This window comes from Streptomyces capitiformicae (assembly GCF_002214185.1).
Classification (GTDB): domain Bacteria; phylum Actinomycetota; class Actinomycetes; order Streptomycetales; family Streptomycetaceae; genus Streptomyces; species Streptomyces capitiformicae.
This window is the reverse complement of record NZ_CP022161.1, coordinates 10,017,820-10,075,490: the sequence shown is the minus strand read 5'-3', so window position 1 is coordinate 10,075,490 and position 57,671 is coordinate 10,017,820. Positions and strand designations below refer to the sequence as shown.

At 68.2% G+C, this 57,671-nt stretch carries 34 protein-coding genes, 2 tRNA genes and 8 pseudogenes (2 of these 44 only partly in view); 32 read left to right on the top strand and 12 right to left on the bottom strand.

Features of this window, described 5'->3' with window-relative positions; genetic code table 11:
- Together CES90_RS45260 and CES90_RS45255 are read right to left on the bottom strand one after the other, a co-directional pair.
- Positions 1–481, bottom strand: the start of a protein-coding gene (locus CES90_RS45260) for a glycoside hydrolase family 113 (protein WP_189788629.1). 488 nt of this gene lie to the left of the window's left edge; the window shows 481 of its 969 coding nt (coding positions 1–481); its start codon is at positions 479–481; the stop codon falls past the left edge of the window.
- Positions 475–1,491, bottom strand: coding sequence for a hypothetical protein (locus CES90_RS45255; protein ID WP_189788630.1), 1,017 nt, complete (start codon positions 1,489–1,491; stop codon positions 475–477). The genes CES90_RS45260 and CES90_RS45255 overlap by 7 nt, the downstream gene beginning before the upstream one ends.
- Positions 1,492–1,889: 398 nt before the next feature.
- On the opposite strand from CES90_RS45255, the gene CES90_RS45250 reads away from it, so the two are divergent.
- Positions 1,890–1,963: transfer RNA gene (locus tag CES90_RS45250), tRNA-Met, on the top strand.
- Between the two features lie 54 nt (positions 1,964–2,017).
- Here CES90_RS45250 and CES90_RS45245 read toward each other — a convergent pair.
- The gene (locus tag CES90_RS45245; RefSeq protein ID WP_189788631.1) at positions 2,018–3,061 is read right to left on the bottom strand and encodes a TniQ family protein; all 1,044 of its coding nucleotides are present in this window, start codon (positions 3,059–3,061) and stop codon (positions 2,018–2,020) included.
- A gap of 175 nt (positions 3,062–3,236) precedes the next feature.
- Between CES90_RS45245 and CES90_RS45240 the strand changes: the two genes are divergently transcribed.
- The 21 genes and pseudogenes from CES90_RS45240 (at position 3,237) to CES90_RS51780 (ending at position 39,927) form a co-directional block, all read left to right on the top strand.
- Positions 3,237–5,609 carry a DEAD/DEAH box helicase gene (locus tag CES90_RS45240; protein WP_189788632.1) on the top strand — a complete coding sequence of 791 codons (2,373 nt, stop codon included), beginning with the start codon at positions 3,237–3,239 and terminating at the stop codon, positions 5,607–5,609.
- A gap of 193 nt (positions 5,610–5,802) precedes the next feature.
- On the top strand, positions 5,803–6,303 hold the full coding sequence (locus CES90_RS45235) for a hypothetical protein (protein ID WP_189788633.1): 501 nt from the start codon (positions 5,803–5,805) through the stop codon (positions 6,301–6,303).
- 150 nt (positions 6,304–6,453) lie between these two features.
- The gene (locus CES90_RS45230) at positions 6,454–8,919 is read left to right on the top strand and encodes a DEAD/DEAH box helicase (RefSeq protein ID WP_189788634.1); all 2,466 of its coding nucleotides are present in this window, start codon (positions 6,454–6,456) and stop codon (positions 8,917–8,919) included.
- 48 nt (positions 8,920–8,967) lie between these two features.
- Positions 8,968–9,329: pseudogene (locus tag CES90_RS51785) on the top strand (hypothetical protein); the annotation flags it as partial.
- A 3-nt stretch (positions 9,330–9,332) separates the two neighbouring features.
- Positions 9,333–9,960: pseudogene (locus CES90_RS45225) on the top strand (response regulator transcription factor).
- 157 nt (positions 9,961–10,117) lie between these two features.
- Complete coding sequence (locus CES90_RS45220; protein WP_189788635.1) at positions 10,118–11,002, top strand: LysR family transcriptional regulator; 885 nt, start codon at positions 10,118–10,120, stop codon at positions 11,000–11,002.
- A gap of 73 nt (positions 11,003–11,075) precedes the next feature.
- Positions 11,076–12,134 carry a tartrate dehydrogenase gene (locus tag CES90_RS45215; protein WP_189788636.1) on the top strand — a complete coding sequence of 353 codons (1,059 nt, stop codon included), beginning with the start codon at positions 11,076–11,078 and terminating at the stop codon, positions 12,132–12,134.
- A 109-nt stretch (positions 12,135–12,243) separates the two neighbouring features.
- Positions 12,244–13,380, top strand: coding sequence for an N-methyl-L-tryptophan oxidase (gene solA, locus CES90_RS45210; RefSeq protein ID WP_189788637.1), 1,137 nt, complete (start codon positions 12,244–12,246; stop codon positions 13,378–13,380).
- Positions 13,381–13,492: 112 nt separating this feature from the next.
- Entirely contained in the window at positions 13,493–14,173 is a 681-nt protein-coding gene (locus CES90_RS45205) for a haloacid dehalogenase type II (RefSeq protein WP_189788638.1), read from the top strand.
- Between the two features lie 380 nt (positions 14,174–14,553).
- Positions 14,554–15,657, top strand: coding sequence for an ABC transporter substrate-binding protein (locus tag CES90_RS45200; RefSeq protein WP_189788639.1), 1,104 nt, complete (start codon positions 14,554–14,556; stop codon positions 15,655–15,657).
- On the top strand, positions 15,650–16,789 hold the full coding sequence (locus CES90_RS45195) for an ABC transporter ATP-binding protein (RefSeq protein ID WP_189788640.1): 1,140 nt from the start codon (positions 15,650–15,652) through the stop codon (positions 16,787–16,789). The genes CES90_RS45200 and CES90_RS45195 overlap by 8 nt, the downstream gene beginning before the upstream one ends.
- Positions 16,790–16,792: 3 nt before the next feature.
- Positions 16,793–17,425 carry an ABC transporter permease gene (locus CES90_RS45190; RefSeq protein ID WP_232791381.1) on the top strand — a complete coding sequence of 211 codons (633 nt, stop codon included), beginning with the start codon at positions 16,793–16,795 and terminating at the stop codon, positions 17,423–17,425.
- Between the two features lie 248 nt (positions 17,426–17,673).
- Entirely contained in the window at positions 17,674–18,879 is a 1,206-nt protein-coding gene (locus CES90_RS45185; protein ID WP_189787043.1) for a DNA polymerase III subunit delta', read from the top strand.
- Between the two features lie 133 nt (positions 18,880–19,012).
- Entirely contained in the window at positions 19,013–20,608 is a 1,596-nt protein-coding gene (locus CES90_RS45180; protein ID WP_189787042.1) for an alpha/beta hydrolase, read from the top strand.
- Between the two features lie 123 nt (positions 20,609–20,731).
- Positions 20,732–20,805: transfer RNA gene (locus CES90_RS45175), tRNA-Thr, on the top strand.
- A 1,050-nt stretch (positions 20,806–21,855) separates the two neighbouring features.
- Entirely contained in the window at positions 21,856–25,455 is a 3,600-nt protein-coding gene (locus tag CES90_RS45170; RefSeq protein WP_229914308.1) for a LamG-like jellyroll fold domain-containing protein, read from the top strand.
- Positions 25,456–25,623: 168 nt separating this feature from the next.
- On the top strand, positions 25,624–32,487 hold the full coding sequence (locus CES90_RS45165; RefSeq protein ID WP_189787041.1) for a polymorphic toxin-type HINT domain-containing protein: 6,864 nt from the start codon (positions 25,624–25,626) through the stop codon (positions 32,485–32,487).
- A gap of 680 nt (positions 32,488–33,167) precedes the next feature.
- Positions 33,168–33,677, top strand: a pseudogene (locus CES90_RS45160) (hypothetical protein); the annotation flags it as partial.
- Positions 33,637–34,050, top strand: a complete 414-nt coding sequence (locus CES90_RS45155) for a hypothetical protein (RefSeq protein ID WP_189787083.1) — start codon at positions 33,637–33,639, stop codon at positions 34,048–34,050. The pseudogene CES90_RS45160 and the gene CES90_RS45155, both read left to right, overlap by 41 nt.
- A gap of 1,452 nt (positions 34,051–35,502) precedes the next feature.
- Positions 35,503–38,376 carry a LamG-like jellyroll fold domain-containing protein gene (locus CES90_RS45145; RefSeq protein ID WP_189787039.1) on the top strand — a complete coding sequence of 958 codons (2,874 nt, stop codon included), beginning with the start codon at positions 35,503–35,505 and terminating at the stop codon, positions 38,374–38,376.
- A 51-nt stretch (positions 38,377–38,427) separates the two neighbouring features.
- Entirely contained in the window at positions 38,428–39,927 is a 1,500-nt protein-coding gene (locus CES90_RS51780) for a hypothetical protein (RefSeq protein WP_332836415.1), read from the top strand.
- Positions 39,928–39,940: 13 nt separating this feature from the next.
- Here the strand turns inward: CES90_RS51780 and CES90_RS45135 are convergent, their stop codons facing one another.
- Complete coding sequence (locus CES90_RS45135; RefSeq protein ID WP_189787931.1) at positions 39,941–42,967, bottom strand: aminotransferase class III-fold pyridoxal phosphate-dependent enzyme; 3,027 nt, start codon at positions 42,965–42,967, stop codon at positions 39,941–39,943.
- Between the two features lie 880 nt (positions 42,968–43,847).
- Between CES90_RS45135 and CES90_RS45130 the strand changes: the two genes are divergently transcribed.
- The 3 genes and pseudogenes from CES90_RS45130 (at position 43,848) to CES90_RS50830 (ending at position 47,588) form a co-directional block, all read left to right on the top strand.
- On the top strand, positions 43,848–45,065 hold the full coding sequence (locus CES90_RS45130) for a helix-turn-helix domain-containing protein (protein ID WP_189787930.1): 1,218 nt from the start codon (positions 43,848–43,850) through the stop codon (positions 45,063–45,065).
- 550 nt (positions 45,066–45,615) lie between these two features.
- Positions 45,616–46,299, top strand: a complete 684-nt coding sequence (locus CES90_RS45125; RefSeq protein ID WP_184566907.1) for a haloacid dehalogenase type II — start codon at positions 45,616–45,618, stop codon at positions 46,297–46,299.
- 39 nt (positions 46,300–46,338) lie between these two features.
- Positions 46,339–47,588, top strand: a pseudogene (locus CES90_RS50830) (NAD(P)/FAD-dependent oxidoreductase).
- On the opposite strand, the gene CES90_RS50825 reads toward CES90_RS50830, so the two are convergent.
- From CES90_RS50825 to CES90_RS45105, 3 genes are all read right to left on the bottom strand, one after another.
- The gene (locus CES90_RS50825; protein ID WP_232791380.1) at positions 47,546–48,574 is read right to left on the bottom strand and encodes a hypothetical protein; all 1,029 of its coding nucleotides are present in this window, start codon (positions 48,572–48,574) and stop codon (positions 47,546–47,548) included. The pseudogene CES90_RS50830 and the gene CES90_RS50825 sit on opposite strands and share 43 nt — an antisense overlap.
- 166 nt (positions 48,575–48,740) lie before the next feature.
- Complete coding sequence (locus tag CES90_RS45110; protein WP_189787928.1) at positions 48,741–49,145, bottom strand: cupin domain-containing protein; 405 nt, start codon at positions 49,143–49,145, stop codon at positions 48,741–48,743.
- Positions 49,142–50,560, bottom strand: a complete 1,419-nt coding sequence (locus CES90_RS45105; RefSeq protein ID WP_208921595.1) for an MFS transporter — start codon at positions 50,558–50,560, stop codon at positions 49,142–49,144. Before CES90_RS45105 ends, CES90_RS45110 begins: the two co-directional genes overlap by 4 nt.
- An 87-nt stretch (positions 50,561–50,647) precedes the next feature.
- Between CES90_RS45105 and CES90_RS45100 the strand changes: the two genes are divergently transcribed.
- Positions 50,648–51,316, top strand: coding sequence for a TetR/AcrR family transcriptional regulator (locus CES90_RS45100; RefSeq protein WP_189787927.1), 669 nt, complete (start codon positions 50,648–50,650; stop codon positions 51,314–51,316).
- Between the two features lie 76 nt (positions 51,317–51,392).
- Here the strand turns inward: CES90_RS45100 and CES90_RS45095 are convergent, their stop codons facing one another.
- Positions 51,393–51,614, bottom strand: a complete 222-nt coding sequence (locus CES90_RS45095) for a hypothetical protein (protein ID WP_189787926.1) — start codon at positions 51,612–51,614, stop codon at positions 51,393–51,395.
- A 60-nt stretch (positions 51,615–51,674) separates the two neighbouring features.
- On the opposite strand from CES90_RS45095, the gene CES90_RS45090 reads away from it, so the two are divergent.
- Positions 51,675–51,824, top strand: coding sequence for a hypothetical protein (locus CES90_RS45090; RefSeq protein WP_189787925.1), 150 nt, complete (start codon positions 51,675–51,677; stop codon positions 51,822–51,824).
- A gap of 31 nt (positions 51,825–51,855) precedes the next feature.
- Here the strand turns inward: CES90_RS45090 and CES90_RS45085 are convergent, their stop codons facing one another.
- From CES90_RS45085 to CES90_RS52285, 3 genes and pseudogenes are all read right to left on the bottom strand, one after another.
- Positions 51,856–52,239: a hypothetical protein gene (locus tag CES90_RS45085; protein ID WP_189787924.1), complete on the bottom strand. Its 384-nt coding sequence runs from the start codon at positions 52,237–52,239 to the stop codon at positions 51,856–51,858.
- Positions 52,236–52,370 (bottom strand): hypothetical protein, encoded by a 135-nt coding sequence (locus tag CES90_RS51500; RefSeq protein WP_268257070.1) that lies wholly within the window; start codon positions 52,368–52,370, stop codon positions 52,236–52,238. Before CES90_RS51500 ends, CES90_RS45085 begins: the two co-directional genes overlap by 4 nt.
- A gap of 179 nt (positions 52,371–52,549) precedes the next feature.
- Positions 52,550–52,801: pseudogene (locus CES90_RS52285) on the bottom strand (site-specific integrase); the annotation flags it as partial.
- 253 nt (positions 52,802–53,054) lie between these two features.
- On the opposite strand from CES90_RS52285, the pseudogene CES90_RS45075 reads away from it, so the two are divergent.
- The 5 genes and pseudogenes from CES90_RS45075 to CES90_RS50815 all read left to right on the top strand — a co-directional run.
- Positions 53,055–53,357, top strand: a pseudogene (locus tag CES90_RS45075) (DNA polymerase III subunit alpha); the annotation flags it as partial.
- Positions 53,349–53,624, top strand: a pseudogene (locus tag CES90_RS45070) (transposase); the annotation flags it as partial. The pseudogenes CES90_RS45075 and CES90_RS45070, both read left to right, overlap by 9 nt.
- 565 nt (positions 53,625–54,189) lie before the next feature.
- Entirely contained in the window at positions 54,190–55,779 is a 1,590-nt protein-coding gene (locus CES90_RS45065) for a PQQ-binding-like beta-propeller repeat protein (RefSeq protein WP_189787923.1), read from the top strand.
- A 63-nt stretch (positions 55,780–55,842) separates the two neighbouring features.
- Complete coding sequence (locus tag CES90_RS50820) at positions 55,843–56,652, top strand: transposase (RefSeq protein ID WP_229914422.1); 810 nt, start codon at positions 55,843–55,845, stop codon at positions 56,650–56,652.
- Between the two features lie 29 nt (positions 56,653–56,681).
- A complete protein-coding gene (locus CES90_RS50815) occupies positions 56,682–57,224 on the top strand; it encodes a transposase (RefSeq protein ID WP_308437932.1) in 543 nt (180 codons plus the stop codon).
- Here the strand turns inward: CES90_RS50815 and CES90_RS45055 are convergent.
- A pseudogene (locus CES90_RS45055) lies at positions 57,178–57,671 on the bottom strand (IS256 family transposase) (its annotated part continues 657 nt past the right edge of the window); the annotation flags it as partial. The gene CES90_RS50815 and the pseudogene CES90_RS45055 sit on opposite strands and share 47 nt — an antisense overlap.

Here is a 57,671-nt window from a genome sequence, read left to right as displayed (position 1 = left end):
CCGCGGAGTAGGTGACCGGCCCGCGGAAGCGTCGCCGCGCGGTGGTCACGGCGGTGGTGAGCAGTCGGTGGAGCCGCCGGTCGATCCTGCGCCGCAGCACGCGCTGGAAACGCACGATGAGCTTCAAGCGCAGGAACGAGCGAGGTCCGGGGACGATGCCGGGCACGGTGTGGGAGAACTCGCTGCCGACCAGGAGCGTCACCCGGTCCGGGTGTTCCCGGCGAAGTTCTTCGGCCGCCTCGGCGACGGCGTCCAGGTGCTCCAGCAGCTTCGGCTGAGGCAGCTCGGGAACGTGGGGCCGGATGTAGACGCCGAGACCGGTCTCGAGGGCGGTGCGGGCTGCATCGATCAACCGCTTCCCGTCCCCGATAAGCATCACCGTAGTGCAGTGCAGATCCCGGGCGATGACCTCCATGTCCCGCCGCACGTCAGCGGTGCCCGCCTCGCCGACCAGGTAGGAGATGCCGCGAACGGTCAGCATGCGCTCGACTCCTGTCGCCGCAGACGGTGGGCGGCCATGAGGAGAAGGGCGGCGACCCCACCGAGCATCGCGGCGTTGACCATGTACTTCACCGTGAAATCCACGTTGTCGCCGAGCGGTTCGACCAGGAATGACAGCCCGGCGCGGACGACGAGGGCACTGCCCGCGGCGGCCAGTACGTGCCGACGGCCCCAGCCATGCCGACGCGACCAGCGCAGCAGCAGCCAGCCGAGTACGACCATGGCGACCACGTTCACCGTCACCCCCGCCCAGGTCGCCGGCAGCAGCTGATTGGCGCACCATGCGACCCCTGTGACACCGCCGACCAGCCACCACGACGGCACCTTCGCAGATGATGAGCTCCTCGCGGGTCGGACGGTGAGCGCGGCGGCGATCAGGGCGATGGCGACCACGGCGGCGCCGATGAGCTGCGCCGGCCTGGCGGTGGAGTCTGCCGCCGTGTCGTTGTAGATCAACGCGGCGCTCAGCGCCCACAGCAGCACCATGACGCCGACGCCGACCGGGCCCAGCCACCGCCGGTTCGCGATGCGCGGGGCACAGGATTCGACCACCGCGATCGGAGCGGCGAAACTCCAGATCACATGCCCCCCGACATAGTTCAGCAGGCTCGCCGCATCGACCCCCAGGCCCGGGATGAGGGTGACCAGCGCCTGGGTCGCCCAGTCGGGGCCATCGGCGTCGACGTCATTGTCGAACAGGGTCTGGTCGATCAGACCGGCCTGGATCACCCCGAAGGCCGCGCTCAACAGCAGGATCGTCGGCCAGCCACGACCGGTGCGCCGAGTGATCTCGCGGATGAGCACGGCGACGGTTCCGTAGAGCGGCGCGAGGATGAGCAGGCCCGCCAGCAACTCCAGTGGCCGACCAGTGCTTTCGCCGTAGCCGATGAGGTACTCCGCGCTGATCGGGGACAGCACGAGTAGGCCGGCCACCGCCGCCCAGCGGTGCCGAAACCGCGGCAGTGCAGCAGGGGCGGACGGTGCGGACATGAGGATCCTTTGCGTAGTAATTCAGGGGTCCGGGTCGTCACCGGTCCTGTCGACGCTAGAGAGACCGCCTGCGGTCGGGCATCCGTCTTTCGTCCAGGAACGCATGACTTCCGTCTAGAAGTGCGCGGCCCTCCGACCATGCGGGCCTGACGTCCGTTCATGCCTGAACCCATGGCGATCTCACGCGGGCGCGATCAGCCTCATCCCGCAGAGCACGTCCGTGCTCCCACCGCAAGCTCCCGGGCGTTGCCAGAACTCACAGACATCGCCCTCAGCTGAAGCGAGGCGTTCTCGGCCCTGAGCAACAAGTGGTGTCGGATCCCGTCAACAAAACCAGGCGACCGGCAGAAAAATGGTCTTCAACGCCTGCCGCCATGGCGTAGCGTGGTGCGAACCGACGCGGGGTGGAGCAGCTCGGTAGCTCGCTGGGCTCATAACCCAGAGGTCGCAGGTTCAAATCCTGTCCCCGCTACTGCAGAGTGGGGGCCCAAAACCATACGGTTCTGGGCCCCCACTCGTATGTGGCCTACATATCGGCGGCCGACATACCCAACTGCCAGGTCAGGCACGAGCGCTGGTGAACCGAACCAGTCCGGGACACGACCCGGTAGTGCCCCAACGCCAGCGTGAGGTGACGCCGCCCCGCTGGGCGGGCCGGCGCGGGCGGCCCCATACGGTGGCGCCCCAGCCACACCAGCAACGCCTGACGTCCTTCCGCCACGTCCACCCCCCACCCGGCCATCAACCGTTCCACGCCCGCGAGCCATCGGGCCCGGTCCGCCGCATCCCGCTGCCCCGCCCGTTCGAAGTCCACCATGGCCTGCGCGAGTTCCGCCGCCTCCGGGTAGATCACCAGCGGGGCCGCCCGCATCTCCCGCGCGTCCAGCCCAGCGGTCCAGGCCCGCCGCACCCAGCACACGGTGTCCGGCATCCGCGTCCACCAGTACACCGCCACCTGGAAGGCATCGGCGAACAACTCCTCACCGGCCCGCCCCCACCGTGCGGCCAGGGCCTGCCGCGCGCGGTGCGCCGTCATCGTCTCGGGCAGCTCGGCCAGCCGCACGAAGTCCGGACCACGGCCGCGGGAGTCGTCCGACCAGGAACCGTGCCGCAGACAGACCTGCCAGCTGTCCGGCGACATCAGCCACACCGCCTCCCCGACACCCAGGTCATCACCGCACGGCGGGCAGTACCGCACGAGATGCCCCGCCAGCGGCTCCCAGGGCCACCTCCACTGCGCCGCTTCCTCCGGCCCGCCCGCCAGCAGCCGGCCTGAGCCCAGACTGGGCAGATCCCGCTGCAGAAGACCGGGCGCCCGGTCAGCCAGGACGCCCAGAAAGCGCAGCCCCGCCTCGTTCACGTACATCTCGGTGCACTGCGGATACTTCTCCACCCGCTCGGGATCCGCGGATGACTCGCCCTGCCCTACCCGGTCGAGGAAGTCGGCCAGACCCAGGCCGTTTCCGTGCGCGAGCCGGTTCACGAACGACCCCGTCGACTCACCCGCCACCGGCCCCACACGCAACGGCAGTGCCCTGCGAGGCCCGTACAGGCCGGGATCGTCCAGCACAGGTGTCCTTCCGCCGAAGCCGCCACTATCGGCACCGTGACCGGCCCGGCAGCGCGCGGTCAAGGACGCCAGCACTCGTTCGGGTGAACCCAGGCGAACGTCCTGCCGCAGCCCCGCACACCCCTTCCACCCTGTGAACCAGGTGCTCACGCATGCCGTCACACGGGGGAGGACCATGGCCACGACGACGCGCATCCGCCCGGCTGCGACAGTAACTGCCACTGCCCCTCGCCTGAAGACGCGCCTGCGCGGACGTCAGCAGAGCGCCGCAGACGCTTGCGTGAGCAGCTTCATCGAAGGCTATCGCCGCGTCACCGTCGTCATGGCCACCGGCACCGGAAAGACCCTGGTGGCCCTGCACGCCGTCCAGGAAACCGCGCCCGAGGGCGTCTCCCTGGTAGTCGTGCCCTCCCTGCGGCTGCTCGAGCAGACCGCCGCGGTATGGCACCGCGAAGGACGTCCCGGCCGCTACCTCGGCGTCTGCTCCTCAGACAAACCAGCGGACCCGGACCTGGCCGGCATCCTCACCTTGGTCCACACCGGTGACGAACTGGCCTTGCAGGCAGCCGACACTCACGGACCGCTCAACGTGTTCTGCACCTACGACTCCCTGGACAAGGTGGTCGAAGCCCACCGCGACTTCCACCTGCCCCGCTGGGACGTCGTGGTCGCCGACGAAGCCCACCGCACCGCCGGCGACTACGACAAACCATGGGCCCACGTCCACCAGGACGACAAGCTCCCCGCCCGCCACCGCCTCTACATGACCGCGACGCCCCGCGTCTTCGACGAGAAAAAGGCCCGCGCCAAAGGCATCAGCACCGACACGATCATCGCTTCCATGGACGACGTGAGCATCTACGGGCCCGTCGTCTACCGCATCTCCCTGAGAGAAGCGATCGACGAGGGGCTCCTGGCCGACTACCGCATCGCCGGCGTCGTCATCAGGGACGAAGACCTCCGCGGCCTTCTGAAACGGCTCCCCACCAACACCTGGACCGGCGAAGCCTTGCGTGCCGCAGCCGCCCAAGTCGCCCTGCTGGTCGCGCAGCACCGCTACGACCTGCGCCGCACCTTGACCTTCCACCCCTGTATCGACGCGGCGGAAGTCTTCGCGGAAACGCTCCACGAGACCGCAGCTCTCATGCCTGCGGCCTACCGCACCCCGCTGCAGGTCGGCACCGTCAGTTCCCGGCAGACCCCCTTCGAACGCCACAAGAACTTCACCGCCTTCGCCGACACACCACTGAACACTCCCGCCTCACAGCAGCCGCCCCGGCGCGCCGTCCTCACCAACTGCCGCTGCTGCGCCGAAGGCGTCGACATTCCCGCCATCGACTCCCTGCTGTTCGCCCACCCCAAGACCAGCACCATCGACATCATCCAGTCCATCGGACGCGCCCTGCGCCAGACCCCCGGCGACAACAAGATCTCCACCATCGTCATCCCCATCTACATGGCCCCCGGTGAAACCCTCGAGGAGGCAGTCAAGAAGACCGCCTTCCACCTGATCTACCGGGTTCTCATCGACCTCGACGTCTACGACGAGCACACCTTCCACCTCGTCGACCACTTCCGGTACCCGAGCGACCCCGCCGCCCCCCAGATCGCCCCGCCCCCCGAACGCGCCGACGAGATCATCCCCGTCCTCGACCTGAACGACGTCATGGCACCCAACCGGGTTTGGGAGGGAGCCTTCGACGTCGCCACCGACTTCCGCACCCAACACGGCCACCTCGACGTCCCCAGCCTCCACCTGCACGACGGCTTCTTCTACCTCGGCTGGTGGATCGGCGTGCAGCGGTCCATGCGCAAGAACGGCCTGCTCCTGCCCGAACGCATCGCAGCCCTGGACACCCTCGGCATGATCTGGGAACACCCCCCGCACAGCATCGAGCGAAAACTCCTCATCGCCCGCGACTACGTCACCCGCCACGGACACCTCGCACCACAGTGGGCCGAACACCACCAAGGCATGCACCTGGGCCGCTGGCTCGCCGAGCGCCGAAAGGAAGCCAATGCACGCCGCCTGCCCCACTGCTATCACCGGGCGTTGAACGAGATCTACCCCTGGTGGAACGCCAAAGGCAGAGCCGAATGGAAACGCACCTACGCCCGCGCCCACACCGCCGCACGCGACAACACCCTGATCTTCCCCGACCCGCGCCAACCCACCGGCACCGCCCACCAGCTCACCCAGTGGCTGGCCCAGCAGATCGACAACCTCGACAAGCTCGAGCCCTACCAGCACCACCTCCTGGGCGACCTGCCCATCGAGCACCCCCTGGCCCTCCTGCTGCGCCGCCCCCGCGGTGCCTCCCAGTGGGCCTTCGCCCGAGGACTGCAGGCCGCCTACGCCTACCGCCGCCGCCACCATCACCTGGACGTTCCCTACAACTACACCTGCGCAGACGGCCCCGCCTTCGCGCTGGGAAGGTGGCTCGCCGAGAAACGACGCGTCCCGCAAACCCTCTCGCGAGAACAACTGGACGCCCTGGAAGCCCTCGACATGCGCTGGACCTCACGCCACCGGCACAGCACACCCTGAACCGCCGTGCGCACCGGCAGACCACGCAAGCCCGGGCCTTCCTCCGCCCCCTTGTACAAAGAGCCGTCCCGGATCCTTGCGACAGTGTCTGCCGCAGCTGTCCGGCAAACCCCGACACCGGTTCCCCGACCGGCACCCACCGCAGCGTGGAAGCAGGGAAACCGACGTCCTCAATCAGGAGTACTGCGGCATCATGACGACACCGCCCCACCCACCCGGTCGGCTGCCCGCCTTCGACATGAGCCTCACGCACGTCACGCTTCCCAGCTCGCAGGTGCAGGTCAACCGCCTGACCGACCTCGTCAACGAAATCATTCTGGGCACCAGCGTCATCGTTATCGTGCTGAGCACCGTCACCGACCCGGCCGGGGCCGACGTTGATCGAAGCCGCTTCACCTGGCCGCCCTGGCAGAACGAGACCATCCCCGAGGCCCACCACAAGTGGAAGGCAGTCTTCGTCACCCAGGACCGCACCTTCAGGGGCCTCTACCACGAGGGCCCCGCCCCTGAAGAGACGCAGACTGTCCGCGTCCCCAATACCGTTCTGTCCGACGCGATGTGGAAGATGCTGCAGAACGAGCCCTGCGCGGTCCTGTGCACCGGCCTCACCGGGGACCCCTCCGCAGCCGAAATCAGGACTGCCCTTGAAGAGGGAATGCTCCAAGCAGTCCTGGTAGAAGCTCTGTTAGCCTAACCCAAGACCGGCTCCGAAGCATCCCCTGATGTCGCACGGCCGCGACCCACGCCCATCGAGCCGCCGCCTCCGCAATACTGCTCAGCGAAGGGCACACCCCCACGAAAATCTCGCCGGCCACGCTCCATCGCGCACTGAGGACCCTGCCCCATGTCTTCCCCTGATGAGCCCATCGCTGAGATCTCCGCCATCTCCCGCACGCGCCCCGTCCGGCTCTCACTGCGCCCCGACCAGCAGCGGGCGGTCGACAGCGCGGCACGTCACCTCGCACGCGCACACACCCGCGGACACATGGTGTCGGCCTGCGGCACCGGCAAAACACTCACCGCGCTGCGGACCGCCGAAGCCCTTCACGCCCAGCACCTGCTGATCGCCGTGCCGAGCCTGGACCTCATCTCGCAGTGGGCCCGGGCAGCCCGCAACGACGGACGCCCGGAACCGATGATGGCGGTGTCCTCCCTGGCCGCCGCCAAGCACCCCGTCCTGGCCGGAGCAGCGGTCCACAGCACCAACAACCCGGAGTTCCTGGCCACCTGGCTGGCCCGGCACGAACAGGCCACCGTCTTCGTGACGCTCGACTCCCTTGCGAAGATCGAACAGACCCAGCACACCCGCGCCCCCGCCCCGACCTTCGACCTCATGATCGTGGACGAGGCACACCGCACAGCAGGCAGCTGGGACAAGAACTGGACCGTCCTGCACGACCACACCCGCATCCGCGCCGACCGCCGGCTCTACCTGACCGCCACCCCCTACGAATGGGACCCGCCACGCCTGACAGAAGCACCCACCACCCGCCCTCAGCCCAAGCGCACCGCCGCCACCGCCCCCGCATGGGACGCTCCCGCCCTCGTCGCCTCCATGGCAGACACCAAAACCTTCGGGCCCCGCCTGCACACCTACACCCACGCGGACGCCATCGAAGACGGAGTTCTCGCCGACTACCAGCTGGTCGTCCCCACGATCACCGACACCCACCTGCGCACCGAACTGACCGCCCCCGACACGCACTCCGGCTTCGGCCCGACCGCACGCCGCACCACCGCACTGCACCTGGCGGTCCTCAAGGCGATGGGCGAACACGACCTTCACCACGTGATCGTGTACTTCCAGCAGGTTGCCGACGCCACCGACTTCGCCCGCCAGTTCCCCCACACCCTGCGCACCCTCGCCGAAGACCGACGTCCCGCCTGGGCAAGCGACCTGATCGTCCAGTCGATCAACGGCGCCCACAACCCCGGCCAGCGCCACGACATCCTCACGGACTTCGCCACCGCCGACCGCGCCGTACTGACCAACGCCCAAGTGCTGGGGGAGGGCATCGACCTGCCGGCCGTCGACGCAGTCGTCTTCGCCGACCGCACCGCCAGCGTCCGCCGCATCGTCCAAGCCCTGGGCCGCGCGCTACGCAAACCCCCCACCCAGGACACGAAGACCGCCAGCCTCGTCATCCCCGCCTACGTGCCCCACGGCGCCGACCCCACCGACCTCCTCGGCACCCCCTACGAAGCCCTCTGGCTCGTCACAGCAGCCCTGCGCCACCACGACCAGACCATCGCCGCCCGCGCCCCTCGCACCACCGCCAAGCACCGCCTCGAGCAGGGCACCCGTACGCTCCTCGCCCGCCGCTTCCGCTTCGACTTCACCCTCGACCCCGACACCATCGCCCAGGCGATGGACCTGATCGCCTGGCCCGCCGACAACGCCATCCTCTCCGCCCCCCGTCGTGCCGGTCTGGCGGCCGCCGTGCGCTACCGGGCCGAACACGGCCACCTGCGGGTGCCGGCCGACTACGAGGACGCCTACGGCTACCGGCTGGGTGCCTTCATCACCGGCCAGCGCACCGCCCACCGCGCCGGCGCCCTGGACACAGCATGGACCGCCGAACTCGAGGCACTCGGCATGATCTGGGACGACCACGAAGCCGCCTGGCAGGGCCACCTCGCCACCGTCGAGGCCTACCAGGCCGAACACGGCCACCTCGCCATCCCCGCCCAGGCCCCCGGCGGCCAGTTCCTCGCCGACCAACGCTCCCGGGCCCGCAAGGGCCGCCTCACCCCCGGCCGCGCAGCCCAGCTGGCCGCCCTCGACGCCCACTGGCGCCTGCCGCACGGCGCCGACTGGCACCGCAAGTACCACGCCCTGCGCCGCCACATCGAAGCCGGACACAACCCCGCTGCCCTCACCCGCGACACTGTGATCGGCGAGGTGAAAGCGGGCAGCTGGCTGCACCGCCAGCTCGCCACATGGAACCGGCTCGAGCCCGCCCAGCGCGACCTGCTCACCCGGATCGGTCTCACCCCCGGCCACGTCACACTCGACGGTCCGCAGACTCCCTCGGCGACGCCCGCTGCGCGGCGGCGTTCCTTCGCCCGGACCGTACAGATCCTCTCCCTCTTCCTTGAGCGGTGGCAGCGCACGCCCGGCGCCCGCGAGTGGATCGAGGTCGACGGCGAACGCGTCATGATCGGCCCTTGGCTCGCCAAGACCCGCACCAAGCTGAACAACGGGCAACTGGCGCCCGGCCAGGAGCAGATGCTGGCCCAGGCGCTCGCCGGACACGGCCTCGATGCCGCCCCCGCGTCTGCGCCCGTGGCTTGGGCCGAGGACGGCTGAGGTCCCGCCGAACGAATTTGTGCTGCTGGAATGAGCACCGCTGGCTGCCTGCCCGCATCCTCACGTCTGCCGGGACCGCGGCCACATTCTGGCGGCTGGCCCCGCAGGCTCACGCCCGCCCGGGTCCGCAGGGGTTCAGAAACCTGTGTGCGAAGGCCGGCTCCCCGGCCGGTGCGCCGAAACCTTCCCGCCCAGGTCCCGGCCGGCCGCCCGGTTCGAAGAACCAGCGACCAGCCCCCCGCCACGAGGTCGGGCGAGTCCTCGCCACCGGCGAGGCATACGCTCGGCCAGCCCACCACAAGGAGGGCAGCAAGACCCGACGCGAGGTTCAGGACGCGCAGGAGGAGCAGGAGCCAGCACCGGACGAGGCACGGCATGGACGAGGCCCAGGACACCAACCCCGTCGTTGAACGCTGCGGATCCTGATCGTCGACGACCACAACGTCGTACGAGCCGGTCTGCGCGCCCTGGTGGAGGGCGAGCCCGGCTTCGACGTGGTGGGCGAGAGCGGGGACGGGCTCGAAGCAGTGCGGCTGGTCCAGCGGCTCGGTCCCGACGTCGTGCTCATGGACCTGCGCTTGAGGGAGCCGGGCGCGGCGGGTGACGGCATCGAGGCGACCCGCCGGATCCTCGATGTCGACGCGCGCGTACGGGTCGTCGTGCTCACCAGCTACGGCAGCCAGGCCGACGTACTGCGGGCCGTGGAGGCGGGGGCGTGGGGGTACGTCCTCAAGGCGGACCTGCCCGAGGAACTGTTCCGCGCGGTGCGGTGCCGCGGCGGCCGGGGGTCTGGCGCTGGCCCCGGAGGCCGCCGCCAGTGTCCTGGGGCGCGCGGCCGAGCCGCCGCTCAGCGAGCGGGAGGTCGACGTCGTCCGGCTCCTCGCGCAGGGGCACAGCAACCGGGCGATAGCCGCTGCGCTCTTCCTGGCCGAGGCGACGGTAAAGACCCACCTCGTCCGCATCTACCGCAAGCTCGGCGCCGAGAACCGCGCGGCCGCAGTCAAGGAGGCCGTCCGGCTCGGGCTGATCGGGCTGGTCTGACACGCCGCCCGTAGACCACCTTCCAGCGGGCCCGATGCCGCGCGTCGCCTGAGGCGGGCAGGAGGTCGCCCATACTTCGTCGAGGCGGTCCTTCACGTCACCATGGTCGGGATCGATCGAGTCGTCGGTTGATTTCCTACCGGGGCAGAGGGCGCGTATGGACATTCGGCAGTTGGAGTACTTCCTTGCGATTGTTGATCGTGGGGGGTTCAACCGTGCGGCGTCGGCTCTGTACGTGTCGCAGCCGTCGCTGTCGCAGGCCGTGCGGGCGCTGGAGCGTGATCTGGGCTCGGAGCTGTTCCATCGCATCGGGCGCAGGGCCGTGCTGACGGAGGCGGGAAGGGCCCTGATCGAGCCCGCCCGGGAGGCCGTGCGGAGTCTGGAGACGGCGCGGGCGAGTGTGGCGGCGGTGCATGAGCTGCGTGAGGGGCGCCTGGATGTGGCGGCGATGCCGTCGCAGGCGGTGGAGCCGCTGACGAGCATGGTCAGTGCCTTCAGCCGCCGTTATCCCGGCGTTTCGGTGGCGATCAATGCCGCGTTCACGTCGCGTGATGTGATCGACATGGTGCGCACGGGTGCGGTGGAGCTGGGGCTCCTGGCGTCCGCCGGTCCTGTTTCTGACAAGGAGGTCGTCTCCCATGCGCTGGGGCGGCAGCGTTTTGTGCTGGTGGTGCCGGCCGACGGCCCGTTCGCCGGCCGGAGGGCGGTGCAGGCCCGGGAGCTTGCGGGACAGCGGCTGATCGTCGGGCAGTCGGGTACCGGGATGCGCGCCTACGTCGACGCGCTGCGGGAGCAGGGCATCGACTTCGCCGTCGCCGTCGAGACCGAGCACCGGGTCTCGCTCATGCCCCTGGTGCTGGCCGGGGTGGGGCTGGCGGTGGTCACGGATTCCTGGCGGGGCCTCGCCGGCCGGCTGGGCGCCCGTGTCCTGGACATCGAGCCGGAGAACACCTTGGACATCGCCCTCGTCGCCCGCCGCGGCATCCTGTCCCCGGCGGCCGCCGCGTTCGTCACGGCCGCGACCTCGGCCACCGACCGGTGATAGGCCCCGCTTATAAGGCAGATCCGCTTTGCGTCTTGGACGCCCCACCGACCGCCCTGCTGCAATCGACGCCATGACGACGAACCACCGGATCGCCCTGATCCCGGGCGACGGCATCGGCGCCGAGGTACTGCCCCCGGCACAGCAGGTGCTCGATGTGCTCGGCTGCCGCCACGGCTTCAGCCTGTCCTACACGTCGTACGACTGGGGTTGCGAGCGGTATCTGCGCCAGGGCGCCATGATGCCCGCCGACGGGATCGACCGGCTGCGCGAGGCGGACGCGATCCTGCTGGGCGCGGTGGGATACCCGGGGGTGCCCGATCATGTCTCGCTGTGGGGGCTGCTGATCCCGATCCGGCGCAGCTTCCGCCAGTACGTCAACCTCCGGCCCATCCGTGTCTTCGAAGGCATCGACAGTCCGGTGCGCGGCGCACGGCCGGGCGAGGTCGATGTCGTCGTCGTGCGCGAGAACATGGAAGGCGAGTACAGCGAGGTCGGCGGCCGGCTCAACAGCGGCTTCCCGGACGAGATCGCCGTGCAGGAGGCCGTGTTCACCCGGGCCGGCGTCACCCGCCTGCTGGACTACGCCTTCACGCTCGCCTCCCGGCGCGGCGGCCGCCTGACCTCCGCGACCAAGTCGAACGGCATCATCCACACCATGCCGTTCTGGGACCAGCTCGTCACCGAGCGGGCCGCCTCGTTCCCGCAGGTCGCCTGGGACCAGGAGCACATCGACGCGCTCGCGGCCAAGTTCGTCCTCGAGCCGGCCCGCTTCGACGTCGTCGTCGCCTCCAACCTCTTCGGCGACATCCTCAGCGACCTCGCGGCCGCCGTCGCCGGATCCATCGGTATCGCCCCGGCGGCCAACCTCAACCCCGAGCGGGACTTCCCCTCGATGTTCGAGCCGGTGCACGGCTCCGCGCCCGACATCGCGGGGAAGGGCATCGCCAACCCGCTGGGTGCGATCTGGTCCGCGGCCATGATGCTCGACCACCTCGGCCATCGAGCTGCGGCCAGGGACATTACGGACGCGATCGCCGCGGTCTTGGCCAAGACCGATGTCCGCACCCGTGACCTGGGCGGATGCGCGACCACCGCCGAGTTCACCGACAAGCTGATCGAGCTCCTCTGAGCCATCGCCCCCTTCCTCAAGGTGGCACAACAGCGTTGACCTGTAGGTTTCCCGGGCTGATAGTGAACGCCACTCTCACGGGACGAAATGGGAAGAAAGGAGCGACCTCATGAGCATCCCCAAGCGCGTCGCCGTGATCGGCGCCGGCAGCATGGGCAGCCAGGCCATGTGGCGACTGGCCGCCCGCGGAGCCGAGGTCATCGGCTACGACCGGTACGCACCGGGTCACGACCGCGGCGCGGCCGGGGGCGAGAGCCGCATCTACCGTGCCGCCCACCTCGGCGAGCCCGGGTACGTTCCGCTGCTGCGGCTCGCGGACCGGATGTGGGAGCAGCTCCAGGCGGAGACGGGCCGGTCGCTGCTGCGCCGCAGCGGCAGCCTCGTGATGGGGGAGACCGCCTCACCGTCCATGCGCCTTCTGCTGTCCACCAGCGCCGCCCAGGGGCTGGATCACGAGGTGCTGGACCGGGAGGAACTCGCCCGCCGCTACCCCCAGCACCGGCTCCCGGACGGACACACTGCCGTCCTCGACCGATTGGGCGCCGTCATCAGACCCGAGGCGTCCATCCAGGCCGCCGCCGCCCGCGCCGAACAGCTGGGAGCCCGGCTGCACCGCTACACCACGGTGCGCGAGGTCGTCCCCGCGGCGGGCGGCGGGGTGCGGGTCGTCACCGACCAGGGCACGGACCACGTGGACGCCGCCGTGGTGACCGTGGGCCCGTGGATCAACACCCTGCTCCCGGACCTTCCCCAGGCCATCGACATCCGCCGGGTGATCTGCTCCTGGCACCTGCCCACCCGGCACGACTGGTTCGCGGGCGGCGCCCCTTCCTTCGTGCGTGCCGCACCCCACGACTGCTTCGGGATCCCGTCGCCCGACGGCATCTCCGTCAAGCTCGGTCTCTCCTTCAAATACCATGCACCCGTGCCCGAGCCCGAACGGCTCGACCGCACGGTCCACCCCGAGGAACTCGGCATCTTCCGCGACCTCATCGGTGAACTCATGCCCGACCTGAACCCCGACCCCATCAGGATGTCGGCCTACATGGAGGGCTACACCACGTCCGGGAACCCGCTCGTCGGCCATCTCCCCGGCGAGGACGACATCATCGTCATGGCCGGCTTCTCCGGCAGCGGCTTCAAGTTCTCGCCCGCGATGGGCGAGATCGCCGCCGACCTGGCGCTCGACGGCGTCACGGAGCACCCCGTCGACTTCCTCGCTCCGGCAGGAGTCGGCGCCGTCTGACCCCCGGCGAACGTCGACGGCATCACCCCACCCTGCTACCTCGTCATGAGCATGCCCGAAAGCAGTTGTCGCCCGTCATCAGTTCCCCCAACCAAGAAAGTGGAGCACTTCCATGCCCATTCCCTCGTTCCAGTTCCGCCCGAAGTACGTCTCGTTCGACTGCTACGGCACGTTGATCGAGTGGCCGATGACCCCCATCACACGTGAACTCGTCGGCGACCAGATCCCGGCCGAGCACTGGCAGCAGTTCGTCAAGGAGTTCCGCGGCTACCGCTACGACCAGGTCCGCGGCGAGTACTACCCCTACGAGCAGGTGCTGCAGGACTCCTTCGAGCGGGTCTGCCGCAAGTGGGGCATCAAGGCGGCCCCGGACGCGGGCAAGCGGTTCGCCGACGGCGTGCGCAGCTGGGGCCCGCACGCGGATGTGCCGGAACCGCTCAAGAAGATGGGCGAGAACTACAAGCTGGTGATCCTCTCCAACGCCGGTGACGCCTTCCTCGCAGAGAGCGTGCCCCGGCTCGGGGCGGACTTCCACGCCGTCTTCACCGCGGAGCAGGCCGGCTACTACAAGCCCCGCTACGCCGCGTTCGAGTACATGCTCGACCAGCTCGACGCGTCCCCCGAGGACTTCGTGCACGTCTCCTCACACACCCGCTACGACCTGATGCCGATGCACGACATGGGCTTCCGCAACCTCGTCCTCCTGGACCGCGGCTGCGACCCGGTCACCCACGGATACGACTACGTGACGGTGAAGTCCCTGGACGAGCTCAACACCATGCTCGGCATCTGACCTGCGACACACCGTCCCGCACCGATACCTCGAAGGACCCGCAGTCCATGCCGGCGACGCCCGCGTAGAACCCGAAGCACCGGGTTGAGGGCGACATCCCGCACCGCATCATCCCCCCAGCCGGCAGCGGCGAACACACGGTCCCCGCCCTGGCCGGGGGCGGATCCCCCACGGCATGCACGGCCTCACCGCCCCCGACGCGGGACTGGCCGCCCTGGCCCTCCCCTGCGACCCCGCCACGGCCACGCGCCCAACCCTGCGGCCCACAGACCAGGGCGTCGATTCCGGCGAGGCGGATCCCCCAGACCCAGCTCCGGCTGCCGCTTTCCACGTCCCCAGCCGCTTCCCTTCTCGCGGCCGGCACCACCAGGAGGCACACGATGAAAGACACCCGAATAGACCGCAGACTGTTCCTGAGAGGAATAGGCGGGGTCACGGCGGGCGTCGCCGCCGCGACCGCCCTCAGCGCCTGCGGTACCGGCACCAGCCGGTCCGCCACGGGCGGCGGCAAGGGCGGCAAGACGGTGGTCGTCCGCGACAGCGGCGGTTCCTACGGCGCGGCGCTGCAGAAGGCGATCTACACGCCGTTCACGCAGGAGACCGGCATCAGCGTCAAGGTGCTCAACCTGGACAACGCCCCGCTGCTGGCCCAGATCAAGCAGGGCCGCCCGCAGTGCGACCTCATCAACGACGCGATGGTGTCGCACACCAAGTACGCCAAGCAGGACGCGCTGGAGGCGCTGGACCTCGACCGGCTGGGAAGCGTGAAGAGCGCGAAGATCCCCGAGAACCAGATCACCGACCATGCCATCGGCCACAGCTTCTACGGCCAGTGCATCGCCTACCGCACCGACGCCTTCGGCGGAAAGAAGCCCGAGTCGTGGGCGGACTTCTTCGACACCAAGGCGTTCCAGGGCGGCCGTGCGATGTGCAGCCCCGACGGCGACCTGCCCGAGCTGGAGTTCGCGCTGCTGGCCGACGGCGTCCCCGCGGACAAGCTGTACCCCCTGGACATCGACCGCGCCTTCAAGGTGCTGACCCGCCTGCGGGGCGACATCAAGAAGTTCTGGGACAGCGGCCCGCTCCCCGGCGTGCTGCTCAGCCGCCAGGAAGTGACGATGTCCACCGTCTGGGACGGCCGGATCGCCGATCTGCAGAAGCAGGGCGTCCCAGTGGAGCGGCAGCTGGGCGGCATGCGCCGCCAGTTCTCGGGCTACGCGATCGCCAAGGGCGCGGCCCACGTGGACAACGCCTACAAGCTGATGGACTTCGCTCTGCGTGCGGAGAGCCAGGCAGCGCTGGCCAAGGCCTTCCCCTCGAACCCGTCGTCCCCCGTGGCCTACGCCAAGCTCACCGAGGACGAGCGCAACGCACTCGCCGGTGCGCCGCAGTACTACGACAAGGGTTTCGACACGGACGTCGACTGGTGGCTGAAGAACGAAGCCGCCGTCACCAAGCGCTGGCTGGAGTGGGCTCGTGGCTGAATTCGGTGTCGCCACACCGTCCGTCAAGGTGGCCGGCAACAAGCCGGCCACCGCGACCGGCAAAGCGCTGTCGGTGGTGGCCCTGCGCAAGACCTACGGCGACGTCGTCGCCGTCGACGAGGCGTCCATGGAGATCGCCGCCGGGGAGTTCGTCACCTTCCTCGGCTCCTCCGGGTCGGGCAAGACCACGACGTTGATGATGATCGCCGGGTTCTGCGAACCCGACTCCGGGACCATCACCGTCGGCGGCCGTGACGTCACCCGCCTCGCCCCGCAGAAGCGTGGCCTGGGCTTCGTCTTCCAGCAGTACCTGCTCTTCCCGCACATGACGGTCGCCGAGAACGTCGCCTTCCCGCTCACCCTGCGCGGAGTGGGCAAGGACGAGATCCGCCGCCGGGTGGGGGAGACGCTGGAGATCGCGGGCCTGTCCGGGTTCGGCAACCGCAAGCCGCGTGAGCTGTCCGGTGGTCAGCAGCAGCGTGTCGCCCTGTGCCGGGCGCTGGTCTACCGCCCGCCGGTCATCCTCATGGACGAACCGCTCGGCGCGCTGGACAAGAAGCTCCGCGACCAGCTCCAGATCGAGATCAAGACCATCCAGCAGGAACTCGGCCTGACCGTCATCTACGTGACGCACGACCAGGAAGAGGCGCTGGTCATGTCGGACCGCATCGTGGTGATGCGCAACGGCCTGATCGAGCAGTTCGACACCCCCCGCGAGCTGTTCGAACGGCCCAGGACGCCGTTCGTGGCGGACTTCCTCGGCGCGGCGAACTTCCTGCCCGGCCGGGTGGACAAGCACGACGGCGAGCACACCCTGGTCCGCCTCGAAGCCAGCGGCGGCCTGCTCAAAGCCCGCCGCCACCAGCTGACCCCCGGCACTCAGGTCAAGGTCGCAGTGCAGCCGGGCCGGCTGCGGGCGTCCGCCGCCGATGACGGGTTCTGTACGGGCACGGTGGAAACCGCCACCTACGTCGGCACCCTCGTGCGCGCGGGTGTACGCATCGACGGCGGTGACGCACCGCTGCTGCGCCTGGAAGTCCCTGCCGGACGCGGCCCCGTGGCCGGTGAGCGGGTCGGGATCACCGCCGATGCCGAGGACGTCAACCTCTTCGCCGACGAAAAGACGGGGTGAGCCATGGCAGCCACCCTCACCGCAGGAGCCCCCGCCCGCCCCCGCAAGCTCCTCGCCTCACGCCGCACCCGGGTCGGGATCCTGTACGCCCTCCCGGTCGTCGTGTACCTGCTGGTGCTGTTCGTCTACCCGATCTTCAGCACCCTGCTGCTCAGCCTGAAGGACGCCGACGGCTCCTTCACCCTGCACTGGTACGCCGACGCCCTGACCGGCGTCAACCTCTCCGTCCTGATCACCACGCTGCGGATCTCCGCCGAAACAGCCGTCCTCAGTCTGGTCTTCGGGTTCATCCTGGCCCAGGCGATCACCCGGCTCAAGCCCATCCTGGCCGGCCTGGCCATGCTGATCGTCGTCGTCCCGCACTTCATCAGCGCCCTGGTACGCACCTACGGCTGGATCATCATGCTCGGCGACAAGGGCCTGGTGAACGAGACCCTCACCTGGGCACCGGGCGCCCCGTACCAGCTGCTCTACAACGAGCTCGGTGTGGTCATCGGTACCACGTCGATGATGCTCCCGTACACGGTGCTGCTGCTGTACGGGGTGATGCGCGGGGTGGACCGGCGGCTGCTGGCGGCCGCGTCCAGCATGGGCGCCGGCCGGGTGACACGGCCCCTTCCGCCGTCTCGCGGCTGACCCGCCCGTGGTGGTGGCTGTCCTACGCCGCTGCCCCCTCGCTGCGGACAGTCGTGCCGCTGGGGCGGTACGGCTGGGCGCGGCGGCACCCCGTACGCGCCCAGCCGTACCGCCCCAGCCCAGCCCCAGCCGCCAGGTGCCCAGCGGTTGTCGGGCCGGGTGGTGGGCCTCGTCGTAGTGAACGGTGTCAGTGGGGTCGCGCACAATGGGGCTCGGACTGGTGACGGTGGGACTGAGGGCGGTGGGGCATGGGCGTGTGGGACGACCTGGTGGGGCAGGAGCGGCTGAGTGCGCAGTTGGACGCGGCGGCTCGCGACGCGGATGCCATCGTTACCGCGGCCGAGAGCGGGGGGACGCCTCCCGAGGCGTCGAAGATGACGCATGCGTGGTTGTTCACGGGGCCGCCGGGGGCGGGGCGGACGACGGCGGCGCGGGCGTTCGCGGCGGCGTTGCAGTGTGTGAGTCCGGACCGGGCGCTCGGGGGGAGCCCGGGGTGCGGGTTCTGTGACGGGTGTCATACGGCGTTGGTGGGGACGCACGCCGATGTCACGACCGTGGCGGCCGTGGGTACGCAGATCCTCGCCGAGGACATGCGGGACACAGTGCGGAAGTCGTTCACGTCGCCGGCGAACGGGCGGTGGCAGGTGATCCTCGTCGAGGACGCCGAGCGGTTGAACGAGAAGTCGGCCAACGCGGTGCTGAAGGCGGTCGAGGAGCCTGCTCCGCGGACGGTGTGGTTGCTGTGCGCGCCTTCGTTGGAGGACGTGCTGCCCACGATTCGGTCGCGGTGCCGGCACGTCGGGCTGCTCACGCCTTCGGTGGACGCGGTGGCGGACATGCTCGTACGGCGGGAAGGGATCGAGCCGGAGGCCGCCGCCGTGGCGGCGCGGGCCACTCAGGGGCATATCGAGCGGGCTCGGCGGCTGGCCACCGATCCGCGGGCGCGGGAGCGGCGGGCCGCCGTACTGAAACTGCCGTTGCGGGTCGGGGAGGTCGGCGGGTGTCTGAAGGCCGCGCAGGAGCTGGTGGACGCGGCCTCCGAGGAGTCCAAGCAGCTGGCGGAAGAGGTCGACACCAAGGAGACCGAGGAGCTGAAGGCGGCGCTGGGCGCGGTGCAGGGCGGGCGTATGCCGCGCGGTACGGCGGGGGTGATGAAGGATCTGGAGGACAAGCAGAAGCGGCGGCGGACCAGGGCGCAGCGGGACAGTCTGGATCTGGCGCTCACCGAGCTCACCGGGTTCTACCGGGACGTACTCGCTCTGCAGCTGGGGTCGCGGGTCGCGCTCGCCAATGTCGAGGTTCAGGACACCCTGGAGCGGATGGCGCGGGGCGGGACGCCGGAGTCGACGCTGCGGCGCATTGACGCGATCGCGGCGTGCCGGGAGGCCTTGGACCGGAATGTGGCGCCGTTGTTGGCCGTGGAGGCGATGACGATGGCGTTGCGGTCCGGGTGACGTGAGGTGGTGTGGATGACAGTGGGTGGCGTTCGGCCGAGAGGGTCGGTGCGTTCGGTTGACCCTGTCACTCGTACGAGGAGCATTCGTCGCCGTTCGTGATCGTCGTGTCGCGTGTGGTTACGCTCGCGAGATGCACACCAGGCGTACTTCCCGGTCGAATCGGTCCCTGCGCACCGGCGGCGTGTTGCTCGCCGCCGCCGCACTGCTCGTCTCGGCCTGCTCCTCCGGCGGTTCGAGTACGGCGGCCACGGCGGCTACGGCGGCGGACGGGGCGCCCGCCCTCCACGCGCTCCCCCATGCGACCCCTGCGGCGCTGGCCCCGTACTACGAGCAGAAGCTGACCTGGCGCAGCTGCGACGTCCCAGGCTTCCAGTGCGCCACGATGAAGGCGCCCCTCGACTATGCGAAGCCGACCGGGGGTGACGTCAGACTGGCGGTCTCGCGCAAGAAGGCCACCGGGCCGGGGAAACGGCTCGGCTCGCTGCTGGTCAACCCGGGCGGCCCGGGTGGCTCGGCGGTCGGCTACGTCCAGGGGTACGCGGGAATCGAATACCCGGCCCAGGTGCGCGCCCGGTACGACATGGTCGCGGTCGACCCGCGCGGCGTGGCCGGCAGCGAGCCGATCCGATGTCTCACCGGGCGCCAGATGGACGCGTACACGCAGACGGACCTCACCCCGGACGACAAGGGGGAGGAGGCCAGGCTGGTCGCGGCGTACAAGCGGTTCGCGGAAGGGTGCGGGGCGCGGTCGCCGAAGCTGCTGCGGCATGTGTCCACGGTCGAGGCGGCCCGCGACATGGACATCCTGCGTGCGGTGCTGGGTGACGAGAAGCTGACGTACGTGGGTGCCTCGTACGGGACGTTCCTCGGCGCGACGTACGCGGGGCTGTTCCCGGAACGGGTCGGCCGACTGGTCCTGGACGGTGCGCTGGACCCGTCGCTGCCCGCCGACCGGCTCAACAAGGAACAGACGGCGGGCTTCGAGACGGCGTTCGAGGCCTTCGCGAAGGACTGCGCACGCCGGAAGGACTGTCCTCTGGGGCGCACGCCCGCGCAGGTGCGTGAGAATCTGCGCGCCCTGTTCGAGCGCCTCGACGCGAAGCCGATCCCGGCCGGTGACGCCGGTGGACGGAAGCTCGGCGAGTCCCTGGCCACGACGGGGGTGATCGCGGCGATGTACGACGAGGGGGCGTGGCCCCCACTGCGCCAGGCCCTCACCGAGGCCCTCCGGCGCAACGACGGCGCCGGCCTGCTCGCCCTCTCGGACAGCTACTACGAGCGCGACCCCGCCGGCGGCTACTCCAACCTGATGTACGCCAACGCGGCCGTGAACTGCCTCGACCTCCCGCCCGCCTACACCACCCCCGACCAGGTCGAACAAGCCCTCCCCGCCTTCGAGAAGGCCTCGCCCGTCTTCGGCCGGGCCCTCGCCTGGGCCTCCCTCAACTGCGCCTACTGGCCGGTCAGGCCGACGGGCGGCCCGCATCGCATCGAGGCGAAGGGCGCCGCCCCGATCATCGTCGTCGGCACCACCCGCGACCCCGCCACCCCTTACGGCTGGGCCCGCGGCCTCGCCTCCCAGCTCTCCTCCGCCCGCCTCCTCACCTACGACGGCGACGGCCACACCGCCTACGGCCGCGGCAGCGCCTGCATCGACTCCACGATCAACACCTACCTCCTCCACGGCACACCCCCCATCAACGGAAAGCGCTGCTCACAGCCCTGACCGCCACCCCCGCCGAGCACCGCTCCCGCAGGGCTCCGGGGTGCTCCGACCCTTGGTACGGAGCACCCCGGAAACTGTGTAGACTTACCGACGTTGCTGATCGCACCATGGTGCGGACAGCGCGCCGCCTTAGCTCAGATGGCCAGAGCAACGCACTCGTAATGCGTAGGTCTCGGGTTCGAATCCCGAAGGCGGCTCTGTGGTGAACCCCAGGTCATGCCTTTGACCTGGGGTTTTCTGTTTTCGTTGACCTTGGATATCCGGCGAATCGGGCACTGCTGGTCTGTGCATCGAAATGCGTAGGTCTCCGGTTCACAGCTTGTGTCCGGTTTTCGGTGCACCGCTGTGACCTGCGAGTTCATGGCCCTGAGGGCTTCTGCATCGAATTCGGAGTGATCGCCGGTGGCCATCCGGTGGCCATTTGTGCAGCGTGCGTGCAGGGGGGCATCCGATCTCGGCCCTGCAGGTGCTGTCCCAGGTGCCCCTTCTTTGTGCGGTCTGCATAGTGGAGAGACTTGCCTTGGAGTCCTCAGTCCGGTGTGAAGTGGCCCGGTCTCAGATCGCGTTACCTCTCGTGCGGCACGTTGTGGCCCTGTTCCACTTTGGCCCTGGATCTCACGATTGTGCAGACCACGCATGACCCTGCGATCAACGCGGAGAGCTTGCGGAACTGGAGCCGTGCCCCGGCGTGCGCGATCCCGATCTCCTGTAGGTCAAGAACGGCACCGGCACCGGTTCCGGCCCGCAGAACACTCAGGGGCGTGATGGCCAGGTCGGCGCATGACGGGCCGTCATCGCGTAGCCGAGCACGTGACGGGAGGAGGACAGGTCGATGACCGTCGCCAAGCTCAGCTTGCCCTCGCCGGCTCGGCCGCCGGCCAGTCCTACGACGCGACCCGTTGCGCGCGTCTGCGGCACCCAACTGCACAACGTCCTCGGGTGGATGCCCAGATCCTCAGCCACTTCCGGGTTCGGGTTACCGGTCTCCGCCGCGATTCCATACCGCGCCCTAGCAGAACTCGGCGTCGTAGATGCGCTTCCTGGATGCCATGCCCCCAACTATCCCGCCGGTCACGGTCTCCACGATAGGAGGGGTGCCCGGGGTGAGTGGTGGCTCGTTGCCAGGCGGCGCGCCGTAAGCGGAGTGTGAGATGACCGTCACTGAGCACTCTTGGTAAAGATCCCTCCACCAGTTACCCTCCCTTCGTTCAACAAATAATCAAAAAATAAAGAACGCAGGGGGGAAGGTGCGACCAACCAGTCGCAACAGAGCCGTGCGCGGGGCGATGACCGTCGCCTCGGCCGTGCTGGTACTAGCGGGCGGTATACAGGCCGTCCCGGTCCAAGCGGCGGACACGGACACGGGGGGTTCCAGTACTCCGGCTGACGAGGGGGCACGGGGCAAGGAGTTCTGGGAGGATGACGCGCTTCCGGCCGCCACGCCCGAGCAACGCGCTTCTGAGAAGGCGGTCGCCTCCGGCAAAAGCGTTGAGATCGGCGAGTTGACGTCGCCGACCAGCCGGGTGGTAGCCAATCCCGACGGGACATTCACCGCCGAAACGGCGGCTTCGCCCGAGCGGGTCCTGAAGGCCGGTAAGTGGACGGATGTCGACACCACGCTCGTCACACGGCCGGACGGCGGCCTCGCACCGCGTGCAGCCGAGGACATCCGTTTCTCCAGCGGCGGCACCGGCGAACCGCTGGCCCGGATGGTGACGGCCGACAAGGAGTACGCGGTGTCGTCGCCGTGGGCGCTCCCGAAACCGGAGGTCGACGGGTCGTCGGCCGTGTACCGGTCGGTGCTCCCCGACGTGGACCTCGCCGTGCAGGCCCACCCGGACGGATTTACATACCACTTGGTGGTCCACACCCGCGAGGCCGCAGCCAACTCTGCCTTGCAGAAGGTGAGTTTCCCGGTCGAGGCCAAGGGGCTGTCCGTGCGCACGGACGACTCCGGCGCGGCCACCTTTGTGGATGGCTCGGGACATGCCGTGATCTCCAGTGGGTCGGCTCTTATGTGGGACGCAGGCACGACCACTGCGAAGGCCGGCAGCGCGGCGAAGAGCACCTCCACGGGTTCCGCGTTCGCCGCGGAGACTGCAGCCGACACTCTCGGCACGAGTCCCCGGTCCCGTACGGCTGTCATGGAAACAGACGTCACCAACGACGCCCTCTCCATCGTTCCGGATCAGGACTTCCTTGCCAGCAGCGCGACTTCATACCCTGTCGTTCTCGATCCTCCGGCGGTCAAAGCGACCCTGACAGGGTGGACAGCGCTGTGGTCCAACTCGCCAGGCACCAGCCTCTGGAAGACCAAGCACGCGCTCGGCGTGGGCTATGACGCGTTCGTGGACAACAAGAAGTCGCGCTCACTCTTCCAGTTCGACACCCGCAGGGTGGCCGGCAAGAAGATCGTGAACGCGACCTTCACGCCGTACGCGATCTGGTCGGCGAACTGTGTGAAGCATGACGTCGACCTCTATCGCACGAGCCAGATCTTCTCCTCGACGACGTGGAACAAGCCGCCAAAATGGCTTGCGAAGGTCGACACGGTCTCCGCTGCCAAGGGCCACTCCTCCGACTGCCCGGACGGGGACATCGAGTTCGACGCCACGGCTGCCGTCGCGCACACCGCGAAGGCGAAGGACACTCTCACCACGCTTGGACTGCGGGCCGACGAGGGTGATCCGATCGCGTGGAAGCAGTTCCTGTCTCCGCTGGACCCTGACGCCACGTCCTCCCGCAAGCCCCGGCTGTCGATCACGTACGTGACTCCGCCGAGCAGCAAGCCCTCGTCGGTGAAGATGTCCGATCCCAAGGTCTCCTGTTCTGCTTCTTCCGCTCCGGCACAGATTCGGGATACCACTCCGCGACTGACCGCGACACCGACATCAAGCGACGCCTCCAACTCCTCACTTCGCCCCAACTTCGAGCTGTACAAGGGCAGCAGCACCACCGAGACCTCGCTCAAGCCGTCCACGTGGACGGACAGCGGCACGGCCGGAACCGTGGTTACGGCGGCCTTGGACCAGGCTGTCACCTACAAGTTCCGCGCCCGTACCGAGTACAGGTACACGTGGAAGGGCGACACCCACTCCCTGTTCGGGCCCTGGTCGAGCTACTGCTACTTCAAGGTGGACTCCAAGGGGCCGCCGGTACCGAAGGTGTCCTCGACCGTGTACAAGGAATGCGGTGGCACGGTCTGTGAGGCCGCCGACCCGGAGTTGGGCAGCGTCGGCATGACCGCCGGCTTCAAGATCGACGCGGGTGCCAGCGACGTGCGCCGTTACGACTGGTGGCTCAACGGGGCGAAGCTCGGCAGTAAGACGTTCACGGCCAACACCTCGACGTACGAGATCGAGGCAGCGCCCGACAAGCGGCTGACCAACACCTTGCGGGTGCAGACCTACGACGGGGCGGGGAACCCGAGCGCCCACTATGACTACCTGTTCAAGGTGGCAAAGGGCTCTGATCCCGTGGCGAGCTGGAAGCTGGACGACGGCAGCGGGGCCACTGCTGCGGACAGTTCGGGCAAGAACCGGCCGCTGGCGCTGACCTCGGCGTCCTGGACGGACAAGGCCCGGCTCGGTGGCGGGCTGCGAGCCAACGGCACGAACACTGCGGGCTCCACCACCGCATCGGTTCTGGACACCACCAACAGCTTCACCGTGTCCGCCTGGGCTCGGCTGACCGCGAAGGATCACATCTCCACCGTGGCAGCACAGAGTGGGACCCGGGTGGGAACCTTCCAGATCTACTACTCGCAGTCATACGACCGCTGGATCTTCAACCGGTACTCGGCCGACACCGACAATCCTACGATCGTCCGCGCGGTGGCCAAGAAGCCGCCGGTCGTGGGCGCGTGGACCCATCTGATGGGTGTGTACGACCACAACAAGAAGCAGATCCGCTTCTACGTCAACGGACAGCTCCAGGCGACCACCGAGTTCACCACACCGTGGGCGGCGAAGGGCTCCTTCGAAGTTGGCCGCATGAAGGGATCGGGTACGTACTCGTCCTGGTTCGAGGGCGACCTCGACCATGTCCAGGTCTGGAACCGTGTGGTCTTCGAGAACGAGATGTGGTCGATCGCCAACACCGTGAACCCGGCGACCGGCCGGACCGAGCCTGCGCTTCTCGCCAACTGGGGCCTCGACGAGGCATCCGGCACCACGGCGGCGGACGCCACCGGCCGCAGCAACCCGCTCCAACTCCAGACGGGTGCGGCCTTCGCCGCGACCGAGGATCCGGCCCACGGCAACGTCCTGGAACTGGACGCCGAGAAACTGGGCAGGGCCACCTCCACCGTCGCACTGGACGAGTCCGGCAGCTTCAGTCTGGCCGGCTGGGTCAACCTGGCCACCCAGTCGAAGCTCGACGACACCACCGTCGCGCATTCCCCGAGCGTCTTCTCGCACCCGGGCGCCGAGCGGAACTCGTTCCGCCTCTGGTACCGCCAGGAGGCGGGCCAGTCCATCGGTGACTGGAACTTCGGCCGGTACGAGACGGACGTCCTGGGCGGCCCCGCCGTCGCGGCTGTCTCGGACGAGGTCAACTCGCCCGGTGGCTGGGTGCACGTCGCCGCCGTCTTCGACGCGGTGAACAAGTCCATCCATCTCTATGTGTCCGGACAACGACAGGGCGACGAAGACGGCGTCCTGAGCGAGGAAGCCTTCCAGCCCACAGGCCCTCTGATGGTCGGCGGCGCACGTCGTCACGACAACGGAGAGTGGGGCAACGCCCTGCCCGGCCAGCTCGACGACCTACGCGTGTACGCCGGTGTCCTGTCCGACGACGAGATCACGCAGCTCGCGACGGTTGACGAGCCGCCTGTGCCCGTCGAATAACCCCTCCCTTCTTCTCCGGTGGCGTACCGGGCCACGGGCCCGGTACGCCCTCACAACTCAGAATCCAGGAGCACCCCCCAAGTGTTGTCCAGGAACAGCTCACTGCTGCCCAAAAGATGGGCATGGAGCAGAGCGGGCCGACGTCGTCTGGCCGCTGTTGTCCTGCCTTTGTCATCAGCGGTCGTCGCTGGTCTGCTGAGTGCCGCACCGGCGCAGGCAGCCGCGGCGGATCGCGATCACACCGCCCTGCAGAAGGCCAAGTACGGCAAGGCCGAGCTCTTCGACCCGAAGGTCACCAAGGTCAAGGACCCGACGGAGGCCGCTGCCCGCAGGACGCTCGCCAAGGCTCGCGCGAAGGTGACATGGCCGGGAGCGTCGGCGGTGACGGTCGATCTGCCGCCGGAGAACAGCAAGAAGTCGGTCAAGGCCGCCGGGCTGCCCATCGCGCTCGCCCAGCCCAGCGACAAGGCTGCTGGGGTCGCGAAGTCCTCTGAGGCCCCCGACGAGGCCAGGGTCCGCGTCCTCGACCGGAAGACCACCGATAGGCTCGGCATCGACGGCGTGGTCTTCACGGTCGCCCGCGCCGACGGCGACACCAGTGCCGCGAGCCTCGGCGCGACGATCGACTACAGCTCCTTCGCCGATGCCTACAGCGGCAACTGGTCCTCCCGGCTGCGTCTCGTCCAGCTCCCCGCGTGTGCTCTGAGCACGCCGGAGAAGGCGGAGTGCCGCAGGACCACTCCGGTGGCTTCGGAGAACGACGGCGAGGCCGAGACGGTCACCGCGCAGATCACCACGCCGAAGGCGACCACGGCCGGTACGAAGACCCGGACCGCGATGGCCGCCAAGCCCGCCGCCATGGTCATGGCCCTGTCCGCCGCGGCCGGCTCGGACCAGGGCACCTACGAGGCCACCCCGCTGGCGGCCTCCTCCACCTGGTCGGCCGGCGGTTCCAACGGCGACTTCACCTGGAACTATCCGCTGGAGACTCCGCCGGCCCCGGCCGGCCCGGCGCCCAACCTGTCCATCGGCTACTCCGCGCAGAGCGTGGACGGCCGCACCTCCTCCACCAGCGCGCAGTCGTCCTGGATCGGCGAGGGCTTCGACCTGTCGACCTCGTACGTCGAGCGGGCGTACGGCAGTTGTGAGGACGACGGCCAGGACAAGAAGTACGACCAGTGCTGGAAGGAGGACAACGCCTCCCTCGTCCTCAACGGCAAGTCGACGCCCCTGGTGAAGGAGGGCGGCAAGTGGCGGCCCAAGAGCGACGACGGCGAGCGGATCGTCCACGACACCGGCGCCGTCAACGGCGACGACGGTGACACCGGGGAGAACGGCGACAAGGGTGAGTTCTGGACGGTCACCTCGACCGACGGCACCCAGTACGTCTTCGGCAAGAACCGGCTGCCCGGCTGGAGTTCGGGCAAGCCGGAGACCAACTCGGTGTGGACGCTCCCGGTCTTCGGCGACGACTCCGGCGAGCCCGGATACTCCTCCGGAGACGCCTTCTCCGGCCGCGCCAAGACCCAGGCCTGGCGGTGGAACCTCGACTACGTCGTGGACCCCCACGGCAACGTCATGACGTACTGGTACGACAAGGAGCTCAACCACTACGCCAAGAACGGCACCACCGGCAACGGCACCGAGTACGTGCGCAACGGCTGGCTCAAGCGCATCGACTACGGCCAGCGCACCGACACGATCTTCTCCACCACCCAGCCCGCCGCGGCCCGCGTGAAGTTCACCGTCGCCGAACGCTGCCTACCGGTCTCCGGCGGCGAGAGCTGCGGCTCGCTCACCTCGTCTAATCGCAACGCCTGGCCGGACGTCCCGTTCGACCAGATCTGCGCCGCCGACAAGCCCTGCACCGACCAGCCCAGCCCGGCGTTCTTCACCCGCAAGCGCCTGACCGACGTCACCACCCAGGTGCACGACGGCTCCGGCAGCGCCGAGAGCGACTACCGGGCGGTTAACGCCTGGCACCTGGGGCAGACCTTCCCCGACCCGGGCGACGGCTCGGATGCCGGCCTGTGGCTGGACTCCATCAAGCGCACCGGCAAGGCGGGCACCGACGCCTCCCTGCCCGCGGTCACCTTCAGCGGCATCCAGCTGCACAACCGTGTCGACAGGACCGGCGACGACGTCGCCCCGTTCATCAAGTGGCGAGTCCGTACGGTCACTTCGGAGACGGGCTCGAAGCTGACGGTGAACTACTCCAAGGAGGACTGCGTCGCCGGCAGCGACGTCCCCTCCAAGCTGGACGCCAACACCCGGCGGTGCTATCCGGTCAAGTGGATCCCGCCGTCCAACCCGACGCCGGGCACCGACCCCAAGCCGCGCACGGACTTCTTTCACAAGTACGTCGTCACTCAGGTCACCGAGTCAGACCCGACCGGCGACGCCCCGCTGAAGCAGACGGACTACACCTACAGCGGTGGCGGTGCGTGGGCGTACGACGACGAGTCGCCCATCACCCAGGCCAAATACCGCACCTGGGGTATCTGGCGCGGCTACCAGAAGGTGACCACGACCTCCGGTGAACCTTCCAGCACCCAGTCGAAGTCCATATCCCTCTACTACCGGGGCATGGACGGCGACAAGCAGTCCGACGGCACCACCCGCAAGGAGACGGTCACCGACTCCAAGGGCGTGGTGAAGACGGACTCGGAGCAGTTCGCGGGCCAGCTGCGCGAACAGATCACCTACAACGGCGCGAATGGTCCCGAGGTCTCCGCGACCGTCAACACTCCCTGGTCCCGCACCACCGCCACGGACAAGCACTCCTACGGCACGGTCAACGCGTACATGGTCCGCACCGAGACCTCGGTCTCCCGCACCGCGCTGTCGGGCGGCGGAGAGGCGACGACGGCCAAGACGACGACGTACGACCCGACCAGCGGCCTGCCGCTGAAGGTGGAGACGGACGCGGCGGGCGAGAAGGACTGCACCGTCACGGAGTACGCCACCAACACCTCGGCGTGGATTCTCACCCTGCCCAAGCGGGTGGAGAAGGTGTCCACCGGCTGTGCCGCGACCCCGAAGCGGACCGGGGATCCGAAGACAACAGACGTGATCTCGGATGTGCGGACGTCGTACGACGACCAGAACTGGGGGAAGCCGCCCACGAAGGGCGATGTGACCCGGGTCGAGAGGGTGACCGGCTACGACGGTTCCACGGCCAAACTCCAGACCGTCAACACCACCAAGTACGACGCGCTCGGCCGTGTGACGGACTCCTACGACACCAGAGGCACCCGGGTCTCGCACATCGAGTACACCCCGGCCGCCGGAGGACCGCTCACCCAGACCGTCGAGACCAACGCGCTCAACCACGCCACCACCAACGAGATCGCCCCTGACTGGGGAGTGCGTACCTCGACCACCGACCCCAACGGCAACCGCACAGAACTGGCGTACGACAGCTTCGGGCAGCTCACCGATGTGTGGCTCGCCAACCGGGACCGCGCCGCCGGCCAGACGGCCAGCCACAAGTTCGAGTACAAACTGCAGAACACGGCCGCCTCGTGGGTGGCGACCAAGTCCCTGAACAACGACGGCACCACCTACCAGACCACCTACGAGATCTACGACGCACTGCTCAGGCTGCGCCAGACACAAGCACCCGCCGCGTCCGGCGCCGGACGGATCATCACGGAGACCAAGTACGACACCCGTGGCCTGACTGTCGAAACGTCTACCGACTACGTCGACACCACCGCGCCCTCCGGCAAGCTCGCCACACTGCTCACCGCAGCGCCGGCAGGTACGGAAACGGTGATCGACGGCGCCGGGAGGGTGACGATCGAAAAGGTCCTCGCCAACGGCAAGGAGTTCTCACGGACCAAGCACACCCATGACGGCGACTCCACACTCGTGGAGCCCCCGGCGGGTGCCTCGGCCATTCGGGAGAAGGTCGACGCCCGAGGTCGCACGGTCGAGAAACTGGAGTACGACGGCAACGCGTTGAGCACGAAGTTCGCCCGGTTCACCTACGGATACGACCACGCCGACCGCTTGACCAGCGTCAAGGACGACGACGGCAACACCTGGGCGTACGGATACGACTTCCTGGGCCGCAAGGACAGCACCACGGACCCCGACGCCGGCGGAAGTTCATCCGAGTTCAACGATCTCGACCAGGTCGTCTCCACGACCGACGCCCGGGGCAAGTCGATCGGCCTCACGTATGACGTGCTCGGCCGCCCGACCGGCCGACTCGACGGCAAGGTGCCCGTGGTCAACGGCCAGCCGGCTCCCGAGGACTCCAAGTACCTGGCGCGCTGGACCTACGACTCCATCGCCAAGGGCGAGTTGACGTCGGCGATCAGATACGTCGGGGGCAAGGGCGGCAGCGTCTACGCCCAGACCAACGCCAAGTACAGCAAGACCTATCAGGTCCTCAACGAGCAGTACACGATCAGCAAGACCGAAGGGGCCCTGGCCGGATCCAACGGAACCTGGACCATCGCCAACGCCTACAACCTCGACGGCACGCTGCAGAAGCGGACCATCCCCGCGATGGGCGGCCTCGCGCAGGAAGTGTTGACGTACGGCTACACCGAGCAGCGCATGCCCGACACCCTCCAGGGCCTGACCGGCATCGTCCAGAACACCGACTACCTGCCTGCCGGTGAGCAGATCCGCACCACCCTCGGCGTCTCGCCCCTCGCGGACTGGACGGAGATCAACCGCAGCTACGAGACCGGCACCAAACGCCTCGCGCGCCAGAACGTGGTCTCCGAGACCCACACCGGCACGGACTCCGACGTCCACTACCGCTACGACACGGCCGGCAACCCCATCGAGGTCGAGGACAAGGCCACCAGCCCCAGCGACCGGCAGTGCTTCACCTTTGACGGCCACCGCCGTCTGAAGACAGCCTGGACGACGACGGCCGACTGCGCCACCGCACCCGCCAAGACGAACGTCGGCGGCCCGGGCCCGTACTGGCAGTCGTTCACCTACGACAGCGCGGGCAACCGCAAGACGGCGACCGACCACCTGGCCGACGCCACCACCTCGTACACCTACAAGACGCCCGATCAGCCCCGCCCGCACGCCCTGGCCGCCACCGAGACCAAGAAGACGGACGGCACGGTCACCGGTACGACGAGCTACACCTACGACTCCGCCGGCAACACCGACATGCGGACGCTGGGTGGAAAGCCGCAGGATCTCGACTTCAATGCGGAGGGCAGCCTCGAGAAAGTCACCGAGGCGGACAATACGGCGACGGAGTACCTGAACGACGCCGACGGCTCCCGGCTGATCCGCCGGGACACCACCGGCACCACGCTCTACCTGGGCGAGACCGAACTGAGGCTGGACAAGGCGAGTGCCAAGGTCGAGGCCACCCGCTACTACAGTCACAGCGGGCAGACCGTGGCGGTGCGCACGACGGCGGGCCTGACCTGGACCGCCGCCGACCACAACGGCACGGCGAGCGTGCAGATCGACGCTGCCACCCAGACGGTCACCCGGCGCCAAATGAAGCCGTTCGGCGAGGATCGAGGCCAGACCGCCAAGGCGTGGGTGGGCGAACGCGGCTTTGTCGGCGGCACCAAGGAGCCGACCGGCCTCACCCACCTCGGAGCACGCGAGTACGACCCGTCCACCGGGCGCTTCGTCAGCGTGGACCCGGTCATCGACCTCACCGACCCCCAACAGGTCAACGGCTACTCCTACAGCAGCAACAACCCGGTCACCTTCGCCGACCCCGACGGCAAATTCCGCGCCTCCGCCATCCTGCTTTTCCTGGCCCGCCAGCTTGGAAAGGCCATCCTTGCAGCCCAAGCCGTCATCATGAGGCAGTCGGGTTCATCCAGCTCGGGTGGTATGTCCACTGGAGGAAGCGCCAACTACGCGTCATCGGGCAGCAGTTCGTGCATGCCGCCCAGAATCTGCGGCAACGTCGAACCGGCGGATCCCAGATCTGTGGGTAGCTGGAAAGACGTTGCGGGAGGCATCGGAGATTTCTTCGCCGAGAGCGCGGATGTGGCCGAGTTCGCCACCGAGCCCTGGTGCTGGAGCGGCACAAACCCGGACTGCGGTGGTACCCAGGACAGCTATCAGGAGCTGGTTGAGGGGTTCGGCGCCGATCCCGACTCTGACGTGTATCAGGGGACCAAGACCGTCATGGATGTCGGGTCGGTGTTCGCCGGTGGTTTCGGTATCGGAAAGTTCGCCCTGAAGCAGCTCTTCAAGAAGCAGATGCGGAAGCAATCCAAGGAGAAGAGTGGCTGCAGCAAGTGCTTCCTTGCCGGTACGGACGTCCAGATGGCAGATGGCTCGACTAAGGACATCGAGGACATCGAGGTCGGCGACGAGATCCTGGCAACCGATCCCGAGACAGGCGAGACTGGCGCTCGTAAGATCACGCGCCTCATCGTCACGGACGATGACAAGCTCTTCAACGAGCTGTCCATTGCGACAGACGATGGCATCGAGAAGCTGACTGCGACGTACGAACATCCGTTCTGGTCTCCGTCGGAGCAGGACTGGGTCGAGGCCGGTGTTCTTGCGCCGGGCATGAGTTTGCTCTCCGAGGAGGGTAAGACCGTCGTCGTTACCGCTAACCGTGCGTACGAAGACAGCGTCCGCACGTACAACCTCACAGTCGATGACCTGCACACGTATTATGTGCTGGCGGGCGATGCACCGATACTCGTCCACAATGCGGGAGGGCTTGGTTCCGATGAGATGTATCTGTGGCGCGCGGTCACCGGAGCGGAGCTTTCTGACATTCATAACACGCGCTCCTTCAGAAGCACCCAAGGTGTGAAGTACTTCTCTTACACAGAGCATGGGGCTGCTGAATATGCCCGGCGATCTTATGCGCTCCGAGGAGAGAAGGATGGCCCATACACAATGATTCGCACGGTCATCAATAAGGCAGACATCCCCGTCATGGCGAATATGCCTCATACGTCCGATGTTGTCGATGGAGGGGTTGCTCTCGGAGACGACGTGCTTTCTAAGTTGGGAAGGCCGCGGATCATGACGGGTATGAGTGCAGGAACCGAGTGCCCATGAAATATGTGATTGCGTCAACTTCGAAGGTTGACGTCGACAAGTGCCGGGCGGCATTGGTCGGAATCGCTGGTGTCGAGTACAGGGTGGGAAATGTGCCCGATACCTGGCTTGGCTGCGATGCTGCAGTGGTGTGGTGGCCTTTGGCTCACGAGCAGTACGGTGGAATTCCGAAATCTGGGGTAGCGCAGGTCTTGTTCAGTTCCTTGGAGGGTGACGCGCCAGAGGTCATTTTGGCAACTCCCCCGGGCCCAGGCGGAACTTCGGGGGTGGGTCCAACGGATCCCGAGATTGAGGACTATACTTTTACCTCTCTGGATGAGAGTATTCGCGAGTATTTGCGACTATTTCCTGGGTGTCGGGATAAGGCGACAATCCTCATCCACCTAGAGGTGGCAGGTATCAATAGGCGAGACATGAAGGCGCCCCTCCGGGGCATAGAGAGGTTCCTTCGCGTACGTAGGTGAAGTCGGCTGCTTGGTGTTGGGGTGCGCCCCCTGGATTGAGCTCGATAAGGTTTCGCGAAACTGTGGTCGTGGAATCCTCCAGGGAGCTGAACACCGGAAGATAGGTAGGGGGTACCGCCGGATCCGGCGGTACCCCCTACCGCCCACATCAAGGCCCACTGCATCCAGAAATCTCGTACATGCATGGACGCATATCTAACGGCCGCCCAAAGGACAAGTCTGCGCACTGATGAGGGCGAAATAGTCGTCGTCACCGAAAATCGGGCCTACACGGGTCACGCCCGCACCTACAACCTCACTGTCGATGACCTGCACACCTACTACGTGCTTGCGGGTCGGACCCCGGTACTCGTCCACAAAAGTGGCGAAGACCCAACATCCTTCTCGAACCTGCAGCCCGAGGACAAGCTTGATTGGTTCAAGCCGATCGCGCCCGGAACTGCCATGTCCCGCTCCGGCAACTACGCCTATGTGGCGCGTGCCGACGGGGAACTCATCATTGGCAAGAGAACCGCGGGCCATGTGAGCCTTGCCAAGGGTGGAAAAGTCCTGGCCGCTGGCGAGTTCAAGACGAAGGGGGGTGCGGTGGTGTACCTCGACAACAAGTCTGGGCACTATCGACCCTACGGAGCCAATGCACAAACGGCAGCGGTTGATGCCTTCAACAACAACGGAATGGACGCGAATGGAAAGTACATCGCCGCTTGGGGAGCACCCGACTGCTGACCCAGTCTCCGAGTTCAGAGGAATCGTGCAAGACATTCGGGACGCCGTCGAGGAATCGTGCGGAGTCGAGTCTGTCGAGCGGGATCTCGAACGAGCGCTCGACGTCCTGAAGTCGAATCCTGGCTCCAGGGAGGCATTTGAGGAAGTACTCGTCTCGGTGATCGAATCATTGGGGGAGGGTGCCGTCGAGTTGATCTCCTTCACCATGCATGAACTGAGGTGGCAGGCGGTTGAGGAGGCGGTTACAGCGAGGGTTTCCGCCCCTGGGCGGAATGTCAGCGACCTTCGCCTCTATGAAGCCATGTTGGATGCCTTCTCCGACTCATGGCGAGATCGTGATCTCTACGCGAGATTCGATCGACAGGACGGATGACGCACAGTTGTGAGCGTGCAGCCCCATCGGGTGACCGATGGGGCTGCGGTCTTCTCCGCGGAAAAGGTGATGCACGTGAGGCGTCGTACCGTTCCACTCAGCCCTTCAATACCGGAAATCCCCGAGGCGCCACAGCCGGCAGCGCCAATGCCACCGTGCAGGGGTCGTACGACCAGGTAGACGCATGGGGGGACTGGCACAAAGGCGACTTCCTGCTGTCCTATGATCGGCTCAGGCGGCGCGGAGAGATTCGGCTTTCGGATCTACTCGCGCAGCAGTGCGGGACTCTCGTTCAACTGTGCAGTGGGAGGGTCTGGGGGAGGCCGACAACCCGGGTGATCGGTTCCTTGCTACCCGCGGCACCTGTCTCGGTGGCCAGCCGGTGGCCGGACGCCTTTGGACGACGTAATACGAGGTAGCACAGATCAACCAGCCGTACATGCTCTGATCAGGCAGAACGTCACTCAGCAGCACCACCAGGCACCACGCAACACGAACGCTCACGGTCTCGTAATGCGTAGGTCTCGGGTTCGAATCCCGAAGGCGGCTCCATGGTGAACCCCAGGTCAAGCCTTTGACCTGGGGTTTCTTGTGTCGGGTGACCTTGGAATCTCGGCAAATCGGGCACTGTGTCTCTGTGTATCGTAATGCGTGGGCCGGAGGTTTGGTTTCTGTGACGAGATCGACGATCTAAGGCTCTGACCTGGCGCTTTGCTGGCCCGTGGGGGATGGATCATGCTTGCGTAATGGGTTCCGGTGGACAATCGGTGGACAGGTGTGCGTGACGCTCCGTCAGTGGCCTGTGGTTGCACCTGGACCGACCGGTGGACGTACGACCGTCTTCGAGGCGGCGATCGGAAGCGGCGGGACTGTCCGGTTCAGACAACTTCAGTCGGACATGGTCAGCTACTCCTCTGTGATGCCGTCGTGTGAGGGATGGCGCCCTCCGGCTCGTAGGGGCGGTTCCTGTCGAGCTGGGCAGGGAGCCGGAGGCGCCCATGCATGCTGCGCTGATCCTGCGTCGGTTTGTGCCGAACCGTGGCGGGCGCCGTGTCGGCGACCGTGGGTGGGGGGCGGTGCATGTCTTTCGTGCCGAAACGGATGATGAAGGTCGGACGGTCGGGAACGTCTTCCGGATTCAGTGTCCGGCCAGGGCGACGGTGTCTTCCGGCGCGACGGTCGGCCCCAGCTTGACACTGATGGGGTTGTGCACTGCCGGCGTGAGGCCGACGTGGTCGGACTGCTGTATGCACCGCGCGCGTCCTCCCACGCCAAGGGCCGTTCCTCAGGCATGAGCAGTGCGTGTGTTGTGTGGGCTGTGGGGCGGTTCACTCTCGAAACGCCCTTGCTCCGGTGAAGGAAGTCCCATACGTTTCTTCAGCCACTGCTGTACGGCATGGCCACATCAATTTCATAGCGGGCTCTGGGGAGAGCCTGGGGGGAGACAAGGGTATGACCAACCCTTGGTTCCGGCGGCTTCGTGCTGCCCGGACGCTAGGCGTGCTGCTCGGCGGCGCCGTTGTCCTGGGCGCGCTGCCCGCCGTCACCAGTCCGGCCACCGCGGTCGGCAGCACACCGCCTGCATCGGCCGAGGGGGCCGCGTTCGCACTGGCCGCTCAGACCGGCGAACCGGTGGAAATTGTTCAGCAGCGTACCGAGGACGAGCTCGTCTTCGCCAACCCGGACGGCTCGCTGACCAGTGAGACCAGTGTCCAGCCGCAGCGTGTCCAACGGACCGACGGCAGTTGGGTGAAGGCGGACGCGACTCTCGTACGTCGGCCGGACGGCACGGTCGGGCCGAAGGCGGCTGTCGTTGATCTGGCGTTCGCGGCGGGAGGCTCGTCCGACTTCGTCACGCTCGGCGAGGACGGTAAGTCCTTCACGCTGCGCTGGCCCGCGCCGCTGCCGGAGCCGGTCCTGAGCGGTGACACCGCCGAGTACCGCGAGGTGCTGCCCGGTGTGGACCTGCTGGCTACCGCCTCGGTCACGGGCTACTCGTACGTGCTGGAGGTGAAGACCCCGGAGGCGGCCCGCAACCCGCAGTTGGCCGAACTGCGGTTGCCCGTACGGTCGGAGGGCCTCGACCTCGGTACCGGCCCGACCGGTGGTCTCCAGGCGGTGGACGCCTCGGGCGAGCGTGTCTTCGGCGGTCAGGCTCCCAAGATGTGGGACTCGTCCGCCACCGGGGTGCCCGCCGACGCCGTTCCCGCCTCGGGCACGGACACGCCTGCCCAGGAGGCGCCCGACGCGGGCGCGAAGGTCGCGGACCTGGCCCTCGACGTCTCCGCGTCCGAGGTCACCGTCGAGCCCGACCGTGCCCTGCTCACCGCCGCCGACACCGACTTCCCGGTCTACATCGACCCCGAGGCCGGCATGTCCAAGAGCGAGTGGCTGTACGTGTCCAGCTCGCATCCGAGCACGGAGTACCACAAGTTCAAGAAGGACGAGGGTGTCGGCCGCTGTTCGGCCAAGACCATCGGTGGCATCTACTACGTGTGCAGCAACTCGCCGTACACGAACCGGATGTACTTCCAGTTCGCCACGAAGGGCTGGAAGAACCGGACGATCTCCAAGGCGGTGTTCCAGGTCTACGAGACCTTCTCCTTCTCCTGCACCAAGAGCACCGTGAACCTGCACATGGTCGCCGAGGGCGGTGTCGACTCCGCCACCAACTGGAACAACAAGCCCAAGGACGGCGACCTGATGGTCGACAAGACCGTCGCGTACGGCCGGGGCGACAGTTGCAGTCCGGACGCCCCGCCCAGTTGGGTGCACTTCGCGGACAACGCCGAGGAGACCAACGAGAACCTCACTTCCTCGGTCCGCAAGAAGGCCGCCGGTGAGGACCCGATCGCGTTCTCGCTGCGGGCCGCCGACGAGGACGACCCCAACTCCTGGAAGCGGTTCCGTGGAGACGACGCCAAGCTCGTCGTCACGTACAACACCCGTCCGAACAAGCCCACCGGGGAGAAGCTGAGCAACCCGGAGGAGAAGACCTGCACGACCGACAACACCAAGCGCCCCTGGATCCGTGACGCGACCCCGGCCATGTCCGTCACGGGCACCGACGCCGACTCCCACACGGACGGCACCGGCCAGAACCTCACCGCAACTTTCCGGGTCTGGGACCAGGTCGACGGCCGGCCCATGGTCTACGAGGGCAAGGACGGACCGCAGAACGAGGGCAAGTTCGAGGAGAACATCCCCGTCCGGGAGCTGAAGCACGGCAGTGGCTACCGCTGGCACGCCCAGACCTACGACGGCTCCACCGGTAAGCTCAAGGACTCCGGGTACTCCCCGTGGTCCGACTGGTGCGAGTTCGTGGTGGACGTGGAGCGGCCCGACACCAAGCCGCACGTGGCGCCGGTGGCGAGCGAAATCGACCTGCCGGCGGGCAGCAAGCGGCACTTCACCTTCTCCGCCAACGGCAACTCCGACCCCGTCTTCAAGAACGACGTCGAGTTCTACGAGTGGGACCTCGGCAACGACACCCCCACCCGCAAGGCGGACCCGGCCACCCTGGGCGGCAAGGCAACCATCGAGGTCGCGCCGAGCACCTTCGGACCGAACGTGCTCTACGTCCGCAGTGTCGACCGGGCCGGGAACCGGGGCCCGCTGGAGAAGTTCTTCTTCACTGTTGGCCGTGCCTGCGCCGACGCGCTCGCCGACGCCTGCGCCGCCGCTGTCTACGGCCTCGACCAGACCTCCGGCACCACGGCCCCCGACGCCTCCGGCCACGACCGCGACCTGACGGTCAAGGGCGCCGACTGGGTCGCCGGTCACCGTTCAGCGGCCGATCCGGCCGACAAGGCGCTGCGTTTCAACGGCACCACCGACCACGCCACCGCCGCCTCCGCCGTGCACACCGGCCAGGCGTTCACTGTCTCGGCGTGGGTGCGGCCCACGTCGCTGGCGAAGAACATCTCGGTGGTCAGCCAGGCGGGCAGCCAGGGCAACGGCTTCAACCTCTATTACTCCACCGCCTACAAGCGCTGGGTCTTCGGCCGCCACGTCTCCGACAAGGCCGGCTCCGACCTCGTCCGCGCCATGGCGACCAGCGAGCGGCCCGCGACCGTCAACAAGTGGGTCCACGTCGCCGGAACCTACGACCCGGTGGCGCGGAAGTTCAGGCTCTTCGTCGACGGTGAGGAGCAGGGCAGCGCCACCGTCACCGATGTCTGGAACGCCTCCAAGGGCCTCAACCTCGGCCGCGCCCAGTACGACGGTGACTGGTCCGACCCGTTCGCGGGTGACATCGACGACGTACGCCTCGTCCCCGGCCTGCTGTCCGGCACCGAGATCTTCCGGCTCGCGAACACCAGCTGACCGCCCCTGACCAGGGCGTCACCTTCCACACCACCCAGAGGGGGAGCGCGCGTGCGCGCATCACGCAGACACAAGGCACATCCCTGGGCGAGAGCTCTCGCCGTAACGATCACATCCGCCCTGACCGTCACCCTGCTCCAGGGCACCCCGGCGCTCGGTGACGACCCGGACGAGGCCCGGGAGAAGCGGCGCCCCAAGACCCAGGACGTCGCCTCGACCCCGGTGGTCGAACAGGAGGGTCAGCCCACTCCGCTCGAGCACACCAAGGGGTACGGCGAGACATTCCGCCCGAAGGCCGCGTGGCCGAAGGCGGGCAGCGCGACCGTCGATCTCGCGGGCTCCAAGAAGCGCAGCGCGCTGTCGAGCGCCAAGGCGGGTTCGCTCCCGGTCAGGGTCGGCCCGGCCAAGGGCATGACCCGGTCCGCGATGGCGGCCGTGACGCCCACCCGCGCCAAGGTCGATGTCCTCAGTCACGCTGCCGCGCAGAAGGCCGGTATCGACGGGCTTCTGCTCAAGGTGGCCCGCGCCGACAGCGGCACCACGAACGGCAAGGTGTCTGTCGAGGTCGACTACGCGGCCTTCGCCCAGGCCTACGGTGGTGACTGGGCGCAGCGGCTGCGTCTGGTCGAACTGCCCGCCTGTGCGCTGACCACGCCCGAGGCGGCCAAGTGCCAGACGGTCACGCCGCTGAAGACCGACAACAACGTGCGCGAGCAGAAGCTCACGGCCGACGTGGCGGCGCTGCCCGCGGCCAAGGCCCCGCTGCTCGCGGCCGCGGCCGCGCCCTCCGGCGGCTCCGGCTCCTACACCGCGACCTCGCTGGCGCCGTCCGCGTCCTGGCAGGTGGCCGGGCAGACCGGCGGCTTCACCTGGCAGTACCCGCTGCGTGTCCCGCCCGCCGTCGCCGGCCCCTCTCCGCAGCTCGGTCTCGGCTACAACTCCGCGTCCACGGACGGCCGTACGGCTTCCAGCAACAACCAGACGTCCTGGATCGGTGAGGGTTTCGATCTCTCCGCCGGCTATATCGAGCGCTCGTACCGCTCCTGCACGGAGGACGGTCACGACGAGGCGGGGTCGCAGAAGTACGACCTGTGCTGGCACTCCGACAACGCCACCATGAACTTCGGGGGCCGGGCCGGTGAGCTGGTCAAGAAGGGCAAGGACGAGTGGCGTCTGAAGCAGGACGACGGCACTCGTATCGAGCGTAAGTACGACGGCTTCAACTCCGACAACAACGACGAGTACTGGGTCGTCACCACCACTGACGGCACCCGCTACCACTTCGGCAAGGGCAAGCGCGAGTCGGAGGCCGCCGACACCGAGAACACCGGTGCCACCTTCGAGGTCCCGGTGGGTTTTCTCTTTCTGACTCAGGCCGTGGAACGGCCGTTTGTGGTGATGAAGTCGATCGGCTGGGAGGTGCGGCCCTCCAGGGTCAGGTCCGCGGCGATGTCGCCCATGGCGGGCGAGACCTTGAAGTCCTGGCCGGAGAAGCCGGCCCGCGGGGCACTTCTCGCATTCGCGGGCCACTCTCGTTCACTGCCTCAGTAGACGGTTGCCCGTCTCAGGACTGAACGGCCGAGCGCAGCTCGGGCAGGGACAGGACCTCGTCCAGCACGTCGACGTAGAGATCCACGTGCTCGCGGCGGAAGGTCATGGGCGGTTTGATCTTCAGTACGTTGTCGTGCACGCCATTGGGGAAGACGATGACACCGCGCTCCTTCATGAGCTCGGTGACCATGAAGGCCTGCTCAGTGGCCGGCATTTTGGTGGAACGGTTACGGACCAGTTCGACGCCGAGGTAGAGCCCTTCTGCCCGCACGTCACCGATGAGCGGTTGGCGCTGCTGGAGCTCGCGCAGCGACTGGGCGAAGTACCCGCCCACGCTCACGGCGTTCTCCCTCAGTCCATCCTGCTCGACGATGTCGAGCACGGCCTCGCCGATCGCGCAGGAGACCGGGTTGCCGCCGAAGGTGTTGAAGTACTTCATGCCCGTGTCGAACGCGTCGGCGATCTCCCGAGTCGTGACCACCGCCGCGAGGGGATGCCCGTTCCCGAGCGGCTTGCCCATCGTGACGATGTCCGGGACCACCCTCTGGAGCTCGAACCCCCACCAGGGCCCGAGTCGTCCGACGCCGACCTGGACCTCGTCGGAGATGCACAGGGCGCCCGCCCGCCTGGCAGCGGTGAACACGCCGTCGAGGTAGCCGTCGGGGAACACGATGTTCCCACCCGATCCCATCAGGGACTCGGCGATGAAGGCGGCCGGGGGTCGGCCGTCGGCCGTGATCCGCTCGATGACAGCCGCGGCGTCGCGCGCGTACTTGACTCCGGCGTCCGCGTCGTCGTACCCGTAGGTGCTGCGGTAGCGGTCCGGGATGACGACCTCGTGGGTGGTCGCGGGTGCACCGGCGCCGCCGGGGCCCTTGTAACGGTTCGGGCTGATCCCGGTCACCACGCCGGTGTTTCCGTGGTATGCGCCGTCGATGTTGACGATGTGCTGACGACCTGTCACCTGGCGGGCGATCCGCAGCGCCAGGTCGTTTGCCTCGCTGCCGCTGCACACGAGGAAGACGACCTCGAGCGGGTCGGGCAGCGTGGCTACCAGCTTCTGCACGTAGCTGGCGATCTGCGGGTAGACGAAACGGCTGTTGGTGTTGAGCTTGCGCATCTGTCGGCTGGCGGCGGCCGTCACCCGTGGCTCGGCATGGCCGACGTGGGTGACGTTGTTCAACGAGTCCAGATAGGCCAGGCCGTCCTCGTCGTGGAACCACACGTCCCGCCCACGCACGAGGTTCATCGGGGTGCGGTAGTAGTTGCGCTGCGAGCGAGCGATGTGGCGACGGCGCACTGAGACAACGTCGTCGATGGTGGGGACCGCGGCGGGGGACTCGGTGAACCCGAGGAGCCGGGCGGGGTCGGGTGACAGGTGGCTCCACACCTGCCGTGCGGAGGGCGGCACGGCACGAGGGGGCGGCCACGTGGCCATCCGTGCGGTGCGGTGGACCTGCACCTGGACGCAGGGCCCGAGCGGGTCCGTCTCCTCGCTCGCGCCGGCACGTCCCAACGGCGCCCCGGCCGGGACTGTCGCCGCAACGGGCGGCGTGTCGTCGAGTCCCCACCAGCACGTCCAGAACTCCAGCCCTTCGACCGCATGTCGCAGCACCAACGGCATCCCTGCGCCACCGCGGGCCTCGACGATGCCGGACAGCGGGCTGGCAACCTCCTCGGCGTCGGCCACGATCAGCGAGCCGCCGACCTGAACCGTCGCGGGCTCCTCGGCTCCCGGGCGGCGCCGGCCCCCCAGGAGCAGCGATGCGCTGAGGTGGGGCACGTAGCCCCGTCGCCGTCGTCCGTCGAGGATGTTGTCGATGCTCGCGCGCAGCGCCCTCGCGTCGTGCCAGTCGACTTCGTCGTAGAGGTCACTTGCCGGTCGCAGGTCGAGCAGTTGCGGGGCCGGTGCGTACGGGGCACCGTCTCGGGCCGCCTCTACCAGGACCTCTTCCAAACCCCGCTGCTCCCGCGTCGGGGGGAGCCCACACGCGACCCGGAACATCGCCTCGGCGACGTCGGGGCAGACCTCGGCCACCTGCGCGATCGCGGGCCATGTGTGTTGCATGCGGGTCCGCCCGTACGGCGTGTCGCTCTCGGCGACCCGGCGCGTCCACGTCACGGCGTTCATGCACAGCCGGGCGGCCGCCAACGGATAGACAGCCGCCAGTTCCTCAGCCGTCAGGGGGAGCACCGAGTGGAAGCCGGCCACGACTTCGGCCGCCGCAGCGAGCGGGTCGGCCTTGCGGACACTGGCGTAGCCCGCCGCGATCGCCACCTCCGCCGCGCGCACGCTGTAGAGCGAGTCGCCCAGGTCGACGATGCCCGAGATCCGCAGCACCCCGTCCTCGTCAGCGTCGGCGAGGACGTTGGCGTCATTGAGATCCTGGTGTACGACGCTCCGCGGCAGTCGGTCCCATGCCGGCAGGAGATCGTCGTACCAGCCCATGATCGTGCGCACCGACTCCCGCCGGTCCGCGTCCTGTACAGCGTGCAGCGACGCCTCGACGATCTCAGCGGCCCGGCGCATGTCCCAGTCGTGCGGTTCCAAGCCCACCGGTGGCTCCACGCTGGAGAGTCCGAGGCTCAGCCGCCCAGCGGCTTCTCCCAGCTGGCGCAGAAGCGCTGCGGGGTGGTCGTCGAGATCCGCCAGGACCCGGCCCTCAAGCCAGCTCATCACGCGGACCACGTGCGTTCGGCCCTCGTGGACGACGGCGGCAAGGAACTTCCCCTCGCATGTCGGGATCAGCCGTGGAACCGGAAGGTCGGGAACGGTGGAGGCCAGATGCTGGAGGAGCGAGTTCTGCCAGAGAACGTCGGCCGAGTCCGGCTCCGCGCGGGTGACCCGTACGAAGTAGCGCATGCCGTCGTCGCCGGTGATCCGGACGTTCTGGTCGACCTCCCCTCCCAGGGGGTGCTGGGCATATCCCTCGAGCCCGAAGGACTGCCGCAGCACGTGATCGAGGAGCGAGCCCGGCAGTTGGCCGGTGTGACCGGGGATGGTCGTTCCGTCCTGGCCGGTGGTGGTCGCTGAGGTCATCGGTGCGTTCTCTCTCTCGTCGTCAAGTCGCTCATCACTCACCGTGGGCCTGTGTCACGACGCTCAGGTCGTGGCCAGTCCCCCGCCGCCACCCGTGTCGGCTTTGCCCGACGCTGTCAGTCAGTTCCCGGACGGTCCGATCGATCGCGGTTCCCGGGGGCGGCGGGCAGAGCTGCCGCGGCTGTGTCTCGAATCGCTTCACGGGCTGCGCAGACCTTGGCCAGGTCGACGACCGACAGGTCCAGGGCGAACTCCCCCGTTTGGTGCTTCGCCTCGATGCCTCACTCCGACGGCCGCAGGGGCCCGGGCCAGGACGCGCTCCAGCACTTGGTCGGCATCAGGTCCGAGGTGGGCCGTCCGTCAAAGGCGGACCGCTCATCGAGACCTGTCATCTGCTCACGCGGCGGCGGTTATGACGTCCCAGGTGACGTTGGAGGGAGCACCCCGCGCAGCGCCTGGGCGGGGTCCAGCGGTGTCCTCATGGTCCTCGACCCTCGCCTTGAGCTCGGCGTAGTCTCTGGGGGAGTCCTGGGTGATCTCGATCCCGCTCTGCCTGGCGAACCGCTGACACTGACCCGAGGAACGGCGTCCTCAGCAGTGCCTACTCAAGGTGACGGACTGAGGATCAGGTGTCTATGGAAGTGCCATGGCTGCTCCAAGTGCGTGGTCATGTCACGAGCTTTCTCCAGCCCGAGGTGATGCGTCAGATGAAACACCGCGGAGAATCCGGCAACAAGGGACGCGAGGCCGCGACATCGACCCCGTATTTTGTGCTTGTGCACAATTACTGCCAGGGAGCCCCACCGGCATGTCAGCGGTATTACCCGGAGACGGCCCCGGATCCGTCCGGTGACGGCTGTCGTCGGGAGAGGCGGTCCTCATGAGCGGCCCGGGACGCCGTCAGGGCGGGGCCCGCCACGACGCCGTGCAGGCGATCGCGCGCCGGCTCCTCGAGGAACGACTCGACGAACTGACCTCTCGTGCTCTCGAACGGCTGGAAGCCGAGGAGCCCGCGTACGCGTCGGCGGACTGGGACCCGGTCCAGAAACGGGAGGGGATGCGACGAACCCTCGAACTCGCCCTGACCCGGCTGGCCGGCGGTCCCGTGCCCCGGACGGTCTCGCGCGCCACCGAGGACGTGGGACGCGAGCGAGCGGAGCAGGCGTTTCCCCTGACCGCTCTGATGCACTCCTTCCAGCTGGACCTCAGGACCCTGTGGGAGGCCGTGCTCGCAGAGGGGCGAGCACGTGGCATCAGCGCCGATCCCGACTTCCTCGACGGGTTGATCCGCGTCTGGGAGGCGACGGACGCCAACAGCGTTGAGGTCGTCGACGCCTACCGCCGCACCGAGCGCGACCTGGCGAGCCATCGTATGGAGGTGCGCAACCGCGCCTTCACCCGCCTGGTCCTGGAAGGGGAGCAGGATCCCTCCATCGTCGCCGAGGCCTCCACGTTGCTGGGCTTCTCCGAGAACGTCGCCCTGACCGTGGTCGTGGTCGAATCCGTTCCTACCGGGGACCCGGCTGTGTCCCAGGTCGACGACGCGCTGCGTCGGGGCGGCCTGCTGCGTCACTTCGGATGGATGGGCGACGAGCTCCTCGGCATCATCGGTCACGGACGGCGCGATGAAGAGGCCGTGCTTGCCATGCTCCGGCCGTTCGCCCCGTGGCGCTGCGGCGTCGCGGAAGTCCCCGGCCTGGCGCTGACGGCGCGGGGCATCCGGTTCGCACGTGCCGCGATCCGTAGCTCCGCGCAGCCCGGAGTGCGGCACGTGGAGGGCCACTGGATCGGGGCGATCATGTCGGCGCAGGAGGAGCTCACCGGTGCGATGGCCACCGGCGTGCTGCGCCCACTGCTCGAGCTGCGCGACCGCGACAGCATCGTCGAGACCCTGCGCTGGTACCTCGACCTGGGCTCGGTCGCCGAGGTGGCCGCACGCACCTACCGTCACCGGAACACGGTGGGCAATCGCCTGCAGGCTGCGGAAGAGGCGACCGGGCTGAAGCTGTCACGACCGAACGACGCCGCCCGGCTGGTCTTCGCCCTGGCTTGGCTGGAGACGGACGCGGGCGCCCGCTTCCGGGCGACGATGTCCTGATCCACCGATTGCTGGACGGGGCAAGGCAACCGGCCGGGGCCGCGACCAAGAGAGCTGGAGCCAAAGCGCGGCGGTCAGAGGCCACATGCCCTTCATGAGACCGGCTCCTTGGCGGCCGACAGCCCGGTCACGCCGCCGGGCAGCAGCGCCAAGCGGCCGCGGTTCGCGCCGGAGCCGCTCGCGGTGCCTCTCAGAAATTGTGCACAGGCACAAAATACGCGGTCGATCTCGCGGCCTCACGTCCCTTGTTGCCGGATTCTCCACAGTGCTTCACTGACGCATCACCTCGAGCCGGAGAGGCTCATCGCATCGGAGCAGCAATGATGCTGCCGCCGACTACCTGATCAGCATTCACCGTCCCTGGCCTGTCCGGGGGCTCGTCCTCCAGCGGCGGCCCCTCGGGCACCCCCTCAGCCCCCATGCCATCGGTCGCCGCCCCAACGCTCGGCAGCCTCCTGAAACCCCGATGCGGCCGGCCTGGCCGCACTCGACGAGATCGTGACTCCCGCTAAGCGGAATGTCCTATATGCCTGGAAAGAGGTTGAATATCATGCGTCAGATCGTCACCTTCGATGCCTACGGCACCCTGGTCGACTTCCAGCTCGGCCCCACCACCCTGAAGGTCCTGGCCGACCGGCTGGACCTGGACCGTCTGAACGTCGACGAGTTCCTCGACGACTTCCGCATCATGCGGTTCCACGCCGTCCTGGAGGCATACCGCCCCTTCCGCGAGCTGCTGCCCTCCAGCCTGGAGATAGCGATGCGTCTGCACGGCCTGGAGTACCGGCAGTCCGACGGCGAGGCCCTGGTCGCGGCCGTGCCCACGTTCGGCCCCCACCCCGAGGTCCCGGCCGCCCTGCGGGCGCTGAAGTCCCGGTACGAGATCGCCATCATTTCCAACACGGACGACGACCTCATCGCCCAGAACCTGGCCAACATGGGCGTCGAGTTCGACCATGTCATCACCGCCCAGCAGGCCAAGGCGTACAAGCCGTCCCGGCAGACCTTCGAGTACGCCTTCCAGGCCATGGACATCGACCCCGCCCAGGTCATCCACGTCGCCCAGGGCTGGGAGTACGATCTCATCCCCACCCGCGACCTCGGCCTCGCTCGCCGCGTGTGGATCAACCGCTACGGCCACAACGGCTCCATCGGCGCCCGCGGCAGCGCCGACTACCAGCCCTTCGACGAGCTGCCCGACCTGTCCGGCCTGCCGGCCCTGCTCGGCTGCTGAAGCCGGGACCGCAAGCCCCTGCCCGAGCAGGCGGACCTGGTGGTCATCGGGGGCGGCCTCACCGGCCTGTCCACCGCCTACCACGCGGCACGCAAGGGCGCCCACGTCGTCCTCGTGGAGAAGGACAAGGTCGGCTCCGGCGCCTCCGGGCGCAACGGCAGCATGTGCACCCAGGGCATCACCATCAGCCCCGCCGAGGCGCGCAAGCGTTACAGGCAGCCGCGGGCCCGGGAACTGTACGACGCCTTCCGCGAGGCGGTGGACCTGGTGGAGGAGCTGACGGTCATGGAGCAGATCGACTGCGACTTCCATCGCGTAGGGCGTCTGGGCGTCGCGTTCAAGCCGCAGCACTTCGAGAGCATGCGGGCCAAGCAACGCGACCTGGCCGACAACTTCGGCCACGACACACGCTGCTGAGCAAGAGCGATCTACGTGCCGAGCTGGGCTCCGACTACTACCACGGAGCCCTGCTCGACCCGCTCAGCGCGCACCTTCACGTCGGCAAATACGTCCATGGCCTGGCCGAGGCCGCCGAACGCGCCGGGGCTCAGATCCACGAACGCAACGCCGCGACCGCGCTGCACCGCCTCCCCGAGGGCGGTTTCCTCGTCGAGACCCTGCACGGCACCATCCGTGCCAAGCAGGTCATGGCGGCCACCGACGCCTACACCGACAAGGCCATGCCCTGGTTCCGCAAGCGGCTGATCAACGTCGGCAGCTTCGTCATCGTCACCGAGCCACTGGGCGAGGAGCGGGCCCGGCAGCTCATCCCCAACAACCGCGTGGTCGTGTCCTCCAAGAACATCGGCCACTACATTCGCATCACCCCGGACAATCGCCTGGCCTTTGGCGGCCAGGCCCGCTTCGCCCCCTCAGACCCCGCCTCGGACGTCAAGAGCGGTGACGTCCTGAAGCGGGAGATGACCGAGATCTTCCCGCAGATGGCCGGGGTGAAGATCGACTATGTATGGGGCGGCATGGTCGGCTTCTCCCACGACCGCGTTCCGCACGCGGGCGAGGTCAACGGCCTCTACTACTCCATGGGTTACTGCGGCCACGGCGTCAAGATGGCCACCTACATGGGCCGCGCCATGGTCGAGGTCATGGACGGTGAGGGCGTTGCGGGGGACGCCGGCCTCGATGGCGAGGGCCACGATGGTCAGGGCTCCGTTGGAGCGCTCGGGTCGGCCGGTCAGGATGCGGTCCATTGCGATGCGGATGCAGTCGCGCTCGTCTGCTGCTCCGCTCACGGTGTGGGGTCCTTCAGGGTGATCCGGCTGCGGTCGTGACTGTCGGCGATGCCGCGCAGCCGTTCGGCGTGGTCACCTAGCCGTTCGCTGATCGGCTGGGGCACGTGCGTGGACTGGTTGTCGAGGGCGGCGGCGCGGTGGCGCAGCGCTGTGGCGTGGTGGTCGGTGCGGACGATGTTGCCGCAGCCGGGCACGCAGTGGTCAAGCCGTGGGGTATCGCGCATGCCGGTGCGGTGGCACAGGGCCTGTCCCCGCTTGTAGTGGCACAGCAGGAGCGCCTGCGGGTTGTCGTACAGCATGGCGTCGTCGTTGGCGAGGAGGCGGCGGGCGGTGGTGGCGTTGATGACGGTGCCCTCGAAGCGCGGGGCGCGGGCGGCGGCCTTGATGGCGCGCCGGGCGGCCGGGCCGGAGAGGCCGCCGCCGGCCTGGAGGTCGTCGTTGAGGTCGGCGACGGTGTCGGCGACGGCGCGGACGGTCTCGATGTCGATCAGTTCGTGGATGCCTTCGCGGCTGCGCGCGGCGTAGCCCTCGGAGACCAGCGCGGTGCGTAGGTGGCCGTACTGGATGGCGAGGGCGACGAGCCCGCCCGGGCGGCGGGCGATGTGCCAGGCCAAGGTGCGGCGGAAGCGCCTTGTGCCGACCGCTCCGTGCGGGTCGGGCGGGATGACCTCGCTGGGCAGGTGGTGGCGCGCGGCTTCGGCGTTGGCCCAGGTGACGAAGTCCTCGATCCGCACGCGTAGGGCGGGTGAGCGCAGGGATCCGGTGCTGGGTCCGGCCTTGGCTCCGTGCACGGCGTGGGCGAACAGCAGCTCGCCGGGTTCGACAATGCGCTCCAGCACGCGGATGGCTTGGACGACGGGGGTGATGGCCACCCAGGGGACGTCGCGCTCGCGTCCGGCGGAGTGGTGGTTGCCGTGCGCGTCGGTGGCGTTCTTGTACTCGTGGCCGTAGATCAGGTGTCGGCCGATACGGCCGGAGGCGTCGGGCTCGGGATCCGGGCAGCAGCCGTGGCGCAGCCCGAGCACTACTGGCGGGAGGGGGTTATTTCCAACCGTGCACTATTCCCCGATATCGCTCGCTCCGACTGGTGAACCTGAGTATGTGACGCCGGGGCTCTGGGCTCTACCCGGGGTGGACGGATCAGTTGCCGCAGGGTGGCCCGGCGGCAGGCTCGGCCGGGCCACCCCGCTGTCAGCGAGTGTCGGTACGTTTTTCGAGGCGCGTGCCGTGGCGAAGGGTGATCGACATTAGGTCACTGGGGGCGTCCAGCTCCAGGCGGTGCCAGCGGCCACGGGGAACGATCACGGCGGTGCCTGGCTGCAGCTGCACCATGTCCTCGGTGTCGTCGGGCCTGGCGTGACGGAAGTAGAGGCGGACACCGCCGGTCAGGCAGCAGACCGCCTCCTCGGCCTGCGGGTGCATCTCCCAGTGGTCGGCGTGAACGTCGACGTCGGTCTCCACGTGGAACGTCGCGAGCTGCCAGGCGCCCGATTCGTTGCTCGTCATCCGCCGTTCGGCAGCTTTGACGTCGCCGTTGGGGTGGATGTGCAGCGCCGCGGAGAACAGGTCGATGGGTGAGATGGGTGTCGTCGTCATGACGGCGTTCCTTCCAGTCGGTTCTCTGCGGGGGTGGCAGGTCGTGGCGCAGGTGTTTCGGTCCGGCGGCGGGGCAGTACTCCGATCGCCACGGCCGCCGCGATCACGAAGAGAGCGGCGGCGATGCCCAGGCCCAGGGCGTAGCCGTCGTTGAGCGCGGCAGGGTTGGTGGCCGTGCCGGTGCGGTGTGCGGCGATGGCGGCGAGGGCGGCCAGGCCGATGCAGCCGCCGAGCTGACGGGAGCTGTTCATCAGGCCGGAGGCCATGCCGGCCTCTTGGGGGGCGACGCCGGTGGTCGCGGCGGCGACGATCGGGGCGATGACCAGTCCGACGCCGATGCCGGTGATGATGCAGGGACCGAGCACGTCGGTGAGGAAGCTGCCGTCGGGGCTGATGCGGGCGAACCAGGCCAGGCCCCCGGCGGCGAGGAGGGCGCCGGGCACAAGTGACGCACGGGGGGTGTGTGCCGCAGTGACACGGGTCGCGACGATGCTGCCCGCGACCAGGCTTGCGGAGAAGGGCAGAAATGCGGCACCGGTTGCTGCGGCACCCATGCCCAGAACCTGCTGCATGTACAGGGACACGAAGTAGAACGCCGAGAACTGCCCGGCGGTAGAGAAGAAGACCAGCACGTTGGCGCCGGCGACCCAGTGGCTGCGCTGCAGGCCGAGACGCAACAGCGGTGCGGGAGCCCTGGATTCGGTGACGACGAAGGCGGCCAGGAGCATGGCCGCGGCGACGAGCATCGTCCATGTGGCCGAGGAGTCCCATCCTTGGGCGTCGGTGCGCACGACACCGGTCACCAGCAGCCCGACTCCACCGGTGGACAGGACGGCACCGAGCACATCCAGCCGATCGCTCCGGACGGGGCGTGCTTCGGCGGGCACGCCTGCGCGGACCAGCACGAGAGCCACCGCGACGATGGGCAGATCAATCAGCATTACCCAACGCCAGCCCGCGTACTGGGTCAGTAGCCCACCCGCCAGCACGCCCAGCGCTCCGCCTGCGGCGTTCACCCCGCTCCACACCCCGAGCGCGCGCACGCGCCGCGGGCCCTCGGGGAAGGTGATGGTGAGCATCGCCAGCGTGGCCGGGGTGGCCGCGGCGGCCCCCAGGCCCTGGCCGGCGCGCGCGGCGATCAGTTGCCAGGGTGCCTGGGCGAGCCCGCCCGCCAGTGAGCACAGCCCGAAGACGGCCAAGCCGAGCACGAACAGCCGTCGTCGGCCGTAGAGGTCACATGCGCGGCCTCCCAGCAGCAGAAAACCGCCGAGCGTGAGCGCGTAGACATGCACGACCCACGACAGATCGAGCGGTGCGAACCCCAGCGCGGTGCGGATCGCGGGCAGGGCGACGTTGACCACGGATAAGTCCAGGGCGACGACGAACTGGGCGACGGCCACGGCTGCCAGCACCACTCCGGGTCACCCTCGCGCATTTTTATACATGTAAGGAAAGTAGCGTCAGGGGATCGTCGTTGTCGACACCTGGGAGATGATGAGGGCATGCCGCAATCGTCCGCACCGCGCAAGACCCTCGGCCGACCTCCCCGCATCTCCCGCGAGGAGGTCGTCACAACGGCCCGTCGGATCGTGGACGCGGAAGGCGTGGACCGGCTGACCATGCGGCGGCTGGCCACGGAGATCGGCAGTACGCCGATGGCGCTCTACCACCACGTCCGCAACAAGGAAGAACTGCTCGTCCTATTGCTGGACGACTACGCCACGCGGACGCTGCACCGACCCGAACTGCCCGCTCAGCCTCGCGAGCGGATCGTCGCCGCCGCTGCCACGATCCACGAGGCGCTCGCCGCCTGCCCGTGGATCGTGGAGGTGCTGACCGCCGACGACCTGATGGCCCCATCCGCTCTCTGGTTTGTCGAGCAGATCGTCGACGGCCTCGTCGAATGCGGCCTGTCCCCCGAGCGGGCAGTACACGGCTACCGCGCGATCTGGTACTACACCGCCGGAGAGATTGTGGTCCGCGTGACAGCGGCCCAGCGGCGCACAGACGACGACCGTCCCACCTACCGGGAACGAGTCTTCGCCGATCTCGACCCGAGCGAGCTACCCCGCTTGGCACAGGTCGCGGACCAGTGGTCACCACTGACCGCCGAGGACACCTACCTGGACGGGCTCCGAGCCCTGGTAGACGGCCTCCTGGCTCCCTGTTGACCTACTCATTCAGTTCATATTCTCGAGCGCCGATCCGGTGCCAACGCCTCCGCCCCGGATCCTCACGAAGCCGATGTCATGATCGCTGCGATCTGCTGTTGGTGACCTCCTCGGCGCGGACGGCGAGGTACTCGGCCCAGTCACGTCTGGCGTAGGCGACCCAGCGGAGCGCGGTGTGGCGGTGCATCCCGGTCACATCGGCGAGGATCGGGCTGGGAAGATCAGCCGCGAGGGCGGCCAGCGCCCCGTTGCGCGCGGTGCGAACCAGGATGCCGTGCCGGTCGAGTTTCTGGGTCATGCCGTGTGTCGAGATCGGCTTGCCCGGGACCATGACCGGGAAGAGCCACTGAGGACCTGGATGGGCTCGCGAGAGCTGCGGCCGCAGTTGGGGCTGTTCGGCAAGTTACCGAAGGAGCTCGGCGAGCCGTGGAGGCAGCAGGACAGGGGGGCGGCCCAGGACCACGAGTGCCGTGCCGAGTGCGGCGTCGCGTACGGCGCGAAGACCTGATGCAGATCCATCCCCAGGTACTTCGGCGGCGTCAGCACCTTCGCGCACCGCTGGTTCGCCGTACGGAACACGCCGTCCCAGGATGCGGCCGAAACGGCATCCCCTGCTCGTTCAGCCACAGCCACAACGGCTCCGGACCATGCGGCCCCTCAGTGAACAGCATCATCCGCTCGCGCACGGACAGCGGATTCAACTCCCGCTCCCCAGCAACGCCACGCTGATCGCGCCACCGCACCTTCGGCTTCAATCCGCGCGTCACCTCGGTCACCAGCCGCAGCTGAGCAAGCCGCTCGTACCAGCCAGCCTGCCGGGCCTTGCGAACCACCCAAGCCCGCGAGGAATCGACGTACGCCTCGACGTCGCCGAGCGCATCGGCGCCGACATAGAACGTCCGGGGCCTCTTCGACCGGGTCACGGCCGCGGCCACCTTCCCCCCCGGTAGTACCGGCCCCCGCCGATCCGCCGCACGGGCAGCTCGAACGTCAGCAGCGACCCGCCCTCGCCCCGCCGCAGCCCGGACGACGTCAGCAGCCGCACGAAGGCCACGTTTCCTCCAGCCGACCCACCCAGCCCGGCTGCGGAATACCCCCGCGCGTGTGGCCGCGCAGGCCGACGTTGACCCACTTCCGCCACGTCCGCGGCGTCAGCCAGTGCACGTTGCCCGGCCGGACGTCCTTCGGCGCCGCCTCCGGCACCGAGATCACCTCGCCGTTGCGCCCCACGATCTACCGCACGAGCAACGGACTGCGCACCAGGTGTCCATCACGGACAGCCCACCGGAACAGGCTGGCGAACGCGGCCAGTTCACGTCCCCACTTCGACCCGCCGACCCGCCTCGGATTCCCCTCCGTTCTCCGCCGCCAATGCTCGTAGTCCTCCAGGTCCCTCGGTGTGGCCTCCAGCCAGCCCCGCCCTCGCTTCCACAAGAACGTCAGCAGCAGGGCGATGTCTGTGGCGTAGTTGCGGCGGGTCTCCTCCTCGTAGCGGCGGAAGGTACCTGACTGGCCGTTACAGGCTCAGGAGGGGATCTACCCGATGATCTGGCGGACAGGAAGATGGGGGCGCCGGCCATCACACCCACCGCGTCCTCGCGAGACGGCAGGCCCTCCCATCCCTCGACGACACTGCCCCGAACTCCACCCCGCACCGCGTCCGACGGTACCCAGAACACGCGCCAACTCACCGCTAGTGCACCCTTCTTGATTGGCTTCAACACGCCAATTCAATAGGGAACTCCGGGATACCGGCCTCGCCCTGGGGATTCCGCCGCAGGTCGTCGGTGAGATCGCCAAGAGCTTTCCGCACCTGCGCGCCCGGGACATTCGCGGTGCCTTGGCCGAACTGCCGGAGCTGCGGCAACTCGCCTCCCAGGCGGGGAAGTTCGGACCGCTGTGGGAGCTCGCCGAAGCCCTGGACGCGCTGCCCCGCGGCTGCGCCATGCACACGTGCGGGGTGATCCTGTCGAACGCGGCGCTGCTGGACCGGCTTCCGGTGCAGCCGACCCCGGCCGGATACCCGATGGCGCATGCCGCCACGCTCGGCATCGACCTCGAAATCGTCCAACGCGCCCACGGCAGCAGGGGATTCACCCCGATCCCGAAACGCTGGACGGTCGAGCGGACCTACGGCCGGCTCATGCTCCACCGCCGCCTTGCCCGCGACTACGAAACCCTCCCCGCTCGCTCCGAAACCATGATCCACCTCGCCATGACCGACCTCATGGCCCGCCGCCTCACCGGCGAGGCCACCAGCTCCTGGCGCGACCCGACATCACCGGAACAAATCCACATCACGGGATGAAACAATGGGAGAAAACGACCTCTGAGCCTCTTCCAACCTGATGGGTCTGCTGCACGATCGGGTGACACCTGAACTGGCTTGCCCTGTGGGGCGAGTGGGAAAGATGTCGCTGCGCCCAAGCCTGTGACGCTGTCGAAGTGGATGCGTCGCGCGGACATCGACGACGGTGTGAAACCCGTGACGAGTACGAAGGAGAACGAGGAACTGCGTGCCGCGCGTCAGCGGATCAAGCGGGGATTCACGGTGAGAGCTGTTGCTCCCAACGAGGCCGCGTCCCAGCCATTTTCCCAGGTCAGCCACGGATCCGCCGTCAAATGATCGCAGCCGTCCAAGTCAAGCGGTTCATGTCGGCTGCAGCAGCGACAGCCATGGCCATCGCCGTAGTCAGCCGCACGCGGCCGTGGTCGGCTGTCGACGACAAGGTGAGTCTGCGACCTGGCTCGTCTCGGAACGCCTGCCTCGTGGATCCGTTCCCGATCACGTACACGAATGAGTCGATTCCCTCGGAATACCGCAGGAAAGCGCCGGGCCTGGCAGACTGTGCGCCACCTGGGGGGAGATCATCGTGCCGGATGAACTGACCGTCCGCCGGATACTCGGGGACCAGCCGTTCGCCGAGATCGGCCGGCCCGTGTGGGCGGTGACCGACGCGCGCCACGGCTGCGTCATCGCGGCCGGTGACCTCGGACACGTCATATGGCGCGGTACGGGCCACTGGCTCGGCCACCGGATCGGCGTGTACGAGGCCGGCACCCTCCGTCCGCGCCACGTCCTCGCCTCCCGCTACTCCGTATGTGCCATCGAGCCTCACCCCGAGCTGCCACTCGTCGCCGTCGGCACCGGCCGCTACGACGGCTCGTGGGACTTTCAGGGACAGCTGCTCCTGCTGCACCTGGAGACCGGGCGCGTGACGAACCTGCTGAGCAAGAGCCGCCAAGTGCGCCACCTGCGCTGGCTGGAGGACGGCAGGCTCGCGATGCTGCTCTCCCCCGAGGACAAGGACGGCGGCTTCCGCAAGGGCTTCGAGCTGGCCGTCGCGGCGGACGACTGGCTGTCTGCTCCGGCCGGTCTGGTCGACCCCGACGACACACGCGATGCGATGGTCGAGAGCGGGCTCCTTTACGACCCGCGTGTGGAGGACACCCTCGCGCGGCTGACGGAGGGCCGGTGGCGGCGGCGGGCGGAAGTGCGGGACCTGGCGGTGCTGGCCGACGGCCGGGTGCTCGCCACCGGTCGGCACACGGACCTCGAATGCTGGGATCCGTCGGGCGCGCTGAGGTGGGCTCTTCCTGCGGACGGGGAGGGGAGCGTCCGGGTCGAGGCGGCCCCTGACGACGAGTCGGCGTGGGTGACGTACCGGGGGTACCGGCGCGACGAGGTGACGGGTCGCCTGGTTGACCGCGCGACCACTGTTCGGCGGATATCGACGGCGGACGGCGGTGCGGTGGACTGCGTGGACGTGCCGTCGGTCCCCGCACTGTGCGCCGCGGACGAAGGATGGCTCGCCCTGCGCCCGCGAGGGCGCGACGCACACGCCGCGCTGCTGCTCGCCCCCACGCACCAGGAGGCGGCCCGCCTCGGCCTCGCCCCCAGCCGCTCCAGCTCCCCGGCGCTGCGCGTCAGACACAGTGCCCGTCTGCTGTATGTGGACGGCCCCGGCCCGGACGACGACGCGCCGTGGATCCACGCGATCGATCCTCCAGGCGCCCACGGCCCCGCCGCTCTGCGCGCCCTCTTCCCCTTGCGCTGGGACCCGGCGTCCGCACTCCAGCCCTGGTACGGCCCCGCCGTCGAACTGACACACACCCTCGTCCACGCGGGCCGGTCGTACGAACAGGGCGCCACCTACGTGGAAGCCCGCGAGGGCACATACGTCGTGAGCCGCCAGCTGCCGGACGGAGAGGCACGCTGGGTGTACCGCACCGACAGGCCGCTCGCCGATCTCGACGGCGACGAGCGGAGGGTGTACGTCGTGTATCTCACCGGTGAGGTGGAGACCCTGGACACGGCGACGGGCAAGCTGCGAGCCCGGCACACCCTGCGCGCGCACGGCCACCCGGTCACGCCGGTGTCCGCCGCGTACCGGGCGGAGCAACAGCGGCTGGTCGTGGGGACGGTGGACGGGCGGATCCTGGACTGCTCGGTTCCGGGTTGACCGGGTCGGGTGACTGCGCAGGTCGCACGGTCGAGCAACCCGGGTGGTACGACGGCGATATGAGTGCGTGACCGGCTGGATGGACTGTGGTACGACGAGGACTTCGCCGACTGGTACCCGCGGGATGGACGTCCGGGTCTCTCGCCTGCTCAACTGGCCACCGTCTGTGTGCTGCAGTTCTTACTCGGCCGGTCGGACCGGCAGGCCGCCGAGGCGGTCCGCTGCCGCATCGACTTCAAGTACGCCATGGAGCTGGACGACCCCGGCTTCCATCACAGCGTGCTGGCCGACTTCCGCGACCGCCTTGCTGAAGATGACCGTGCCGACCGCCTCCTCGACCTCGCGCTGGCCCGTCTCAAGGAGGTCGGCCTGGTGCGCGAGCGCACCACGCAGCGCACCGCCTCCACCCACGTCTTGGCCGCAGTGCGTGACCTGACCCGCCTGGAGCTGATCACCGAGGCGATCCGCGCCGCACTGGAAGAAGTCGCCGGCACCTCCCCTTACCTGCTCGATGAGCTGATCGACGAGGACTGGGGGCGCCGCTACGGCCGCCCGGTGCGCCTGGGCAAGAACCCCACCAAAGCCAAGACCAGGATCCTTGCCACCGGAAACGACGCAGTCCGGCTCCTGGAACACCTCTACCGTCACGGAGCAGACTGCACATCAGGCCCTCGTATCCAGGCCCTACGCCAGATCATGGCGCAGAACTACCACTGTGACGCCGCAGGACACCTGCGCTGGCGCACCGCCGAGAAGGAAGGCGGGCCCGGACTGCCGCCCTCGTCCCGGGCGATCGTCTCTCCCTACGACACCTCAGCCCGCTACGCACGGCACGGACACATCATCAGCTGGAAGGGGTCTCCGCCCATCTGACCGAGACCTGTGCTCCCGACGGCCCCAACGTGATCACGGACGTGGCCACCACCGCGGCCACCACCCACGACAGCCAGGTCCTGCCCGGCATCCACACCCGCCTGTCACGCCGCGGCCTGCTGCCCGCCGAGCACCTGGTCGACACCGGCTACACCTCCCTGCCCCACCTGGAACAAGCCACCCGTGAGCACCAGATCACCGTCTCCGGGCCGCTCTGGAGCAACCCCACCCGCCAACACCGCCGAAACGAGGGCTTCGCCCGGGACGACTTCCACATCGACTACGACCATCGGCAGGTCACCTGCCCCCAGGGCCAGGTCAGCCAGGGCTGGCACGGCCCCTACCCGACCTCCTCACCCACCGCGGCCCCGCTGATCGTGGCCAGGTTCACCAAAAGCCGGTGCCAGCCCTGCCCAGCCCGCAGCCGGTGCACCACCTCCCGCGAAAGCACCCGCACTGTTGGCTTTCCTCCACGAGAACTCCGCGACCTGCAACTCCGCGACCTGCAACTCCGCGTCCGCACCGAGCAACAGACGGGTCGAGACTCATCAGCGCCATGTAGACGCACTTGAGGGCGGCGGCCTCGTTGGGGAAGTGTCCGCGGGCGCGGACGGCCTTGCGTATGCGGGCGTTCACGGACTCGATCGCGTTCGTCGAGCAGATGACCTTGCGTATCTCGACGTCGAAGGAGAGGAAGGGCACGAACTCGGCCCAGGCGTTCTCCCACAGCTTGATGATCGCCGGATACTTTCGGCCCCAGGCTTCCTGGAACTCCCCGAACCGCTCCGTCGCCGCGTCTTCGCTGGGTGCGGTGTAGACGGGCTTAGGGCTTTGGCGACCTTGTCCCAGTCCTGGCGGGCCGCGTAACGGAAGCTGTTGCGCAGGAGGTGAACAACGCATGTCTGGACAATCGTGCGAGGCCAGACGGTCTCCACCGCCTCGGGCAGGCCCTTGAGGCCGTCACAGACGAGCATGAGTACATCGTCCAGGCCTCGGTTCTTCAGCTCGGTGAACACATG

Excerpts from the sequence above, each read along its gene's own strand:
- CES90_RS45255 (WP_189788630.1), bottom strand. The coding sequence starts at position 1,491 with ATGTCCGCACCGTCCGCCCCTGCTGCACTGCCGCGGTTTCGGCACCGC.
- CES90_RS45240 (WP_189788632.1), top strand. The coding sequence starts at position 3,237 with ATGGCCACGACGACGCGCATCCGCCCGGCTGCGACAGTAACTGCCACT.
- CES90_RS45235 (WP_189788633.1), top strand. The coding sequence starts at position 5,803 with ATGACGACACCGCCCCACCCACCCGGTCGGCTGCCCGCCTTCGACATG.
- CES90_RS45230 (WP_189788634.1), top strand. The coding sequence starts at position 6,454 with ATGTCTTCCCCTGATGAGCCCATCGCTGAGATCTCCGCCATCTCCCGC.
- CES90_RS45220 (WP_189788635.1), top strand. The coding sequence starts at position 10,118 with ATGGACATTCGGCAGTTGGAGTACTTCCTTGCGATTGTTGATCGTGGG.
- CES90_RS45215 (WP_189788636.1), top strand. The coding sequence starts at position 11,076 with ATGACGACGAACCACCGGATCGCCCTGATCCCGGGCGACGGCATCGGC.
- solA (WP_189788637.1), top strand. The coding sequence starts at position 12,244 with ATGAGCATCCCCAAGCGCGTCGCCGTGATCGGCGCCGGCAGCATGGGC.
- CES90_RS45205 (WP_189788638.1), top strand. The coding sequence starts at position 13,493 with ATGCCCATTCCCTCGTTCCAGTTCCGCCCGAAGTACGTCTCGTTCGAC.
- CES90_RS45200 (WP_189788639.1), top strand. The coding sequence starts at position 14,554 with ATGAAAGACACCCGAATAGACCGCAGACTGTTCCTGAGAGGAATAGGC.
- CES90_RS45190 (WP_232791381.1), top strand. The coding sequence starts at position 16,793 with ATGGCAGCCACCCTCACCGCAGGAGCCCCCGCCCGCCCCCGCAAGCTC.
- CES90_RS45185 (WP_189787043.1), top strand. The coding sequence starts at position 17,674 with ATGGGCGTGTGGGACGACCTGGTGGGGCAGGAGCGGCTGAGTGCGCAG.
- CES90_RS45180 (WP_189787042.1), top strand. The coding sequence starts at position 19,013 with ATGCACACCAGGCGTACTTCCCGGTCGAATCGGTCCCTGCGCACCGGC.
- CES90_RS45155 (WP_189787083.1), top strand. The coding sequence starts at position 33,637 with ATGGAAAGTACATCGCCGCTTGGGGAGCACCCGACTGCTGACCCAGTC.
- CES90_RS45145 (WP_189787039.1), top strand. The coding sequence starts at position 35,503 with ATGACCAACCCTTGGTTCCGGCGGCTTCGTGCTGCCCGGACGCTAGGC.
- CES90_RS45135 (WP_189787931.1), bottom strand. The coding sequence starts at position 42,967 with ATGACCTCAGCGACCACCACCGGCCAGGACGGAACGACCATCCCCGGT.
- CES90_RS45130 (WP_189787930.1), top strand. The coding sequence starts at position 43,848 with ATGAGCGGCCCGGGACGCCGTCAGGGCGGGGCCCGCCACGACGCCGTG.
- CES90_RS45125 (WP_184566907.1), top strand. The coding sequence starts at position 45,616 with ATGCGTCAGATCGTCACCTTCGATGCCTACGGCACCCTGGTCGACTTC.
- CES90_RS45110 (WP_189787928.1), bottom strand. The coding sequence starts at position 49,145 with ATGACGACGACACCCATCTCACCCATCGACCTGTTCTCCGCGGCGCTG.
- CES90_RS45100 (WP_189787927.1), top strand. The coding sequence starts at position 50,648 with ATGCCGCAATCGTCCGCACCGCGCAAGACCCTCGGCCGACCTCCCCGC.
- CES90_RS45095 (WP_189787926.1), bottom strand. The coding sequence starts at position 51,614 with ATGACCCAGAAACTCGACCGGCACGGCATCCTGGTTCGCACCGCGCGC.
- CES90_RS45090 (WP_189787925.1), top strand. The coding sequence starts at position 51,675 with ATGGGCTCGCGAGAGCTGCGGCCGCAGTTGGGGCTGTTCGGCAAGTTA.